General features: G+C 42.8%; 40 protein-coding genes and 3 tRNA genes. 28 read left to right on the top strand and 15 right to left on the bottom strand.

The features are described from left to right. The first annotated feature begins 535 nt into the window (after positions 1-535). Together ACVBDY_RS01315 and ACVBDY_RS01310 are read left to right on the top strand one after the other, a co-directional pair. Positions 536-3,667: a SusC/RagA family TonB-linked outer membrane protein gene (locus ACVBDY_RS01315; protein WP_447173670.1), complete on the top strand. Its 3,132-nt coding sequence runs from the start codon at positions 536-538 to the stop codon at positions 3,665-3,667. Between the two features lie 28 nt (positions 3,668-3,695). After that, entirely contained in the window at positions 3,696-5,159 is a 1,464-nt protein-coding gene (locus tag ACVBDY_RS01310) for a SusD/RagB family nutrient-binding outer membrane lipoprotein (RefSeq protein WP_447173669.1), read from the top strand. Positions 5,160-5,304: 145 nt separating this feature from the next. Here the strand turns inward: ACVBDY_RS01310 and ACVBDY_RS01305 are convergent, their stop codons facing one another. After that, entirely contained in the window at positions 5,305-6,147 is an 843-nt protein-coding gene (locus tag ACVBDY_RS01305) for an AraC family transcriptional regulator (protein ID WP_447173668.1), read from the bottom strand. 136 nt (positions 6,148-6,283) lie between these two features. Between ACVBDY_RS01305 and ACVBDY_RS01300 the strand changes: the two genes are divergently transcribed. The 12 genes from ACVBDY_RS01300 to ACVBDY_RS01245 all read left to right on the top strand — a co-directional run bounded on the left by ACVBDY_RS01300 (position 6,284) and on the right by ACVBDY_RS01245 (position 26,571). Further along, positions 6,284-7,198, top strand: a complete 915-nt coding sequence (locus ACVBDY_RS01300; RefSeq protein ID WP_447173667.1) for a dihydrodipicolinate synthase family protein — start codon at positions 6,284-6,286, stop codon at positions 7,196-7,198. Positions 7,199-7,685: 487 nt separating this feature from the next. Continuing rightward, complete coding sequence (locus ACVBDY_RS01295) at positions 7,686-9,254, top strand: aldehyde dehydrogenase (NADP(+)) (protein ID WP_447173666.1); 1,569 nt, start codon at positions 7,686-7,688, stop codon at positions 9,252-9,254. Between the two features lie 3 nt (positions 9,255-9,257). After that, a complete protein-coding gene (locus ACVBDY_RS01290; protein ID WP_447173665.1) occupies positions 9,258-10,262 on the top strand; it encodes a 4-hydroxyproline epimerase in 1,005 nt (334 codons plus the stop codon). 15 nt (positions 10,263-10,277) lie between these two features. Continuing rightward, positions 10,278-11,522, top strand: a complete 1,245-nt coding sequence (locus ACVBDY_RS01285; protein ID WP_447173664.1) for an NAD(P)/FAD-dependent oxidoreductase — start codon at positions 10,278-10,280, stop codon at positions 11,520-11,522. Positions 11,523-11,729: 207 nt separating this feature from the next. After that, positions 11,730-13,976 (top strand): S9 family peptidase, encoded by a 2,247-nt coding sequence (locus ACVBDY_RS01280; RefSeq protein WP_447173663.1) that lies wholly within the window; start codon positions 11,730-11,732, stop codon positions 13,974-13,976. 254 nt (positions 13,977-14,230) lie between these two features. Then, on the top strand, positions 14,231-17,299 hold the full coding sequence (locus ACVBDY_RS01275) for a beta-L-arabinofuranosidase domain-containing protein (RefSeq protein WP_447173662.1): 3,069 nt from the start codon (positions 14,231-14,233) through the stop codon (positions 17,297-17,299). A gap of 343 nt (positions 17,300-17,642) precedes the next feature. Beyond that, positions 17,643-19,337, top strand: a complete 1,695-nt coding sequence (locus ACVBDY_RS01270) for a DUF885 family protein (protein WP_447173661.1) — start codon at positions 17,643-17,645, stop codon at positions 19,335-19,337. 6 nt (positions 19,338-19,343) lie between these two features. Further along, positions 19,344-21,050, top strand: coding sequence for a M1 family metallopeptidase (locus tag ACVBDY_RS01265; protein ID WP_447173660.1), 1,707 nt, complete (start codon positions 19,344-19,346; stop codon positions 21,048-21,050). A gap of 22 nt (positions 21,051-21,072) precedes the next feature. Next, entirely contained in the window at positions 21,073-22,464 is a 1,392-nt protein-coding gene (locus ACVBDY_RS01260) for an aminopeptidase P family protein (protein WP_447173659.1), read from the top strand. An 18-nt stretch (positions 22,465-22,482) separates the two neighbouring features. Next, a complete protein-coding gene (locus tag ACVBDY_RS01255) occupies positions 22,483-24,729 on the top strand; it encodes a S9 family peptidase (RefSeq protein WP_447173658.1) in 2,247 nt (748 codons plus the stop codon). 430 nt (positions 24,730-25,159) lie between these two features. Continuing rightward, positions 25,160-25,519, top strand: a complete 360-nt coding sequence (locus ACVBDY_RS01250; RefSeq protein WP_447173657.1) for a DoxX family protein — start codon at positions 25,160-25,162, stop codon at positions 25,517-25,519. A 50-nt stretch (positions 25,520-25,569) separates the two neighbouring features. Then, positions 25,570-26,571 carry an SMP-30/gluconolactonase/LRE family protein gene (locus tag ACVBDY_RS01245; RefSeq protein WP_447173656.1) on the top strand — a complete coding sequence of 334 codons (1,002 nt, stop codon included), beginning with the start codon at positions 25,570-25,572 and terminating at the stop codon, positions 26,569-26,571. A gap of 6 nt (positions 26,572-26,577) precedes the next feature. Here the strand turns inward: ACVBDY_RS01245 and ACVBDY_RS01240 are convergent, their stop codons facing one another. The 6 genes from ACVBDY_RS01240 to ACVBDY_RS01215 form a co-directional block, all read right to left on the bottom strand. Next, positions 26,578-27,816 (bottom strand): DoxX family protein, encoded by a 1,239-nt coding sequence (locus tag ACVBDY_RS01240; protein ID WP_447173655.1) that lies wholly within the window; start codon positions 27,814-27,816, stop codon positions 26,578-26,580. 12 nt (positions 27,817-27,828) lie between these two features. Further along, positions 27,829-28,737, bottom strand: a complete 909-nt coding sequence (locus ACVBDY_RS01235) for a CPBP family intramembrane glutamic endopeptidase (RefSeq protein WP_447173654.1) — start codon at positions 28,735-28,737, stop codon at positions 27,829-27,831. Beyond that, positions 28,734-29,657, bottom strand: coding sequence for a sporulation-delaying protein SdpB family protein (locus tag ACVBDY_RS01230; protein ID WP_447173653.1), 924 nt, complete (start codon positions 29,655-29,657; stop codon positions 28,734-28,736). Before ACVBDY_RS01230 ends, ACVBDY_RS01235 begins: the two co-directional genes overlap by 4 nt. Beyond that, the gene (locus ACVBDY_RS01225; protein WP_447173652.1) at positions 29,645-30,184 is read right to left on the bottom strand and encodes an SdpA family antimicrobial peptide system protein; all 540 of its coding nucleotides are present in this window, start codon (positions 30,182-30,184) and stop codon (positions 29,645-29,647) included. The genes ACVBDY_RS01230 and ACVBDY_RS01225 overlap by 13 nt, the downstream gene beginning before the upstream one ends. Positions 30,185-30,274: 90 nt before the next feature. Further along, a complete protein-coding gene (locus ACVBDY_RS01220; RefSeq protein ID WP_447173651.1) occupies positions 30,275-31,009 on the bottom strand; it encodes a sporulation delaying protein family toxin in 735 nt (244 codons plus the stop codon). Between the two features lie 15 nt (positions 31,010-31,024). Further along, entirely contained in the window at positions 31,025-31,750 is a 726-nt protein-coding gene (locus ACVBDY_RS01215; RefSeq protein ID WP_447173650.1) for a sporulation delaying protein family toxin, read from the bottom strand. Between the two features lie 665 nt (positions 31,751-32,415). Between ACVBDY_RS01215 and ACVBDY_RS01210 the strand changes: the two genes are divergently transcribed. The 3 genes from ACVBDY_RS01210 (at position 32,416) to ACVBDY_RS01200 (ending at position 36,698) form a co-directional block, all read left to right on the top strand. Beyond that, on the top strand, positions 32,416-34,122 hold the full coding sequence (locus ACVBDY_RS01210) for a helix-turn-helix domain-containing protein (protein WP_447173649.1): 1,707 nt from the start codon (positions 32,416-32,418) through the stop codon (positions 34,120-34,122). Positions 34,123-34,269: 147 nt separating this feature from the next. Next, entirely contained in the window at positions 34,270-34,413 is a 144-nt protein-coding gene (locus tag ACVBDY_RS01205) for a hypothetical protein (RefSeq protein ID WP_447173648.1), read from the top strand. A 128-nt stretch (positions 34,414-34,541) separates the two neighbouring features. After that, positions 34,542-36,698, top strand: a complete 2,157-nt coding sequence (locus tag ACVBDY_RS01200; protein ID WP_447173647.1) for a prolyl oligopeptidase family serine peptidase — start codon at positions 34,542-34,544, stop codon at positions 36,696-36,698. A gap of 21 nt (positions 36,699-36,719) precedes the next feature. Here the strand turns inward: ACVBDY_RS01200 and ACVBDY_RS01195 are convergent. The 6 genes from ACVBDY_RS01195 to ACVBDY_RS01170 form a co-directional block, all read right to left on the bottom strand. Next, positions 36,720-36,794, bottom strand: a tRNA-Val gene (locus ACVBDY_RS01195). Between the two features lie 109 nt (positions 36,795-36,903). Continuing rightward, on the bottom strand, positions 36,904-37,404 hold the full coding sequence (locus tag ACVBDY_RS01190) for an ecotin (protein ID WP_447173646.1): 501 nt from the start codon (positions 37,402-37,404) through the stop codon (positions 36,904-36,906). A 207-nt stretch (positions 37,405-37,611) separates the two neighbouring features. Continuing rightward, positions 37,612-37,965, bottom strand: coding sequence for a HepT-like ribonuclease domain-containing protein (locus ACVBDY_RS01185; RefSeq protein WP_447173645.1), 354 nt, complete (start codon positions 37,963-37,965; stop codon positions 37,612-37,614). Beyond that, positions 37,955-38,242, bottom strand: a complete 288-nt coding sequence (locus ACVBDY_RS01180; RefSeq protein WP_447173644.1) for a nucleotidyltransferase family protein — start codon at positions 38,240-38,242, stop codon at positions 37,955-37,957. The genes ACVBDY_RS01185 and ACVBDY_RS01180 overlap by 11 nt, the downstream gene beginning before the upstream one ends. A gap of 119 nt (positions 38,243-38,361) precedes the next feature. After that, a tRNA-Val gene (locus tag ACVBDY_RS01175) sits at positions 38,362-38,436 on the bottom strand. 35 nt (positions 38,437-38,471) lie between these two features. Next, positions 38,472-38,544: transfer RNA gene (locus tag ACVBDY_RS01170), tRNA-Met, on the bottom strand. A gap of 522 nt (positions 38,545-39,066) precedes the next feature. On the opposite strand from ACVBDY_RS01170, the gene ACVBDY_RS01165 reads away from it, so the two are divergent. From ACVBDY_RS01165 to ACVBDY_RS01145, 5 genes are all read left to right on the top strand, one after another. Continuing rightward, positions 39,067-40,548: a Na+/H+ antiporter NhaC family protein gene (locus ACVBDY_RS01165; RefSeq protein WP_447173643.1), complete on the top strand. Its 1,482-nt coding sequence runs from the start codon at positions 39,067-39,069 to the stop codon at positions 40,546-40,548. A gap of 189 nt (positions 40,549-40,737) precedes the next feature. Next, positions 40,738-42,096, top strand: a complete 1,359-nt coding sequence (locus ACVBDY_RS01160; protein WP_447173642.1) for a Gfo/Idh/MocA family protein — start codon at positions 40,738-40,740, stop codon at positions 42,094-42,096. An 80-nt stretch (positions 42,097-42,176) separates the two neighbouring features. After that, positions 42,177-45,140 carry a SusC/RagA family TonB-linked outer membrane protein gene (locus ACVBDY_RS01155; RefSeq protein WP_447173641.1) on the top strand — a complete coding sequence of 988 codons (2,964 nt, stop codon included), beginning with the start codon at positions 42,177-42,179 and terminating at the stop codon, positions 45,138-45,140. 22 nt (positions 45,141-45,162) lie between these two features. Further along, positions 45,163-46,809 (top strand): RagB/SusD family nutrient uptake outer membrane protein, encoded by a 1,647-nt coding sequence (locus ACVBDY_RS01150; protein WP_447173640.1) that lies wholly within the window; start codon positions 45,163-45,165, stop codon positions 46,807-46,809. 18 nt (positions 46,810-46,827) lie between these two features. Then, positions 46,828-48,147, top strand: coding sequence for a DUF3472 domain-containing protein (locus ACVBDY_RS01145; RefSeq protein WP_447173639.1), 1,320 nt, complete (start codon positions 46,828-46,830; stop codon positions 48,145-48,147). 608 nt (positions 48,148-48,755) lie between these two features. On the opposite strand, the gene ACVBDY_RS01140 is transcribed toward ACVBDY_RS01145, so the two are convergent. After that, positions 48,756-49,628, bottom strand: a complete 873-nt coding sequence (locus tag ACVBDY_RS01140) for a sugar phosphate nucleotidyltransferase (protein ID WP_447173638.1) — start codon at positions 49,626-49,628, stop codon at positions 48,756-48,758. Between the two features lie 417 nt (positions 49,629-50,045). Continuing rightward, positions 50,046-51,167: a mevalonate kinase family protein gene (locus ACVBDY_RS01135; protein ID WP_447173637.1), complete on the bottom strand. Its 1,122-nt coding sequence runs from the start codon at positions 51,165-51,167 to the stop codon at positions 50,046-50,048. A gap of 200 nt (positions 51,168-51,367) precedes the next feature. Between ACVBDY_RS01135 and ACVBDY_RS01130 the strand changes: the two genes are divergently transcribed. The 6 genes from ACVBDY_RS01130 to cysQ all read left to right on the top strand — a co-directional run bounded on the left by ACVBDY_RS01130 (position 51,368) and on the right by cysQ (position 57,064). Further along, the gene (locus tag ACVBDY_RS01130; RefSeq protein ID WP_447173636.1) at positions 51,368-52,420 is read left to right on the top strand and encodes a LacI family DNA-binding transcriptional regulator; all 1,053 of its coding nucleotides are present in this window, start codon (positions 51,368-51,370) and stop codon (positions 52,418-52,420) included. A 629-nt stretch (positions 52,421-53,049) separates the two neighbouring features. Then, complete coding sequence (locus ACVBDY_RS01125) at positions 53,050-53,481, top strand: DUF2061 domain-containing protein (protein ID WP_447173635.1); 432 nt, start codon at positions 53,050-53,052, stop codon at positions 53,479-53,481. Continuing rightward, a complete protein-coding gene (gene cysC / locus ACVBDY_RS01120) occupies positions 53,463-54,056 on the top strand; it encodes an adenylyl-sulfate kinase (RefSeq protein ID WP_447173634.1) in 594 nt (197 codons plus the stop codon). Before ACVBDY_RS01125 ends, cysC begins: the two co-directional genes overlap by 19 nt. Positions 54,057-54,065: 9 nt before the next feature. Then, positions 54,066-54,971, top strand: a complete 906-nt coding sequence (cysD, locus tag ACVBDY_RS01115; protein ID WP_447173633.1) for a sulfate adenylyltransferase subunit CysD — start codon at positions 54,066-54,068, stop codon at positions 54,969-54,971. A 26-nt stretch (positions 54,972-54,997) separates the two neighbouring features. Continuing rightward, entirely contained in the window at positions 54,998-56,254 is a 1,257-nt protein-coding gene (gene cysN / locus ACVBDY_RS01110; protein WP_447173632.1) for a sulfate adenylyltransferase subunit CysN, read from the top strand. A gap of 15 nt (positions 56,255-56,269) precedes the next feature. Then, a complete protein-coding gene (cysQ, locus tag ACVBDY_RS01105; RefSeq protein ID WP_447173631.1) occupies positions 56,270-57,064 on the top strand; it encodes a 3'(2'),5'-bisphosphate nucleotidase CysQ in 795 nt (264 codons plus the stop codon). Positions 57,065-57,671 lie beyond the last annotated feature (607 nt).

Here is a 57,671-nt window from a genome sequence, read left to right as displayed (position 1 = left end):
GTGGTTTGTTATTAAAGAGTCTCGAAAATAAAAAAGGTTACATAAAAAAGTTTTTTTAATAATTGTGCACATATATTCTTTCGTGTTTGAGAAGGTAAGTGCCATGTTATCCGGGCATGGTTGACTTTTTTTTCGGTTGGACTAAGAGAATCCAATACAGTGTTAAAAGTTTGTGATATTATTGTTAAAATTGCCTTTACTGTCGCCGGGCTACATACTACTTACTTTTCTGACAGCTCTTGTGTAATTGAAAGTTATGAGTGCCTTAAATTACATTTTGTACTTAAAAAAATAGCTTCAATTTTATCCTTTACAATTTTGGGGTTGAAAAGAGACTTTTTGCCCTGCTGTAAATGCTCATTTTTGGCATATTTTCACCTTGTTTTGGGTAATTTTATACCAATATAGGATAATATTGTATCAATTACTTCTGGTGTAACCCTATAAATTAGTCCCTTTACGTAACACTGAGGATTTTAGAAAAATGTACAGGTGTTTAGTGAAAAAATTGGAAACTAACTAAATAATTGATGAAATGAGAATTAAATTAAAGGGATTTTTAACGTTTTTTATGGCGTTAATTGTGCAATTATCCATTGCGCAAAACAAGGAGATTATCGGGGTAGTATTTGATGAATCCCAATTACCCTTGCCCGGAGCCTCTGTAGTAGTAAAAGGTACCTCTCAGGGGGTGGTGACAGATTTTGATGGGAACTTTTCCATCTCTGCAACAGAGGGAGATATCCTTGAAGTAAGCTATGTCGGGTATGCCATACAAGAAATTGTTGTAACGGGGCAGTTAGAATATACCATAAACCTGAAACCGGACAATGCTCTGGATGAGGTAGTGGTTACGGCCCTGGGGATCAAAAGAGAAAAGAGGAGTCTGGGGTATTCTCAGCAATCCGTTACCGGAGATCAGGTGGTACAGGCCAAAGATGTGGATATTAACAATGCACTTGCCGGAAAGGTATCCGGAGTACAACTCGTTGGCTCTCCCAGTACAAGTTTTAACAATGCCCTGGTAAGGCTCAGAGGTCAAACAGGGGCCTTGTATGTTGTAGATGGAGTGAAAATTAATAATCCAAGTGATATTAATATGGAAGATGTTGAGGACATATCCATATTAAAAGGGGTTGCCGGAACGGCATTGTATGGGACCGAAGCAAGGAACGGGGCGATAATTATCACCACGAAATCGGCTAGGTCCGGTCAGGCAGAAATTACTTTGGATGAAGGACTATCAATTTCCAGTCTCTATTTACTTCCGGAATATCAAAACCAATACGGGGGAGGATATAGTCAGGAATTTGATACTTATAACGGAGAATTGATTCCTAATTATTCTGCTGATGAATCCTGGGGGCCTGAACTGGACGGAAGAATGGTCAGGCACTGGGACAGCTGGATCGAAGGGACCGATGAATATGGTAAGCTAAGGGCTTGGTCTCCACAATCTAACAATGTCAGGGATTTTTATAGGACGGGGGTGACAAACAACCTTACATTAAGTTTCCTCAAGGGGGGGGAAGACTATAATATCAAAGCTATAGTCAACAACCTGAATACCGAACTGATCTACCCGAATTCCAAAAGAGAACAAACGACCGCCTCATTTAAGGCGTCCTATAACGTTACCGAGAAACTGAAGTTTTTGGGTAATTTCAATTATCAGTATCGATTTACTTTCAATAACCCTGATCAGGGCTACGGAAGTATTGGGTCCAATTTTAATCAGTGGTGGCAAAGACAGCTGGATGTAAAAAGGCTTCGGAATTACAGGAGAAACGGACAAATTGTTTCCTGGAACATGAAGTCTGTGAGTGATCCGACACCTCTGTATTGGAACTCTCCTTATTTTGAGGTTTACGAAAACCTCAATCACGAGACCAAAAATAGTGTATATGGTAGTATAGGACTGGAATATGAGGTTAATGACGATCTTACTGCTCTTGTCGATCTACGTCGCACCTCTGATATCTATAATTACGACGACAGGGCAGCCTGGGGAGGACTTGAAGTGCCATGGTATAAGGAAGAAACCTGGCAGACCCAGTTTACCGAACTGTATATGCAATTGAGTTACGACAAGAGTTTCGGGGATTTTGACTTGATTGCTACCGTAGGAGCACAGTGGAATCAACGAAAGTACAAGTGGCTTAAGGGGGAAACCGTAGGCGGGCTGCAAATACCTAATTACTATAGCGTGAACACTTCTGTGGACCCGGTAGATTATGACAGGAATAGTGAGCATGAAAAGAACTATTCCGGATTTGTAACAGCATCTCTGGGCTATAAAAACTTCTTGTACCTTGATGGTTCGTTCAGAAGGGATTATAGTTCTGCAGCAGATATGGACGACAACGCGCTCAACGTATATGGGATATCTACGAGCTTTATATTCTCACATTTTATACCCGAGGACAGCTTTCTGTCTTTTGGTAAGATAAGGGCCGGTCTGGCACAGGCTCCCGGATTCCCGTCCGTATATAGTTTGTTAAACGGGTATTCCATTAAAAACCCCTATGGAGGCAGTGTATCCCTGGGGATCCCCACTTCATTAAACAATCCTTATCTCAAGGGAGGCATCAGGGAAGAAAAAGAATTGGGAACCGAATTGCGCTTTTTGAGGAATCGCTTGGGACTGGATTTTACGTACTACAACAGGATAGATAAAGAGCTTCCCTCAAGCCTTACCCTTTCCGGAGCTACAGGTTATTACAATACTATGGGAAACCAATCCCGGTATGAAACCAACGGATGGGAATTAGCGCTGACCGGTACTCCCGTCCAAACAGACAATTTTAGTTGGAATGTGGCTTTTAATATTGCCGGGTATAATAAGAAGGTGATGAAAATCAACGATTTGGTAGACAGAACATCTGTGTCTAATGTGTGGAATTTGTATGTGTATGATGTAGAAGGAAGCAAGGCAGGTGATATATACGGATATGTATGGAAGAGGGACGAAAACGGGAAAGTTCTGATTAATGACCAGGGAACTATGCAGTATACGGATAACCTGGAAAAAGTCGGGAATATACAACCTGACTTTACCGGAGGATTTAACAACATGTTCAGGTATAAGAATTTTGATCTGAGTTTTTCTATGGATTTCCAAAAGGGAGGGTCTTTCTATTCGGTAACCAAAATGTTCAACGCTTCTGCAGGAGTGGGAGCGGAGACTGTCGGGGTAAATGACCTCGGAAATCAAATACGGGATGCAGTTGTCGGTGCCGGCGGAGAAGAACAAACCTATCTTAATGCAAATGAAGTTGCATCTAACTCCGGAGGGGTAAGGGTAGATGGTGTTGATGCTCAAACCGGAGAAGATGTATCGTATTACGTAAAACCCAGAACATATTTCGGTAGCCTTTACGGAATAGGAGAAGAGTGGGTTTACGATGCTTCCTACGTGAAACTAAGACAGGTGCGTTTGGGCTATAACTTGCCAAAAGAGGTGACCGAAAAGCTACCTTTCAGCAAAGTATATATCGGAGTGTATGCCAACAATCTTTGGCTTATATATTCTAAAGTAGACGGTATAGATCCTTCAGAAATAGAAGAATATCCGGGGTATGATGGAGGACAGGATTTACGATGGGTTGAAGGTGGACAAAGTCCGAGTCAGAGAACCTTTGGTTTCAATGTAAAACTGACTTTCTAATATGATTAATGCAATTAAATTTGAAAAGATGATAGAGTACACTAAAAGATTATATATATATGCTATAACAGCAGGACTGTTGGCATTCTCATGTGAAAATGTGGATTTCGGCGAAACCAATGTTGACCCGGATTTGCCTATCACTCCGGTAAGTAGTGGATTACTTACCAATGCTCAATGGTATATAGGGGAGGCGGTGACCAAAACGGTAGGGGATATCTATGTACAACATATTTCCAATATCACCTATACCGGGGAGTCCAGGTATGATTCAAAAAACTGGGACTCAGATGATCTGTACGTAAATCCCCTTCTCAACCTTCAGACGATAATTAATCTTAATGAAGATGAAGAAACTGCGGAGGGGCAATCGGTTTACGGTTCTAATGGCAACCAGCTGGCAGTCGCTAAAATACTTAAAGCTTTTTTATTCCACCATGTTACCGACCGGTGGGGAATGATGCCTTATTCCGAAGCTCTCCAGGGATTAGAAAATACGCATCCGGTATTTGATAATCAGGAGGCCATTTACAAATCGTTGTTTGATGAACTTGACGAGGCAATCGCATTGATGGATGATGGGGATGGCCCAACGGGAGATGTTATTTTTAATGGAGAAATGGACAGATGGAAGCAATTTGCCAATACCCTCAAACTGGTCATGGCATTGCGACTGTCCAATGTTTATCCGGAACCCTCGGGTTATGCGGCAACCGAGTTTAAAGAGGCGATGGCAGGGGCCATATCCTCTGTTTCGGAAAACCTTTATTATACCTTTTTGTCCGATGACAACAATGATAATCCGTGGCAAGATAGATTCCAAACCAGGGAAGACTATGCTTTAAGCGATGTGTTTACAGACCGCTTACTTGCAGATGGAGATCCGAGAATAGCAGCGTATGCCGATTATACCCGTACCAGTGTACAGGACGAAGATCCACAGTATATAGGGATGCCTTATGGGTTAACGACTTCCAGCTACAAAGCATCCGATGTGTCCTTGTTGAACAGCAATATTATTTATGACGGTACTTTTCCCGGAATCATTTTTACCTATGCACAGGTTGCATTTTCTTATGCCGAAGCCGTAGAGCTCGGATGGATAAGCGGGGATGCTTCCCAGTATTATGAAGAAGCGATCCGGGCCTCATTTGAACAATGGGAAGTAGAAGGTGCGGACGATTATATTACATCTGTAAGTTTAAGTTCAGATACAAAAACCGCAGTACAGCAAATAGCTGAAGAAAAATGGAAGGCTCTTTACCTGCAAGGCTATGAGTCATGGGCAGAGTGGAGAAGGACCGGATATCCGGAATTAACTCCTGCAGCCGAACCTTTAAACGGAACGGATATCCCAGTGAGACATGGTTATGATCTGGACTTTTCCGGAACTAATGCTGAAAATTATGAAGCGGCGGTGCAAGCTCAAGGACAGGATGATCTCAACACCAGATTGTGGTGGGATGAGGCACATCCCATTACAGGAAAATAGTCTTTGAAATATTCTCAATATTTGTTTGAATTAGTTTTTGAAAGGTCGTCTTAGGACCATCTGGGACGGCCTGTTTTTTTTAATGACCTTCTTTTTTAAGCATAGGAAATGTATACTGTTTCTGGATTTTTTATAAAATGTGTAATCAATACCGTGTCCGGTAGTGAGAAGGAGTTACTCCTTTCAATTCCTTGAACTTCCGGTTGAAATTGGTAATGTTCTGAAACCCGCACATTTCCGAAATTATGGAAATAGATAGTTCCGGGTTGCGATAAAGTAGTTTACAGGCATGTTCGATCCGTATCTCAATTAAAAACTGGAAAAAGGTCTTATTCGTTCGTTTTTTAAAATACCTGCAAAAAGCATTTTTACTCATATTAGCCTTTTCCGCAACGGTATCCAGGGAAATTACTTCGTTAAAGTGCTCCATAGCATGTTCAAAAACCGCACTCATGCGTTTTCCTTCATCATCCGTATATTTTTTACGGTACACAAAAGAAGATAAGGGCTGCTTTTCGGAATCTATAATAATATGGATGATCTTTAAAAGAGATCCTATACGTTCTATTTTGCTTTCCTTTTTCAGTTTGTTAAAACGTTTGATGATCTTTTTCTGTCCGGAAAGGACTTTAATTCCGTATTCCGCCTCTTTAAAGAAAACCTGCGTATCCGTTAAGTCCGGGATGGTAAAAAAATCTTTTCCGAAGGACGTTTTGGTAAAAAAAAGAGTATACATTACAGATCGGGGAGAAGCCTGTAAATCACTGCGGAACACATGAGGAATATTTTCTCCTATGACCAGGATGTCATTTTTCTTGTAATGATTGATCGTATCACCGACAATAAGTGACCCGGCACCTTCAACGATGAGACTTATCTGGATCTCTTCATGCTGATGAAGCTGGTCATAGAAAGCAATTTCATGGTCTTCCTGGTAGACGAGCGCTTCCTGTTCGGGTTTCGGAATTTTAAAGGGGAGGACTTTCAAAACATTAATTTTTTGTAAATATTACTAAAAAATCACTTGGAAATCAATATTTGTGGTAATATAGTGTCAGGATATGCTAATAATCGCCCATACAGACTTTTTCATAACCTTTATTTTTGTTGAAAAATTAATTAAGATGACACTAAAATGGGAAGGCGTAATGCCAGCGGTAACAACAAAGTTTACTGACGACGACCAGTTAGATTTGGTCACTTTCAAGAAAAATATCGAAGCTCAATTAGCAGCGGGTGTAAGTGGTATTATACTTGGGGGAACTCTCGGAGAGGCCAGTACACTGACAGGTGACGAAAAAGAAACGCTTATAAAAGAAACACTGAAAATTGTAAACGGCAGCGTACCGGTAGTAATTAATATTGCCGAGCAAAGTACCAGAGAAGCTATCCAAGTAGCTCAAAAAGCAGAACAACTGGGGGCTAACGGACTCATGATCCTTCCTCCCATGCGTTACAAGGCAACAGACTACGAAACCGTGGTATATTTCAAGGAAATAGCAAAGAGTACCTCACTGCCTATAATGATCTACAATAACCCGGTAGATTACAAAATTGAAGTTACACTGGATATGTTTGAGGAACTTATAGAATTGGATAACATCCAGGCAGTAAAAGAATCTACCCGTGATATTACCAATGTTACCCGTTTCAAAAACCGTTTCGGAGATCGGTTAAAGATACTCGGTGGAGTAGATACATTGGCACTCGAAAGCTTAACGGCAGGTGCGGACGGATGGGTCGCCGGACTCGTGGATGCCTATCCGGCAGAAACGGTAGCTATTTACAAACTGGTAAAAGCCGGTAAACTGGATGAGGCTATAGCTATATACAGGTGGTTTATGCCGTTGCTGGAACTGGATATTTCTCCGCAACTGGTACAAAATATAAAATTGGCGGAGGTAGCCACAGGCATAGGAACGGAAAACGTACGGGCGCCGCGTTTGCCATTACAGGGAACAGAACGCGAAAGAGTTCTGGCTATCATTGACGAAGCCATGAAAACCCGTCCGGCATTACCGGATTATATGAATTTGTAACTATACTGATTACCCTCCGTATCCACCCTTTAGGGCAATGTCATTTAGTTCGTGTTATAATAGGCTGAAAAAGAAGTATGTTTAGAAAAGGACAAAAGGCTCCTCCCTTCATCCCGATGATTATCGGGAGAAGGGAGGTACCCGAGCGCAGCTAAGGGGGGAGGGTTTGAAATCTCGGACCATTGGTATAACCGTAAACACTGTGAATATATGCCAAGGTTCGGGCTGGTCAAAACTCCCCGTCCCGCAAAGCGGTCCACCCCTCTTCTCCCGATAATCATCGGGATGAAGAAGAGAGCTTTAAAAAAGGCCAAAAGACGAACAAATTGGCTTAACTAAATGACATTGCCCTTTAGGACTGAGGTCAAGGACGGAGGCTAAACGAGACAAGTTTGATCCATTACTGCTCCCGATCCCGATAACTATATCGGGATTATCGAGGGATAAAAAGTGTAAATGAATTTAATAACCCAAAAACAAGAAAGCTATGATTACAGGAAAAAATTACATAGGGGAAGAGCTTTCCGCATCAGGACAAGTAACCTACAAAACCATTAACCCGGAAACCAATTCGGAGAACGAAACCGTGTTTTACGAAGCTACAAATGAGGAAGTGGATAAAGCGGTTGCACTTGCCACCGAAGCTTTCCGTACGTATAAAAAGACCAGCGATGAGGACAAGGCGACTTTTCTGGAAGCCATCGCTACAGAGTTGGAAGCTTTAAAAGGCAGTCTTATAGATGTCTATAAACAGGAATCCGGTTTGCCGGATGGCCGTGCCAACGGAGAATTTGCACGTACAACGGGGCAACTAAGGGCTTTTGCCACCATGCTACGGGAAGGATCATGGGTAGAAGCCATTCTCAATGTTTCGGAAGGAAAGCCCGATCTTAGACGTATGCAGATCCCTTTGGGGCCTGTAGTGGTTTTCGGAGCAAGTAATTTTCCGTTTGCTTTCTCCACGGCCGGGGGAGACACGGCCAGTGCCCTGGCTGCGGGATGTCCTGTCCTCGTAAAGTCACATCCCTTACATGCGGGGACAGGAGAACTGGTTTCTTCGGCAATTATAAAAGCGGCAAAAAAAACAGGTATGCCGGATGGCGTTTTTTCCAATCTCAACAGTAAAGGGATCGAAGTCGGACAAATCCTGGTACAACATCCCCTGGTTAAAGCCGTAGGTTTTACAGGAAGCATAAAAGGAGGAACAGCGTTGTGCAAGCTGGCAGCAGAACGGGAAGAGCCTGTTCCGGTATATGCCGAAATGGGAAGTATCAATCCCGTGATTGTTCTTCCTTCCGCATTAAAAGAGAAGGCAGGATTCTGGGCCGAACAATACGCGGGGTCCATTACTGCCGGGACAGGGCAATTCTGTACAAACCCGGGATTGATCCTGGGAGTTAAAAGTGAAGCTTTCGATACTTTTATAGCGGACCTGGGTAAAGCGATTTCCGGAATCGCCCCTACCTGTATGTTACACCCTGGTATTAAAAAACAATACGATAAAAACAAAGAAACCGTATTGTCCCAGCCCGGTTTTCGGGGAGTAGCTTCCCCGGATGTGGAGGTAAAGGACAACTATGCCTTACAAAATGTGATCACTGTAGACGGCGATGTGTTTTTGAAAAACAAAACCTATCACCGGGAAGTATTCGGTCCGTTTTCGGTTATAGTGCAGTGTGAAGATGCGGCACAGCTTACGGAGGTCCTGGCAAATCTCGAAGGACAATTAACCGGTACCGTACTGAGCGAAGATGAAGCGGAATTACATGATTTTTCAGAAACGATCGAAGCGCTGAAGAGCCGTGTAGGGCGGTTGATCTTTAACGGGGTCCCTACCGGGGTGGATGTTTGTGCGGCAATGACACATGGTGGCCCGTTCCCGGCAACGTCCGACAGTAAATTTACTTCCGTAGGTCTCACCGCCGTGAAACGCTGGGTACGTCCTGTATCCTACCAGGACTGGCCGGACGCATTATTACCGAAGGCGTTACAAAACAGTAATCCTTTACAGATTTCAAGAACCATAAACGGAAAAGTGACTAAAAACGCTGTGTAGCCAATGGCGAGAAAAACCTTTTTTTGTGTAGATGCACATACCTGTGGCAACCCGGTGAGAGTGGTTGCCGGCGGTGGCCCCTTTTTAGAGGGAGTCACCATGAGTGCAAAACGTCAGCATTTTTTAAAAGAGTATGACTGGATCCGGAAAGGACTGATGTTCGAGCCCCGGGGTCATGACATGATGAGCGGAAGCATTTTGTTTCCGCCTGCCGACCCTCAGAATGATGTAGGAATACTTTTTATCGAAACCAGCGGATGCCTGCCCATGTGCGGACACGGTACCATTGGTACGGTAACGGTCATGATCGAAGAAGGACTGGTAATACCCAAAATTCCCGGGCAGTTGCGACTGGAAACCCCGGCGGGACTGGTAAAGGTAGTGTATCGGCAGGAAGGTAAAAAGGTGACTTCGGTACGGCTGACGAACATAAAATCATACCTGGCGGCCGAAAATATTACCGTGGAATGCCCGGACCTGGGAGAACTGACTGTAGATGTTTCCTATGGCGGGAATTATTATGCCATAGTAGAGGTTCAGGAAAATTTCAAAGGACTGGAACATTACCAGGCCAGTGAATTGATAACCTGGAGCAGGGTAATGCGCAGCCGCATCAATGCATCCGACTCTTTTGTACATCCCGAGGATCCTACGATCAACGGCCTGAGTCATATTCTATGGACCGGTGCTACGCTGAATGAGGAAAGTACCGCCAGGAATGCCGTCTTTTACGGGGATAAAGCCATAGACAGGTCGCCCTGTGGTACAGGTACGTCCGCGCGGATGGCCCAGTGGTATGCCAAAGGCAAGCTCAAAAAAGGAGATGAATTTATCCACGAAAGCATTATTGGCAGTAAATTCATAGGTCGTATTGAGGAAGAATCCGAACTGGCCGGTAAAAAAGCTATAATCCCCAGTATAGAGGGCTGGGCTAAAGTGACCGGGTATAATACGATTATCATAGATGACGAAGATGACCCTTATGCACATGGTTTCCAGGTACTATAACTAAACTTTAAGCCATTGAGAAAAACAATTATCATAGGAGGAGGGATAGCGGGACTTTGCTCCGCATACTACCTGGTTAAAGAGGGCTACCGGGTAACGGTGATAGACCGTGAAGATATTTCCGGCGGGGCCTCCTTTATCAATGCGGGGTATCTTACCCCGAGCCATATTATTTCCCTAGCCGCACCGGGTATGGTCACGAAGGGACTGAAATGGATGTTTAACAGTAAGAGCCCGCTTTACATAAAGCCCCGCCTGGATATTGATTTTATGAAGTGGGGACTCCTGTTTAAAAAATCCGCCACGGCGCAACGGGTAGAAGCTTCTATCCCGGTTATAAAAGAACTGAACCTGAAAAGCAGGGATCTCTACGATGCCATGCTCGATTCCCTCGATTTTGAATTCCATTACGGTCGTGACGGGGTATTAATGGTCTACACGGGAACCAAAGCGGAAGAAGAGGAACTGCACCTGGCCGAAAGAGCATTAAAAGAAGGGTTGGAAGCCAGATGCCTGAATAAAGAGGAACTGAAAACAATGCAACCGGTATTCTCCGATAATGTCCTCGGTGCGGTTTTGTATGAGTGCGACAGGCATATTACTCCGAATGAGTTTATGCAGAATCTGAAACAATGGCTTATGAATAAAGGTGTGGAGTTCCAATTACACCAGGAAGTTACCGACATGAAGATCTCCGGGAATAAAATTGCCGCGGTACAGACAAACAAAGGCAGCTATGAAGGGGATGAGGTTGTTCTCGCTGCCGGAAGCTGGACATTTCCCCTGGCAAAAAAACTAGGTCTTTACATTCCGGTTCAGGGAGGGAAAGGCTACAGTATGAATGTAAAACGCCATACCGGGATTACTCTTCCGGCCATCTTGACGGAAGCAAAGGTTGCCGTAACCCCTATGCACGGCTTTACCCGCTTTGCCGGAAGTATGGAATTTTCCGGTAATAACGATTTTATCCGCAAAGAACGGGTAGAGGCTGTTGCCGCTGCCGTAAAAAAATATTACAACGGGATTGAGATCAACGAAGAAGAAAAAGCCGGGGCGCTTTCCGGTTTGCGTCCTGTTTCTCCGGACGGATTGCCTTTTATCGGAAAAACGTCAAAGTATAAAAACCTTACCATAGCATCCGGGCATGCCATGATGGGATTCAGCCTGGGTCCCGTAACCGGTAAACTGGTCAAGCAACTTGTTGTCGGTGAAAAACGTCTTATGGATATAACACCGCTGCGACCGGAACGTTTTAAATAACAGGTATGGATTTACATCAGCGCTTCTGTGTTCTGTATATTGCGGGTTTGAGGGTATATTCTTGTTAAAAAGCATCAAAAATCATATTAAAATCACATACTTACGTGGTTTTATTCAAAATACCGGTTAATAAAGTATGAGTTTTGGTTAATATATACTTACAGAAACTTAATGATTATTTATAGGTTTATAAATAATTATTTTGTGATGAGAAAACGATTCAAATTAAGTGTTTTCTGGGCATTTTTCTCCCTGCTTCCTTCACTGTATGGCCAGGGAACCCTGGCGGAATATAAGAAATCGGTGGCTGTGGATACCCTGTTCAAAAATAAGGTTTATAATACCCCGGAACTTTTTCACTGGCAGGGCGATAGTTTGTGCTGGTATAAAAACAATACGGCGAAAGGAACGGAATATCTTTTGATTTCAACAAAAGATCTGGCACAACAAAAAGCTTTTGACCATCAGAAACTGGCTTTGGGACTGGAAAAACTTATCAGTGAAAAAGTAGAAGCAGATAGTTTGGGTATTGATAACCTCCAATTTGCGGAAGATTCATTTACCTTTCAGACCGATAGCCTGGAAATCAGCTGTGATCTTCCGGATTATAAACTCCGGCTGATAAAAGAACTTGAAAAAAAGGAAAAAGACGGGAGAAGATATTGGGGGAAACGTTTCGATGAATCCGAAAACAACCCGGTGATCTCACCGGACAGTGTCTACCTTGGCTTTATTAAAAATCACAATCTCTACATCAAAAACAGGAACACCGAAGAAGAAACCCGGTTGAGTTTTGACGGTTCCGGGGGTTTTTATTATTCTTCCCACATAGAATGGTCGCCGGACAGTAAAAAAATAATGGCTTATAAAGTCCGCCCAGGAGAAGAACATAAGATCTATTTTGTGAGATCTACGCCTGACGATCAATTTCAGCCCCGATTGGAATCCCGTGATTACCTCAAACCGGGCGATGAGCTACCTTTCCGCAGTCCGCAACTGTTTGATGTGGTATCCGGAAAACATACGCCCGTAGCTACCGACCTTTTTTCACAACAATACAGCCTGTCAAATTTTGCCTGGAAGGAAAACAGCAGCACTTTTACTTTCGAATATAATCAGCGCGGACACCAGGTTTACCGGGTTTTATCCGCAGATGCCAATACCGGGAAGGTAAGTACAATTATAGAAGAGACCAGTCCCACATTTATAGACTACAGCGGCAAAAAATACAGGCATGACAGTGATGACGGCAAGGAGATAATCTGGGCTTCAGAAAGGGATGGTTATAATCATTTGTACCTGTATGACGGACAAACAGGAAAAGTGAAAAACCAGGTAACCAGGGGAAACTGGCCGGTGAGAGAAGTTATTGAGGTAGACGAAGAAAACCGGCAGATCTACTTTACCGCAAGCGGAATGGATAAAAACCAGGACCCGTATCTATTGCATTATTGCCGTATCGATTTTGACGGAAAGAACTTCGTTCGCTTTACCAAAGAGAACGGTAACCACAAAGTCACATTTTCCCCGGGCCGTAAATTTTATATAGATCAGTATTCCAGGGTTGATGTGCCACCGGTAACGGTTTTGAAAAGTACGGATACTCAGAAAGAGGTTCTTCCTTTACAAAAAGCCGATGTTTCCGCCTTACTGGCAACCGGATGGAAAATGCCGGAGACTTTCACCGCCAAAGGGCGTGACGGAAAAACGGATATCTGGGGTATTATCGTAAGACCCACGACTTTCGACCCGGACAAAAATTATCCCGTTATAGAATATATCTACGCGGGCCCCCACGATTCCTTTGTGCCTAAAAGTTTCCGGTCCGTGTATTACGGGATGACCACCCTGGCAGAATTAGGATTTATAGTAGTGCAGATAGACGGCATGGGAACATCCAACCGCTCCAAAGCATTCCATGACGTATGCTGGAAAAACCTGAAAGATGCCGGTTTCCCGGACAGGAAATTATGGATAAAAGCCGCGGCAAAGAAATATCCCTATATCAACAGTGAAATGGTAGGCATTCACGGTACTTCGGCAGGAGGACAAAATGCCGGGGCGGCTGTGGTTTTTAATTCCGATTTCTATAAGGCTGCCGTAGCATCCTGCGGGTGCCACGATAACCGTATGGATAAAATATGGTGGAACGAACAATGGATGGGATATCCCGTAGGGCCGCATTACGCCGCCTGTTCCAATACCGAAAATGCAGCTTCCATGAACGGAAAACTTTTGTTGATGGTAGGAGAGGTAGATGACAATGTAGATCCGGCTTCAACCATGCAGTTTGCCGACGCCCTGATCAAGGCGGGGAAAGATTTCGAACTGGTGGTATTACCGGGGCAATCACATACTTCGGGAGGAGAATACGGAGATCGGAAAAGAAGGGACTTTTTTGTGAAAAACCTTTTGAAAGTAACCCCACCCTCCTGGAATAGCATATATGAATAAAAATCTCGTTGCAGCAAAGGAAATATTTTTAAAATTATGGTAGAAAACGATTTAATACATGACAAAAATCGCTTTTTGCATAATTTGACCGGAAAATCAGTTTGTCCCCGGCCATTTCGACTGTCCCGATATTTATCGGGATGCTCCCTTTAGGGCTGGGGTAACAATCCCGATCCCGATAATTATCGGGACTTTCGGGAGAGGAATTATCGAAATTCAATTTTTGTCATATACTAAAAGAAAACAATTAAAATATGAAGGTGTATACCACTATATTCATTCGGGTAATCCTGTTTGCTACTGTTTTGGCAGGGCACGTAGTAACGGTTCAGGCACAAAATGGCGACCAGATACTGGACGGGATCGGTGAGACCGGGATGATTGCACGTTACATGTTCAACGGAGATGGTAAAGACTGGTCGCGTAATAATTTACACAGCACTATTCACGGTCCCAGGGCAAAATTTGTCAGGGACGATAAATTCGGAAAAGTCCTGGCACTTCCCGGTGACGGCGAATCTTTTGTGTCGATTCCCGGCCAGACCTTAACGGGAATAGAGTCTCTCAGTATAACGGGATGGATTTACCTGTACTCCGACCAACCGGGCCAGCGATTTTTTGATTTCGGTAAAGACGCAGACATACATTTTTTTGCCGCACCTGCGGGAACTGAGAACAAGAAAGGTTTTCAGGCAGCCATTACGGCAGGAGCAGGCGATGAGAACGGACCGGTTTCACCGGCCGTAGGTACTGAGCGCTGGGAGCACCTTGCCGTAGTTATTGACGTCCCTTCAAAATCCATACGGACATATGTCAATGGCAAGCCAACAGGGGAAGCTAAGAAGATAGAATTGGATTTAGAAGAAGTATTCGATAAAGAGTCAGGTGAAAATAACCTGCTCTATATTGGAAAATCGCTGTTACCGGAAGATCCGTATCTTAATGCAAGTATACATGATTTCCGGATCTACCGTATTCCCCTGAGTGAAAAGCAGGTGGCCAGAATTCATTATAATGCGCTGAAAGGAGAGCACGAAGGTTCTGCGAAAATGGAGAAATCAGAAGACGATCTGCCGGAATTTTCTGAGACCGATCCTCAGCTATATAACGAATACTTGGTTAGCGTACCGGATGTAGAAGTGGAAACAGAAGAAGGATATTTGCCGCGATTACCACGTTACGTAGAAGGTACGTATAGAGATGAGATTGATGGACCCGAAGTACGTGTACTCTGGCCGGCGCCAACCGATAATGGCGATGTCCTTAAACCGGGCCGTTACACCGTAACCGGTCGTATTGCCGGTACAAATTTGCAGCCGAAGGCTGTGGTAACAGTAGAAAAGACCAAAGAATCAACTACACCCAACCGCACATTGGACGTCTTTGCACTGGACCAGGTTTCCCTAAGCGCCGATGCTCATGGACACGAAACCAAATTTATCGAGAATCGCGATAAATTTATAACCACGCTGGCCGAAACCGATCCCGATGCTTTTCTCTATATGTTCCGTAATGCCTTCGGACAGCAGCAACCTAAGGGGGCGAAACCTCTGGGAGTCTGGGACAGCCAGGAAACTAAATTACGCGGGCATGCAACAGGTCATTATCTTACGGCGATCGCGCAGGCTTATGCGGGCACGGGATATGATAAGACACTTCAGGCCAGTTTTGCTGATAAAATGGAGTATATGGTTAACACCCTCTACGAATTATCGCAAATGACCGGAAAGCCCGGCGAGGCGGGTATCGGACATGTATCCGATCCGTCAGCGGTGCCCCCGGGCTCCGGAAAATCAGGTTATGACTCCGATCTCAGCGAAGAAGGGATCCGTACCGATTACTGGAACTGGGGTGAAGGGTTTATCAGCGCTTATCCGCCCGATCAGTTTATTATGCTGGAAAACGGGGCTAAGTATGGGGGACAGAAAAACCAGGTTTGGGCACCTTACTATACGTTACATAAAATTCTGGCCGGATTGATGGATGTTTATGAAGTAAGCGGTAATGAAAAAGCCCTTGAAATCGTAAGAGGGATGAGTGATTGGGTATACGTTCGTCTTAGCCGTTTGCCCACGGAAACCCTCATAAGCATGTGGAATACCTACATAGCAGGTGAATTCGGAGGAATGAATGAGGCTATGGCACGTTTGTACCGCATTACCAAAGAACCACGTTACCTTAAAGCCGCTCAATTGTTCGATAATATCGATGTCTTTTTCGGAGACGCAGGGCATTCGCACGGACTCGCTAAAAATGTAGATTCCTTCCGCGGATTGCATGCCAATCAGCATATTCCACAGATCGTGGGAGCTATCGAAATGTATCGCGACTCAAATGCCTCCGAATATTACAGGGTGGCCGATAATTTCTGGTATAAAACCGTCAATGATTATATGTATAGCATCGGAGGTGTTGCAGGTGCGCGTAATCCTGCCAATGCCGAATGCTTTGTCAGTCAGCCGGCAACACTCTATGAAAACGGCTTCTCTTCCGGGGGACAGAATGAAACCTGTGCGACCTACAACATGTTAAAACTGACCCGAAACCTGTTTCTTTTCGATCAGCGGGCAGAGCTGATGGACTATTACGAACGTGGACTGTACAATCATATTCTGGCCTCCGTGGCCGAGGACAGCCCTGCCAATACCTATCATGTTCCGCTAAGACCGGGTGCGGTCAAACAGTTTGGAAATCCTCATATGACTGGCTTTACCTGCTGTAACGGTACGGCTATAGAGAGCAGTACCAAACTGCAAAATTCGATTTATTTTAAAAGTAAAGATAACCGTGCGCTATATGTAAATCTCTATGTGCCTTCCACTCTAAAGTGGACCGAACGTAATGTAACGGTAGAGCAAACAACTAATTTTCCCAAGGAAGACCACACCCGTTTAACAATAAAAGGCAGTGGGGAATTCGATATTCATGTACGTGTACCGAAATGGGCTACCAAAGGATTTTTCGTAAAGATCAACGGGAAAGAGCAAAAGATAGAGACTAAGCCCGGTAGCTATCTCAAACTAAGCCGTAAATGGAAAGACGGCGACACTGTAGAGTTGCAGATGCCATTCCGGTTTTACCTGGACCCGGTAATGGACCGGCAAAACATAGCCAGCCTGTTTTACGGACCGGTACTGCTGGCAGCCCAGGAGTCCGAACCGGGAAAGGAATGGCGAAAAGTGACCCTGGATGCAGAGGATATAGGTAAATCGATAAAAGGCGACCCCACGCAGTTGGAATTCACCATTGACGGTGTGATCTTTAAACCTTTTTATGAAACTTACGGACGTCATTCGGTTTACCTGGATGTTACGTTAAAGTAGACCCCGACAGCAGTCAGGGAAGACTTTCATATATTTATCAGGCAACATCGCGATGCCTGCGGATATATCAAAAACAATGAACAAGGATTTAGTACATGACAAAAATTGTTTTTACCAGGTTTCCCGGAAAATCAGTTTTACCCCTCCCGATAATTATCGGGACTAAAGGGAGCCTGATTTTCCTCGTCCCGATATTCATCGGGATGCTCCCTTTAGGGCTGGGGCTAACAATCCCGATCCCGATAATTATCGGGACTTTCGGGAGAGGAATTATCAAAATTCAATTTTTGCATGTACTAAAAAACAAGTATTATAATTTTTCAAATCTCATTAAACCTTTGCTATGAGAAAACTAGTAAGCACTCTTATTATTTTTATTTCCATCTGCAGTATCGCGCATGCCCATGAAATGATCGATGCTATAGACAGCTACGAGGCAGATAAGCGAACCTTAAATGCCACCTATACCATCGGGGAGTCCGGGGAGTATTACCAGCGGTTCAGTACGCTTTATCAAACCTGGAACAAAAAACTCGAAGCGATCGATTTCGATGCATTGTCGCAGGAAGGCAAAGCCGATTATATTATGCTGAAAAACCGTATTGGCAAAGAAGATTATCATTTGCAACTGGCATACAAGGCGTACAAAAAGGTGGCGGCCGTAGCGGATTTTGCCGGGGATCTCTATACTTTTATCCGGGAACGAAGACATGGTAAACGCCCCGACGCACAAACATTGGCCCGGCAGTTTACAACGGCTTCGCAGCAGGTAGATGAAAAAATGAAAACGCTGAACGAAACGCCTTTTGAAGACTGGGTGCAGGCCGATAAGGCTGCGGCAGTGGTGACGTCACTGCACCGGGCGCTGGAAGAGGCCTACAAATTTTACTATAGCTACGATCCGGAATTTACCTGGTGGATGGAAAAACCCTATGAGGAACTGGACGAGAAACTCTCGGCTTACGAAACTTTTTTAAAAGAGCATTATTCCGACAATAGCGTAAAAGACGACGGAAGCGGTATTATAGGAAAACCCATAGGGCGGGATGCGTTGTTGAAAGAACTGGCTTTTGAATTTATTCCCTATACTCCCGAGGAACTTATTGCTACCGCAGAAAAACAGTTTGATTGGTGTAAGGCCGAAATGATAAAAGCATCCCGCGAAATGGGGTACGGGGATGACTGGAAAGCGGCTTTCGAACATGTAAAAAACACATACGTTCCCGCAGGAGAGCAACCTCAGGCTATTAAGGATCTTTTTGATCATTCCGTAAAATTTATAGAAGAAAGGGATTTGATAACCCTTCCGGACCTGGCGAAGGAAACATGGCGTATGATCATGATGACCCCGGAACGACAGAAAGTAAACCCTTTTTTTACCGGGGGATGGGAAATCAGTATCTCCTATCCCACACAGGACATGTCTCAGGAAGATAAACTGATGAGCATGCGGGGAAACAACCCTAATTTTTCCTATGGCACCGTACAGCATGAGTTGCTACCCGGGCACAACCTACAGTTCTTTATGAATGCACGGCACAAAAGCTACCGGCGTGCGTTCAACACACCGTTCTGGATTGAAGGCTGGGCCTTGTACTGGGAGATCATTTTGTGGAATAAGGATTTTGCACAGACATCCGAACAGAAAATGGGAATGCTCTTCTGGCGTATCCATCGTTGTGCCCGTATCATTTTTTCCCTGAAATTCCAGCTTGGAGAAATGACCCCGCAGCAATGTATAGATATGCTGGTTGAAGAAGTCGGGCACGAATACGCCAATGCAGAAGCAGAAGTGAGAAGGTCCTTTGCTACCACGTATACGCCGCCTCTCTATCAGGTGGCTTATATGATCGGAGGGTTACAATTTTACGCGCTTCGAAAAGAAATGCTCGAAAAAGGATGGACAGAAAAGCAGTTCCACGACCGGGTGATAAAAGAAAACCGGATGCCCGTAGAAATTCTCAGGGCTGTTTTACAGGATAAGCCGTTGACAAAGAAGTTTTCGACAAAGTGGAAATTTTCTACGGATTTTAAATAGAAATATATGCAGGATCAAAGACGTTCTTGGAAAGTATTAAAGTACATTTTCGTTTCCCTTCTCCTTGTATTGCAAGGTTGCGGACAGAAAAAAGAACAAAGCGGGAAACCGGAAAAACGAAGCCGGGAAGAGCTTCGGGGGAGTATCACTCCGGAGCGAAGCTGGTGGGATGTACAGCGGTATGACATCGCCGTAACCCCCGATTTTGATGGCAAAAGCCTGGCAGGGAGCAACAAAATAACTTATAAAGTAGTCGAAAAGGACCATTCGGAGTATATGCAGATCGATTTGCAGTCTCCGCTGCAAATAGACAGTGTTATATACAATGACGATAAAAGCCTGTCCTTTACGAATGACGGAAACGTATGGTATATAAAAACCGGGAAACAACCGGAAAACCAGGAAAATTCCATAACCGTGTTCTATCATGGTAACCCCAGAGAAGCCGTCCGCGCTCCGTGGGACGGCGGGTGGACCTTTACCCGGGATTCCCTGGACCGTCCGTGGATGACGGTAACCTGCCAGGGACTGGGAGCTTCCGTTTGGTATCCTAATAAAGATCATCAGAGTGATGAGCCGGACAAAGGGGCATCATTAACCATGACCGTTCCGGAAGATTTGACCGCCGTAGCCAACGGAAGGTTGATCCAAAAAACATCCGACAAAGGAAAAACGACCTATTCCTGGGAAGTAAAGAACCCGATAAACAATTACAACATTATCCCCTACATAGGACATTATGTAAATTTCGGTGAAACCTATGAAGGGAAAAAGGGTAGTCTGGATATCGATTACTGGGTACTCGATTATAACCTCGAAAAAGCCAAAGCATACATGCCCGCGGAAGTACACAATATGTTACAAAGTTTCGAATACTGGTTCGGGCCGTACCCGTTTTACGAAGACGGTTACAAACTGGTAGAAACAGAACATACCGGTATGGAACACCAGTCGGCCATAGCGTATGGAAATCATTATAAACCCGGCTACCGCGGACGGGATGGTTCGGGTACCGGCCTGGGAATGAAGTGGGATTTTATCATCATACACGAAAGCGGTCACGAATGGTTCGGCAATAACATTACCAGCAATGACCTGGCGGATATGTATATACATGAGAGTTTTACCAACTACAGCGAAACCCTGTTTGTGGAGTCCATGTTCGGAAAAGAAGCCGGTAACCAATACAATTTCGGTATTCGTAAGGGTATTCAGAACGATACACCCATTATTCCCGAATACGGTATCAATGCCAAAGGAAGCGGGGACATGTACCCCAAAGGAGGGAATATGCTTCATACCGTAAGACATAGTATAGACAATGATTCGCTCTTTCGGGATATCCTTACCGGTTTGAACAGGACTTTCTATCATCAAACCGTAGACGGCACAGAAATACTCGGGTATATTTCACAAAAGGCAGGCTACGATTACAGCAAAGTATTCGAACAATACCTAACCACTACAGAGATACCGGAGCTGGAATTGTATTACGATGCCGGTAAAAAAGAGATGTATTACAAGTGGGGCAATAGTATAAAAGGATTTAATTTACCCCTATCTTTACGAAACAAAAAAGCAGACATTCGCATTATCCCGTCCGGGGAATGGCAAAGCATACCTGTCAATGAAGATCAACGCTCTTTATTTCTCCCCGAAGCCGTAGAAAAAATGTATTATATCGGGATAAAACAAGCGGATGCTTTACGATAATCCATAAAAGCAATTTATTTTTATGTTTTCAACACAGACGTATCAATCCAGAAGACAACAATTAAAAGAAGAAGTTCAACAGGGTATTTTGCTGTTTCCGGGTAACGGGGAAAGCGGGATGAACTATAAAGATAACTGGTATCCTTTCCGGCAGGACAGTACCTTTTTGTACTACACAGGGATCAACAATATACCCGATATTTATTTTGCTATCGATATTGATGAAGACCGGGAAATACTTTTCGGGGACGATCCTACCCCGGAAGAAATGGTATGGACGGGCGCCGTAGACCCATTGGAAGATTTTGCGCAGAAATCGGGCATTGCTGCGGTAAAACCTTTCAGGGAGCTCGCCGATTTTATCAGGGCGCAAAAACAAAAAGGCAGAACAATTCACTTTTTACCGCCCTATCGTGCCGAAACTACCGTACAACTCAGCGATTTGCTCAGTATTCCCGTAGGAGAAGTAGAGAAAAACAAGTCGGATGCCTTTATAAAAGCGGTGGTAAAACAGCGTTCGGTAAAGTCCGGTGAAGAGATAGAAGAAATAAACAAGGCTGTAAACATTACAGCAAAAATGCATACCTATGCTATCCGGAATGCTATCCCGGGCAAAACCGAAAAGGAGATAGCCGGGGATTTACAGGCCATAGCTATCGGTGGCGGGGGGAATATTTCCTTCCCGATCATCCTGACTAAAAACGGGCAGTACCTTCACAATCACGCTACACAGGCTGTGATACGGGAAGGCGATCTTATTTTGTGCGATTGTGGCGCTGAGACGGCTATGAACTATGCGGGTGATATGACCCGGACTTTCCCTGCCGGAAAAGCGTTTACATCTTTACAAAAAGAAGTGTATAATATCGTTCTTAATGCTCATAATTCGGCTATAGAGACCCTGAAGCCGGGGGTGCGCTTCAAAGATGTGCACTTGCTGGCCTGTACCAGGTTAACCGAAGGGCTTAAAGATATGGGATTGATGAAGGGCAGTACGGAAGAAGCTGTTGCAGCAGGGGCGCATACCCTGTTCTTTCAGTGCGGACTCGGCCACATGATGGGGATGGACGTACACGATATGGAGAACCTCGGTGAAGCCTATGTGGGTTATACGGATAACCTGAAAAAAAGTACGGAATTCGGACTCAAATCACTCCGGTTAGGAAAAGAACTGGAACCGGGCTATGTGCTTACCGTGGAACCGGGAATCTATTTTAACCCGTTTTTGATCGATGCCTGGAGGGCACAGAAAAAATATACGGATTTCGTCAATTATGATGAGGTTGAAAAATTTAAGAACTTCGGAGGGATCCGTGTTGAAGAAGACTTCGTGATTACCGATTCCGGCAGTAAACTCCTCGGGGAGCCCCTGGCCAAAACTCCCGAAGCGATAGAAGAACTCAAGAATTCATAAAAGAATACCTTTTTGAAAGTGAATAAGATAAATATCCTGCTGCTGACCTTTTTGATATCGGGCACAGCATTGCTTAGTGCACAACAGACAGATTCCATACTTACCCCGGACCGTATCTATAACTCCCGGGAATTCCGGGCAGACAGGCAGCGGCCCGTTTTCTGGGTTGAAGACGGAGATGCTTTTGTTAGTATAGAACGTAACAGTCAGGGAGAAGACCAGTTGGTGAAATACATCAGTAAAAATAACAGGAGCAGCATCTATCTTTCCGCAGAAGCCATTACCCCGGAAGGCACGGACAAAGCCCTGGAAATAGAAGATTTTACCTTGTCGCCGGATGAGACCAAAGTGCTGATCTTTACCAATTCCAGCAGGGTATGGCGTTCCAATACCAAGGGAGATTACTGGGTGTATGACTTCGATAACGATAAATTGAGCCGGGTAGGAAAGGATTTTCCTTCCTCTTCCCTGATGTTCGCCAAGTTTTCCAGGGATAACAGCTTTGTAGCGTATGTACAGGGCTTTAATATCTATAAAGAAGATTTTACCACCGGTAAGGTCACCCGACTAACCACTGATGGTAACGGTGACATCATTAACGGTACATTTGACTGGGTGTACGAAGAAGAGTTCGGTATGCGTGACGGTTTTTCATGGAGCCCGGACGCATCAAAAATAGCTTTCTGGCAACTGGATGCTTCGGATATCGGTACTTTTTACATGATGAATAATACCGATTCGGTATATGCCAAACCTGTTCCGCTGCAATACCCAAAAGTGGGTTATGACCCGTCTGCAACCAAGGTAGGAGTGGTCGATGTAAATTCCAAAGCGATTACCTGGATTCCCGTTCCCGGCGATGCCATACAGCATTATCTGCCTGCCATGCAGTGGGTAAACGAAGATCTTTTGCTGATCCAGCAACTCAACCGGAAGCAGAACGAACTCCGTATTTACACTTATAAACCTTCCTCCGGGAAATTGAAAAAAATATATGCCGAAACCGAAGATACCTGGGTAGACCTGAGGTATCCGGATATCTCCTCCAATCAATGGGGAAATAACGATTTTCTGCTTACCGATAACAATACGGCTTTATTGCGTATGACCGAAAAAGACGGGTGGAGACATATCTATAAAATAAGCCTGGAAGACGGCAGCAAAACATTGCTCACGCCGGGCGAATATGATGTTGCGGCCTATTATGCCATCACAAATAAAGATATTTTCTTCAGCGCCTCTCCGGACGACCCCGCGCAGCGTTATCTTTACAGTGTACCGTTGAACGGAAAAGGAGATTTAAAACGCATAACCCCGGATAATTTCAGCGGCGTGAACACCTATAACATATCGCCGAATGGCAAATATGCCATTCACAATCATACCGATGCCGAAAATCCCGTTACTACCAGGCTTATCCGTCTGCCGGGGCATAAGACTATCAGTGTACTGGTGGATAATGAAGAATTGAAAGGTAAACTGAAAACTCTGCAACTCCCGTCCGTAGAGTTCTTCCGGGTAACTACTTCCGAAGGTGTTGAGGTGGAAGGACGGATAACCAAACCTTCCGGATTTGACCCTTCGAAAAAATATCCCGTGATATTCCATGTATACGGGGAACCCTGGGGGCAAATGGCTATCGATAGCTGGATAGGCCTTTATGATATTTTCCTGGCGCAGAAGGGATTTGTAATTATCAATATGGATAACCGGGGAACGCCTTCGCTAAAAGGAAGCGCATGGCGGAAGAGTATTTACAGGAAAGTGGGAGTGATAAATACGGACGACCAGGCACTGGCCGCAAAAGAAGTGCTGAAATGGGATTTCATAGACGACGAAAAAGTTTCTGTCTGGGGGTGGAGCGGAGGAGGTTCCATGACCCTCAACCTGATGTTCCGCTACCCGGAGATATACAAAACAGGAATAGCCGTAGCTGCTGTGGCCAACCAGCTTTTTTATGACAATGTCTACCAGGAACGCTATATGGGGCTTCCGCAGGAAAACAGGGAAGATTTTATCGAAGGTTCTCCCGTTACCCACGCCGGGAACCTGGAAGGAAATCTGCTGATCATTCACGGAACAGGAGACGATAACGTGCATTACCAGAATATGGAATACCTGGTCAATGAGCTCATCCGTAAGAACAAGCAATTCCGGATGATGGCTTACCCCAATCGCTCGCATGGTATCTATGAGGGAGCAAACACGCAACGTCACCTGTATACCCTCATCACAAATTATCTGCTGGAAAATAACGGGATGTAAAAGGGCAGGGTAAACGCATTAAAAAAACTATAATAGCAACGTTTTAAAATTCCATGTTGCAAGTTGCAGGTTTTCATAAACCTATAACCTGCCTTTCGGCCTTGGTTCCTGCCTGTCCGGCGGGTATACTAAGTCTACCGAAGGGCTCAGGGACCGGGAAAATCCGGTGGCTTCGATACATCCCGGCGGAGCCGGGACACTCAGCCACCTCGCTTTGTTCTTTCTGCAACTGGAACCTGTAACCTGGAACTTGTAACCTGGAACTTGTAACCTGGAACTTGTAACGAAAATAACTCCTCAACTCCAAACTACAACACGGTTACCGCTTATCAATTATCTCTCCTGTATAATGCGTTTGCCCTGTGTAAAAGGAGTCCGGGTTGGGAAAACTGACAAAAAAAGTCTATATTAACTGACTTAAAAGAGTGAAATGCAGTTTCCCTGGCATCTTTACATAATGGCTGCGTTGTATATCCTGGCAGGAATAAATCATTTTGCCCGGCCGAAAATGTATATGAGAATTATGCCGGCTTATATTCCTGCGCACCGTACTATGGTTAATCTAAGTGGCGTGGCGGAAATACTGCTTGGTCTGGGGCTGTGTTTTCCGGAGACCAAAGATTATGCGGTTTACGGCATTATTATCATGCTTGTTGTTTTCCTTCCGATACATTTTCATATGCTTTCTTCCCCGAAAGCAGGTATGGGCTTGCCACGATGGCTTTTGGTATGGAGAATTCCACTGCAATTCGTATTGATATGGTGGGCCTGGACCTATTTGAAAATTTAAATAAAGAAAGGGAAAACAGCATTAATCGTAGCAACAAAAAACAGGAAAATATGAAACCAACATTTGTCTTACTGGCGTTAACCCTTGCCGTGAACCATAGTTTCGCCCAGGAAACAACATATAAAACCACCGGTAGTATGGAGCGAATAGACCCGGCATTGGATGCGATTATGAATACCACGGCCAAAGCCGAAATTATTGCCGAAGGTTTTGTCTGGAGTGAAGGGCCTTTATGGGTAGAAAGCGAACAGATGCTGTTATTTTCGGATGTGCCGGAGAATACGGTTTACAAATGGACGGAAGAAGGCGGTACCGAAATTTATTTACGGCCAAGCGGTTATACCGGAACAGAACCAAGTCAGAGTAAGGAACCGGGCAGCAACGGACTGTTGCTGGATACCAAAGGTAATCTCGTTCTTTGTCAGCACGGCAACCGCCGGATGGCCAGAATGGAAGCGCCGTTAAGTAAACCGGAACCGGTGTTTCACAACCTGGCGGATAACTATGAAGGTAAACGTTTTAACAGTCCTAATGATGCGGTATACAGCAGTAACGGTGACCTGTTCTTTACGGACCCTCCCTACGGACTCCCGATGCAAAATGATGAGGACCCGACAAAAGAGATCAACTTTAATGGCGTCTATAAAGTGAAGCGGAATGGCGAAGTGTTATTATTGACCGATAACATCACAAGGCCGAATGGCATCGCGTTATTCCCGGGAGAAACAAAACTGCTCGTTGCCTGTTCCGATCGAAGCGCGGCAGATTGGTACCTGCTGGATGTCAACGATACGGAAAAAGAGCCTGTAATATTTTACAGTGCAACCGATCAGCGCGAAGGACTGAAAGGCTCGCCGGACGGATTGAAGATCGACAAAAAAGGAAATGTCTATGCCACCGGCCCGGGAGGAATATGGATATTTAATAAGGATGGAAAAGTCCTGGGAAAAATAAGATTAGATGAATCGGCATCCAATGTTGCCCTTTCGGGAGATGAAAAGACGTTGTATGTCACTAATGATATGTATGTGTTGAGGATAAGGTTGAGGTAGGTTAATTTACCGGTTGAAAGGAACCTCACTGATCCAATGAAATTTTCTGTTTAAAAGCAGAAAATCATCTAATTTCTTTTTTTTGAGATTTATCTTAAGTAAACGATTACCAAAATTCCCTTTTAGCATTAATAAACTATCCTGCGGAATAAAGTTCAAGTTATAAACTAGAGTTGAATCCCGATAGGAAGTGAATTGAATGGATTTCTTTACCGTATCTGTTTTATTTTCTACATATTCTATCTTGTCATTCATGGCCACAATTCCGCTATACCATTTATCAACTACAAGTTGCTTCCATCTTAAAGTATCTGTAACCAGGGAAGGTAGAGTGTCATTATTTAAGATAAAATATTGTACATCATAAATTCCATACAAAGGTGGGAGTGGCGATTTTTTTCCATAGGCTTTCTTTTGCTTGATTTCCATAGTAATTAATATAATTACACCTCCAATTAGTAAGATAGTTTTCAGAATTCTTCCAACAGTATTAAAGGCTTTCTTTTTAAAATAAGGCTTTATAGTGATAGGGGAAGTAGATCTATTCAATATGTAAAAATTGATGAAATTTTTTATATCTGGTATAATTATAAGAATAGCTATGAGCATAAGATGTGCCGAAAATAACTTCACCGGGACGTCATAACTCATGTTTAACATAAACACCTGTAACATAACGCCAAAGCATATTAATGCTCCCAATCGTGTAGTTTTTCTGAATAAAAGAAATATTCCTCCGATAAACTCCATAGTACCGGAAAAAATAGTATAGCTATCAGAATATTCCATAAAATTCCATAACAATCCCATTGGGGACGAATTCCCATAAGGTTTAATAAGATCAAACAAGGATAATTCGGAATATTGATTGGTAAATATTTTAGAAAAACCATAAAGTAGCATAAAAAAAGCTAAATAATACCTTAGTGTAGTTGTAAAATACCATAGCAAATTTTTGTAACTTCTTTCTTTTTTGTCCAAAGCAGACCATATACCCATAGCAAATATCGCGGCACAGAATCTAAGGAAGAATTGAACGTAACTAAAGGAAGTATCTCCACTTCCTCCTTTGGGGAGTGATAATTCATCTGTAAAATTGAATAAATTATGCCCAACCCAGGGAATTACCATTTGCCATAATGGGTTAAACACTGGAGAACATATATACAATACGAAGTAACAGAAGAAAAAACGGAACAGTACTTTTTGGGGTAAATTCCAATTACTGGAAAGAAGTGTGTTCATGATAATTAGGATTTAGGGGAATAGGTGATTCACAGGTGTAATTGATGTAGAAGTCTTAGATACTCCAAAACAAGAGTATAAAACAATACTTAATATTAACATGGCCAGAATCCCGGATATTCCTACCGGACTCCAGAATAAATCACTACCACCTTTCAAATAAAGTAAAATCATTGGAGCTGTGGCATTAATACTTCCATGAAGAAATGCAGGAGCTAGGACGGTATTGGATTTAGATCTTAAGAAAGAGAAAACAAATGTTGCCACAATACAAAAAACTATCATGAGCAATGACCCCAGAATAAAGTCGCTTTCGAAATTATATCCTAAAAATATTATTGGCATGTGCCAAATGCCCCAGATCATGCCAATAAGTATATTTTTCACGAAAATATTAGATTTAATATTTCTCAGTAAATAACCACGCCAGCCTAGTTCTTCTCCAAGTGTAAAAGGAAGATTAATAAGTCCTCCAATTGTACTTCCAAAAATGGAGATAATTATCAGTAGTATAAATGTATTCTCAGGTATTTTTACATTTTCAAAATTAGCTATCAGACCTTTGTTCATAAGGTTTTCAATAATCTCCTCTTTAGAAAATATCAAATTACCAAATCCTTCAAATGACATTATTTCTCCGAACAAATAGATTAGAAGAAAAACCAACGAATTGAATATTACTGCAATTAAAGGAGCCATAAAAAACCATCTATAATTAATTTTCTTAAGGTTAAAATATGATAATATTCCACCTCTCTTAAAACGCTCTATAATTAAAGTAGCAATTGCAGGGCCAGGCATATACCATAGTGCTGTAACCAAATAAAAAGTTAACGATTCAGTATTGGTTTCTTTAAGAATAAGAAAACTCGACCAGCTGATGATAAAAGTTAGGGCTAAATATAAAATTATTTTTTTCATACTGTTTTTAATTTCCTGTTAGGAAAATGAAGCCAAAGATTTTTGGGAATTAATAGAAATACCAAAGCTGCTGACATAGACAGGAAAAAGGTTGGTAAACCATGTACAAGAATAATCATAAAGTGAAAAAATATTCCTAAAACAAAGAGCATGTATTTAATCCTTTGTGCCATAAAGATAGAACAGAATAGCATTAACTCAAAGAAGAGAGTAAAAAAAGTCATAAAGGTTACTCCTACAGGATTATTAATTATAGGGTCAAAAATAAAAGCACTAATTTTTGACATTCCAAGTGTTGGTGAGTTGAAGAAATAATAAATAGCAGTACCATTCCTCCACTCCTCAAGCTTTAACTTAGCTATGCTGGCATTTAAATATATAATGCTTACCTGGATCATTAACATAAAAAAACAGGACCATAAAAACACTGTTTTAATCCTTTCTAACAAACTAATTTTTTCCGGAGGATGAATTTTATTCCATACCCATCTTCTACTATCAAAAATGCAAACGGGGATCAACAAGAAGGAGAGCACAGTATTCACTTGGTCTCCACCGTCAATAACGGTAGCACTCCCCGCAAAACTTACTACAATCCAATAATGTAGAACACAGGTATAACGAGGATAAAATCCAATAACAACCAAGAAGAGTATAAAAAGAGCAAAAATTTTTGCTATTTCTAATGAAAACAGTTCGGAAAATATACAAAAAAAACTCAATGCCGCTTCATTCACACAAACCGGAGCATTCTCTATACCTGATACAGGTTTAAAAATAGTATGGACATTATTAAATAAGAGGGATGAAAAGGTGCTCAATGCGAGTAAACTCCTGCCCAAACCATATACATTAGTCAAAGGAGTTATAGCAGAGAGCGAATATGTTGAATCTATTAAATCCTGAATTAATTTTCGCATATAGAATTTATTTTTATCAATTTTCCTTTTATATTTTCTTTATTAAAACTGTTGTTCCATGCCCATGGAATAGGATCTGTTACAATTAGTATATATTCCCCTTTTAATAATGGAGCTAATTCAGAGTTGACAAATGGAATTGACTTTAATGTATCAGCAATTTTAAATCCGTTTGTATAGCCTTCAAAATCAATCCAGGATTGTGATATGGTATTTAAGGCTCTGCCATATTCTACTCCCATGGCCCTAGAATCTTTTTTCAATCCAAAAAGATATTTCGGAGACGAATTGGGTTGTTGGAATAGCTGCCATTTCCCATCCACCTTTTTAAAGACTTGAATAAATTTATCTCTTGGGCTCTTCGTAAAGAAACTCCATCCTTGAGAAAAGTAATATTTAACAAAGTTGTTATTTGTAATGGAAAATTTTATTGGAGATTCCGGGATGCTGGAGATTAATACATAAATAAAAAAGATGAACCATCCCACCCCAAAAATTATGGTACAAAAAAATATCTTTTTTTTCATTAGCCTTGATAATAAAATGAAACAGAATAAGAGGTACTTGTCAGATATCAAAACTACTATATCTCAAAGTACCTCTTTATTAGTAGATGTCTATTTAGAATATTCTACTATCTCATTAACAAAAGATTCGGATTCGAAATTTGATTTAAGTATAAATGAATTTCCTGTAACTGTTTCAGCTCTATTATGTTCATAAACCCATAATAAAAATATTAATATAACAACGGCAACACAGGCTTCTTCCTCGGCTTGAACTTCGAATGATTCCTTGTTAGCATAATTAATAGCATTCAATTTGTCTATGTTAATAGAACCATCATCATTTTTTATGGAATTAATTCGTGAATTGATGTATAATTTATTTGCTAGATTTTCCGCAGTCATTCTTTTGGAAATATCAAGGTTATGTAATTTGGCAGTAACCTTTCGTGCATCCATTGAACTTTGCATTAATTGATCCCGAATTCTTAAATGATCTCCTGAAGTAATTATATTCTTGAAATTCACAAAATATTCCGGATCCTCTGCTTTAAATACATCAATTATATCAGATTGAACCTTATGTAATTTCTTCAAAATATCGGAATTCAATTTCGCTTTGATTACGGTTTGTCCATGTGTCGTGGGGAAAATTTTTGCAACTTCTCCTTCATAAAAAAAAACACCATTAAAAATGTCCTCTCCGGAAAATTTACTCAGCTTATTAAAGCTTTCTTCTCCTAATTCATTTTGTACAAGGTTATCTTTGGAACAACTAATAAACAAAATGATAAATGATAGTAAGAATGCTATTTTTTTCTCTTTCTTTTTAATGAATGTTATCATAATTTTCAGTTTTGTTTATTGAACATTGACAATGGAATTTACCAGGCGTTCTGTTTGAAATGAATCTTTTTCACTTGCTATATCCGTGGATGCTACAGCCTGTCTGCTAACAACCCAAACCCATAAGTAAACGGCAACCGCGACCGCAACTGCTACTACGGCTAATAATTGTTCTTTAGCCTCAATTGTCCCGGCATCTTTATACATTGCTTCCATCTTCTTTAACTGTTTAATATTGATTTCTCCATTGGCATCAAAGATATTTTCTTCATTTAGTGAAGCTTTTTTGGCAGCTTCCAAAAGAGAAATTCTATCATTGTAGTCGATCCCTGAGGCGAGGAAGGCTGCTTCGTGAACTTTTGGTGCTGCCGATAGTATGGCTTCCCTCACCTGGTAATGATCTCCGGAAGTAATAGCATGTTTAAAGCTTTCAAAAGCAGAACTTTCTTTTTGTTCGATAATATTTAGAATATCATTTTCTAAATTTTCGAGAGATGCTCTTGTCTCTAAATCCAATTTATCTAGAATTTCCTTTTTCTCGGCCAATTCAGGTATTAATGCGGTCATTTCACCGTCATTTAACATTATTCCTCGGAATAATTCCTTACCGGAATAATCATTCAGAGCACTTTCTATTTGATCCTCAGCAACATTATTTTTACTGCAACTAGCGAACATTAAACTAATAGTCACAGTAAGGATACAAATGGGATGTTGAGATATTTGTCTAATTTTTTTCATATTAATTTGATTAAATCCAGAAATACATTTTATTGTTATTCCGATGATGGTTATGGGAATAACAGTCTTATAAAAACTATTGAATATTAAAACTGACTCACATAATTTCCAAGATATAGGCATTAGTGATCAGGCTTAAATCAGATTCTATGCCTTCATCTTTGTTACATAATTGATGAAGGCATAGAGTTTAAATTTAAATGTTTATTATCCTCATATAGGGATACAATTTCTAATATCATCAAGACTATGACAGATAACTATTCTGGTCCATGATGAAGCCTCGTTCCCTCCCTGAATTTCAGCTTTGGACAAATTCGAAATAGTTTTCTTATTCAACTTTAATGACTTAAGCGATTTTTTTTTCATTAGGAATAAGTTTTGATTAAATATTTCCTTAAACCTTTTTAGATGCGTTAAGGTCTCACATCTATTAGCGCTAATAATTTGATTGTCATAAAGATATATAGGGGAATAAGCTAAATGCAAATGATGGTGACCTGAATTCTCGAATTTAAAGCTCCAAATTCTCGAATTTAGGGTACAATAAACCTTAGTTACCCCTTTTGTGTGGGATTTGACAAACGATTTAAAAATTAAGTACTAATTTTACTACCCCGAATGGAAGATATGGAGGTAAGATTTTTCCATTATTTCTTATTATCATGAACAGGTTTAAACTATATTTTTCTGCCATAGGTTATTTCTTTATATCCTTCATACACTGTCAGGAAGACGGGAGAAGGCTGCTTTTTGACTCATTATCCATGTATACCTACGAGGAATTGGAGAATAAATTCAATTATTTCCGGCACGACACGATCAGATCCAGAGCCTACGCAATGGAATATCTGAAAAGGGCAAAGGATAATAAGGACACTTTAAAACAGGCAGATGCGTATACTTTGTTCTCCAAGATTTATGAGCCCCCTATTTCGGAAAAATATGCGGACAGTATCATTAGCCTCACTAAAGACCTGGATGATTTTACCTACCCAGCTAAAGGATACACCATTAAAGCTTACGCCCTTCGGCTTATGGGAAAATATAAAGAAGCGTTGGACCTGTATCTACAGGCCCACCAACATACTTTAAAAAGGAACAATACGCTCCAGCAACTTTACATCAAATACCAGATTGGAATCTTAAAAAATGATATTGGCGAACACGAAGATGCATTACCCGCCTTCAAAGACTACATAAGGGAAATCAGAAAGCTGTATGAAAAGGACAGGAAAAAGCATGTCTATACCTATACCCGGGCATTATATGGCCTTGGCGATTCCTATAACAGAAATGGACTATATGATTCGGCCATAGCTGTCAATCAAATCGGCATGGATATCTCTTTGGAGGAAAAAAACGCATTGAATCCCGCATATTTTAGGATGTCCAATGGTATAACCGAGTATTTTAAACAAAACTATTCGGAAAGTATTGAAGAATCCATAAAAGCTGCGGAAGGGATGAAAAAAGTGGGGGATTCTGGAAACCTGATCATATGTTATATGTGTATTGGTAAATCCTATATAGAGCAAGGGCAATACGATTCAGTAGTCCCTTATTATGAAAAAATCGATTCCATAGTAAAAGCGACGGCAGACATCTTTCCAGACCTTAGAGAGGTGTATGAGTTTTTGATCGATTATTATAAGAACAAAGGAAATGCTCAAAAGCAGTTAGAATATGTAGAAGATTTAATCCATGTAGATAGTGTTATTTGGAACAATTATAAACATCTGTCAAAGAATATCAAAAAGAAATATGACACCCCCCGATTAATCCTGGAAAAAGACCAATTAATCGGACGTTTGGAAAAAGGGAATAATACTTTTAGGATTAGCATCATTATATTATTGATGGCTGTTCTTACCATTAGCCTTTTAATGTACATCTTTTATAGAAAACAACGGATTTACCGGAAGAAATTTGATCAACTCATAAAAGAACAACCTTCTCCCAACAAAAAGCTAAAGAAAATTGATCCCAAAGATGTTGAAGAACCGAATATCTCTGAAGAGGCATTGAATAATATTAGGAAAAAACTGGAAGCGTTTGTGAAGAACAAAGAGTTTTTGCGAAATGATATTTCCCTGAATTCTTTGGCTAAATCAATGGATTCCAACCCTAAATACCTCGCGATGGTTATTAAATACTACGAACAGAAAAATTTCATCAACTATATCAATGATCTCAAAATAAACTATGTTATTGATGAGTTGAAAAATAATCCTTCGTTCAGAAAATATTCTATTAAGGCTATAGGTCAGGAAATAGGTTTTAATAACTCACAATCATTTTCAAGGGCATTTCTAAAAAAGACAGGGATTTATCCTTCGTATTTTATCCAGGAGTTAGAAAAAGATAAGTGAAACTATAAATATATGTAAAACAGACGATTATGTATTTTAAAATGAGTTGAATTCTCGAATTTATACCACTATATGTATTCTGTTTTTGCTCTGTAATACTTAAATCCTTTACTTTTATGATCTTATTAACCTCAAAATCCAATAAAGATGAAAAAAGAAAAAGAACAGAAAAAGCTTAGCCTGAAAAAAACTAAAATTTCGGCTATTCAAAATCCCTACGCAATTAAAGGTGGTAATGAGAGCGATGATGATGATTGGACAGGAAGGACGACACAGCGCGGAGGGAATTAGCAATAATTACTGTTGTTTCCGGATTAGAAACCTCTGTTCACGATTCCTGAATTCCCATATCTGTATAAATATTGATAGCATTTTTAAATAGATATTTATATAAGTTTGGATATATAATAAACCCATAAATGAAATATACCTTCTCTTTTGTGTCGATTATTGTTTTGATATCCCTTATAGGCTGCCAAACCGAGTCTCCATCATTATTACCAGCCAAAACAGTTACGGATACTTATCATGGGATTAAAGTTGAAGATCCTTATAGATATATAGAAGACCTAAAAGATTCTACCGTACTGGATTGGTTGAAAAAGCAGAACCTATCTGCCAAAGAAATACTCAATGGCATCTCGGAGAGACAAAATATTATGGAATCCCTTAAAGCCTTTGACCAAATGCAATCCTCGAAAATCACAGGGTTGAAGATTGCCGGCAATGACAGGCATTTTTATTTAAAACGGGGTGCTAAAGATAACGAAGCCAAACTATGTTATAGGGAAAGCTTTGATAAAGCAGAAGTACTGTTCTTTGATCCCAAAGATTTTAAGCCCGGGGAAGATACCGAATATATTATAAATTATATTGAGCCTGACTGGGCCGGTAAACATATCGTAGTCAGCTTATCTGAAAAGGGAAAGGAAATCTCGGAAATGATCGTTTTTGACGTGGAAACAAGAGAACGGTTACCGCAAATTATAGACCATTGCTGGCCCTCCGCTACTGGAGGGATTAAGTGGCTATCTGACAATTCCGGATTTATTTATATTCACCTTCCCGAAATTGATTCCAAATCGGATGATTTTTTGCTTAATACAAGTTCCGTAGTTTATAGATTAGGAGATGACCCTAAAAACCTTCATGAAATATTTTCAAATTCAGCAACTCCTGATGTAAACATTAAACCGGCAGATTTTCCAGCGGTATTTTTCGAGGATACGGAAAGTAAATATTTGTTGGGCAAATTGGCCGGGGTAAATTCTTTTTGGGATGCCTATGTAGCCCCTTTACCGAATGATATTTATAATGCGAAATTGAGTTGGGAACCCCTTTACAAAGCAGAAGATCAGGTTAAGAAAACTGTAGTTATAGGTGATTCCCTGATATTTACCTCTGCAAAAGGGACCCCAAACTTCCAAATCGGGATTACTTCCCTGAAAAATCCGGATTTTGATGACCCAAAAATTCTCGTCAAAGAAATACCTGATGAAGTGATCACAGATTTTGAAGTCACTTCCCGGGGTATATTTTATAGTACTACCAGGAATGGAATAGAGGCATTCCTTTATAGATATGACAAAGGAGTAAGTACACCAATTAAACTTCCTGAAGTATCGGGAAGCCTGTCCATATCGTCCAAAGGGGTGAATTTCCCGGATCTATGGGTCGTTACCAAAGGATGGACCAGCAATGGGAACAGGTATACCTATGAGGTTACTACAGATACCTTCACACAGGCAAATTTGGTAAAAAGTAAAGAGCTTCCTGGAGTAAAAGATCTTATCATTGATGAAGTTGTGGTCAAATCTCATGATGGAGTGGAAATTCCATTGTCCCTGATCTATAGAAAAGGACTAAAAAAGAACGGTAAAACCCCTGTGCTTTTTAGAGGATACGGAGCATACGGCTATTCCATGAAACCGACATTTTCTTCATCTCTTTATGCCTGGATAAAAGAAGGTGGCATTTATGCCGTAGCCCATGTCAGGGGTGGAGGGGAAAAAGGAAATGCCTGGCATGAAGGAGGGTACAAAATAACCAAGCCGAATACTTGGAAAGACCTGATCGCTTGTATCGAATATACGATAGATCAGGGGTATACCTCTCCAGAGCATACAGCGATATGGAGTGCAAGCGCGGGAGGTATTCTTATCGGTAGAACCATGACTGAGCGGCCCGATTTGTTGGGAGCAGCTATCGCAGAAGTGGGTTCCATGAATTTGGTGCGTTCCGAGATCCAGCCCAATGGTCCTAATAATATAAAGGAGTTTGGATCAGTTAAGGACTCCACAGGATTCAGGACGTTATTGGAGATGGATTCCTATCATCATATCAAAAAGGGAGAGAAGTATCCTGCTACTTTAATTACGGCAGGCATGAACGATCCCAGGGTTGTAGCTTGGGACCCAGCAAAATTTGCGGCCCGGCTACAGGCAGCCAATTCTTCGGATACCCCCATATTATTTGCAATTGATTTTGAATCTGGTCATGGTAGGGGAGATTCTAAAGCCAAAGAGTTTGAAAGGTTAGCAGATGTATTGGCTTTTGCACTATGGCAGATCAAGTAAGGATTGATCCATCTAAACCCGTGGGTCATACTGGACTCGAACCAATGACTTCCACCCTGTCGAGGTGACACTCCAAACCAACTGAGTTAATGACCCTAAAAAGAGCTCCTGAATTTCCGGAACTTTTGTAAAGTCCGGGATATTTTAAATCCCGGACGAAATATACTAAAATATAATATACTGACTGCCGCAGGTAACGGTCATATTACTGCTTAACTTCACTGGCCTGATAAATATCTTCTTCAGCTTTATATATTCTGAATTGTACGTCATATTCTTCCGGAACATAGATGACAACAGGTAACTTTCCATTGTACCTCACCATTTCGGGCTGGGCTGAGATAAATTGATTAATAGTTTTCTCATCAAGACATGCCATTTGCGTTGATACGACATTCCCGTCGGTCTTGAAAACATAGTAATTATACCCCCAACCTTGTAAGTCCTTTTTTTCTAAGGTACCCTGAAGACCGTGTTTGTTACACGTATCCGTCTCCATCCATTTTCCGACGGTAAATTCTATTTTCTTGTTGGTGTCCATATCGGAATAAGGAACTTCAATCACCATTTGCTTAAACCCTTTTTCAGGTTCGGGGTAAATGGATAAATCGGTTTTTGTTATGGATGATTGGGCCATGGCTATGGAGCTTAAGCACAAAAGTGCAACTAAAAATAAACCGGTTCGTTTCAATACTATTGCTTTCATGATAACTGAGTTTTTGCAGACCGTACCAAAACCTATACCAAAATAGAAGATTCCTTCGTTTGTTTTTCGGAAATTGTTCTCGATCCTAGTACTGGGAAAGATAATTACTCTGTATGAAAAGTAGTTATTTTATGAGGAATATTCAGGAAAAAGTTTAAATGAACTCAATAGGTAATAACAGTAGTGGAGACAAATACAATAGGAAATCTAATCCTTATTTAAGTCTTGTATAATGGTTTGAATTTGCTTCTTTAACACAGGAATGTCATTTACAGCAGTTTCCCATATAGTATCCAGTTGAAGTCCAAAATACTCATGGGTCATAAAATTTCTCATGCCTTTCATTTCATTCCAAGCTATTTCAGGGTATTGCTCTTTTAAGTCATCTGAAATATGATTAGAAGCCTCGCCTATGATTTCAAAATTTCTAATTACCGAATCCTGTTCTATCCACTTTTTCTCAAAATTCTCATAGGTTTTGAGTATATCAACCAGTTCTTCAATCTTCTTAATACACTCTTCTATATGTCCCAGCCTGAATAAATTTTTGTCAACTTCCATAAATGATTTTTAAGTCATTTAGAATATAAGGTTTTAGCTTGGGATGGACATATTTTTCAGACACTAAATCCACTTTTTTATTCAACTTGTCCTGCAATTCCTGTTGAAGACGGATTAACTTAAACAGTCCAATAGTGTCCTTGAAATGATATAATATATCTATATCACTATCTTCAGATTCTTCATTTCTTGCCGTAGAACCGAATATCCCAATTTTTGTGGGACTAAATGGCTTCATGGCATTAATAATAATATCTATCTGATTTTGTGTAAGCATAATTCAAATTTAAGAAATTTTTTATGATTTAGTAGTTGTAATGCCTCCCTTAAAAAAGACAAGGCACAAAAAAAAGAGCACCAATTCCGTGGTGCTCTCCTTTGAATTATCTGTATATGTGGGTCATACTGGACTCGAACCAGCGACTTCCACCCTGTCAAGGTGACACTCTAAACCAACTGAGTTAATGACCCAAAAAAAGCCAAACACTTTCGTATTTGGCTTGTTGTAGCGGGAACTGGACTCGAACCAGTGACCTTCGGGTTATGAGCCCGACGAGCTACCTACTGCTCTATCCCGCGATGTTTGCGGTGGCAAAGATACGATGTTTTTATGATCTGCCAAATAATTATGGCATATTTTCAATGTGTTATTTTAAAGGATTTATGGAGTGTTGGAAATTAGGCTGTTAAATGAGCGGGAAAGTGAAAATTAACCGGAAACTTACCCACGCGGGCCGCGGAATTGGTTTTTTCAATAAAAATCACCTATTTTGTGCTGATCTACTGCCTGTATGGACATTAGTGTTACGCTCATCGCTGGAGAGGCCGGTTTATTAGTTTCAATTGAGGGGCTAAAACTCTGCCGCCGATAGTCCCGATAGTTCGGGATCGGGGATTATTTCAGCACTTTGGTGGTGCGGAAATTATGGTCTGGTTATTAGGTTAATGAGTTTATATATATTGCCTTACTAACTGAATAACTCAATAACCAGTAACTAAAGAGCAATTTCCCCGCCGGACGGGCAGGATTATTTATTAAGACCTGTGCACCTTTCAGTGCAGGGTGGTTTAGTATTGAGTTTTTATATTTTATCTACCTCTATGGACAACTATGGCTTCCTCTCTGTTTTACCTCCGGTATTGGCAATTATCCTTGCGCTGAGAACAAAGCAGGTTTACCTGGCCTTGCTTTTCGGTATCTGGTTTTCGTGGCTGATCATGAATGACTGGAATGTGTTGAACGGAACACTGGCAACCATAGAAGGTCTCGTAGACGTGTTCAAATCCCCCGGAAATACCAGGACCATCATGTTCAGTGCCCTGGTCGGGGCATTATTGTTATTTATCCAGTATTCCCGCGGTGTGGAAGGATTTATTCTTCAGCTGAACAAACTCATTATCTATTTTGAAAAAAAACAAAAAGGGTACAGCAGGGTTATAGTACAATTACTGGCCGTGCTCACCGGGCTTTTACTTTTTGTAGAGACCAATATCAGCTCGTTGACCGTAGGTACGTTGTACCGCCCGGTTTTTGATGAACTTAAAATCCCGAGAGAAAAGTTAGCTTACATTGCGGATTCCACCTCGGCGCCATCATCCATTCTCATTCCGTTTAATGCCTGGGGGGCGTTTGTGATGGGACTTTTAGTGACCCAGGGGATTGAAGCCCCGTTCTCACTGATGCTCTCTTCTATCGCTTATAACTTTTACCCTCTGCTCGCCATAGCTATTGTGCTGGTGGTCGTTCTGGCAAAAAAGGATATAGGTCCTATGGCAAAGGCGGAGCAAAGGACCAGGGAAACGGGGAAGCTGATGAACGACAATGCCAAGCCTATGCTTTCGGATGAAGTCACGTCGTTCGAAACCAAAGAGGGAGTCAGGCCCCGGGCTTTTAATATGATCGTCCCCCTGGCCGTTATGGTCATCATGATGCCGGTAAACCTGGCATATACCGGTTGGGGGAACGTGGAAGGCGCTGATTCGTTTTCAGAACACCTTTTCCGGTCTATCGGGCAGGGATCCGGTTCTTCCGCCGTATTGTATGCTGTCCTAGCTTCAATATTAACGGCGATGATCATGTACAGGGCCCAGGGTATTATGAAGACAAAAGAAATGATCGATATCACCTTAAAGGGGATTAGCGAACTCATGCCATTGGCGCTGCTGATGTTGTTTGCCTTTGCTATCGGAGAGGCCTGTAACCAGTTGGGGACCGGTGAGTTTGTAGCCGATTTTTCCAGGGATTGGCTCTCCCCGGAATTCCTGCCGGCTATTATTTTCCTTATAAGTGCATTTATCGCTTTTTCTACCGGGACCTCATGGGGTACCTTTGCCATTATGATGGCCATTGCCGTACCTATGGCCGAAATCCATCAGTCTGAACTAACGCTGGTAGTAGCCGCAACCCTGGGCGGAGGGGTTTTCGGAGATCACTGTTCGCCTATTTCCGATACTTCCATTATATCGTCTATGGCCTCCGGGAGTGATCATATAGACCACGTAAACACCCAGTTACCTTACGCCCTTATCGGTGGAATATTAACTGCATTGCTCTACCTGATATTTGGGATGCTCTCCGTTTAAACATTTCATTCCGTATTATTTTATTACAAAAAATACAAGAAAAAAGCAACATTCGGTATTCACATTCTGTTAAAATTTTGTTTGTTATATAAAATTGTTATCGAACACATTTGTTTTTTAATAAAAAATTTATTTCTTCGTAAAGAAATTAATCCGGAATTACATTAACAAACTATAACACTGACTGAAATGAGTTCAAGAAGGGATTTTATCAAAAAAACTGCTATAGCTGGAGCCGGGATTTCCGTAATGCCGAATATGTCTTTCGGAAACATATACGGTACGGCGGATAGTAAACTGAGGCTCGCATTTATAGGAGTGGGGTTAAGGGGAACCAACCACCTGAATAACGCCCTGCAGCGAAAAGACCTTGAAATAACCGCTATTTGCGATGTGGATCCGGAAAGGATCAAAATCGCTTTGAAAAAGATAGACGAGGCCGGCTTTAAGAAACCTGAAGTATTCGGGGATTCCGATTATGACTATCGTAATCTTCTGGAATTAAAAGAGGTGGATGCCGTGGTCATTGCCACACCCTGGCTCTGGCATACAAGAATGGCGGTAGATGCCATGAAAGCCGGGAAATATACAGGCCTGGAAGTCTCTGCGGCCAATACGCTGGAAGAGTGCTGGGACCTGGTAAACACCCACGAAGAAACAGGATCGCACCTGATGATCCTGGAGAACGTAAACTATCGGAGAGATATCCTGGCCGTGCTCAATATGGTAAAACAAAATGTTTTCGGCGAACTGGTACATTTCCGTTGTGGTTATCAGCACGACCTGCGTGAAGTGAAATTCAACAACGGAAAACAACCATACGGAGGCGGCGTGGAATTCGGGGATAATGCCATTTCCGAAGCCCAATGGCGAACCTGGCATTCCGTGTTGCGTAACGGGGACACCTATCCTACGCACGGCGCAGGTCCCATAGCCGTAATGTGCGATATTAACAGGGGAAACCGTTTTCTGTCCCTGACTTCCAATGCGACCAAAGCGATCGGACTTCACAATTACGTGGTAAAGCACGGAGGAGAAGATCATCCCAATGCCAAAGTAAAGTTCAAGCAGGGAGATGTTATTACCACCACTATAGAAACCGCCAAAGGAGAAACCATAATCGTTACGCACGATTGCAATCTTCCGCGACCTTATTCCCTCGGATTCCGGGTACAGGGGGCAAACGGACTGTGGGAAAATGACGGGGACCGCATATATATAGAAGGAAAATCCGAACCGCACCGTTGGGATGCCGACAAGGAATGGCTTAAAAAATACGACCACCCGCTCTGGCAGAAATACGGCGAACATGCCACCGGTGCAGGCCACGGAGGGATGGACTTCTTCGTTCTCAATGCCTTCGTCGAATCTGCCAAACAAAATATAGCGCCGCCTTTGGACGCTTATGATGCCGCGGCATGGAGTGCGATCACCCCGCTTTCCGAAGCATCCATAGAAAACAACGGAGAACCCCAGGATTTTCCGGACTTTACCAGGGGACTCTGGGTAAGACGGCAGCCTTATAACTGGATAAAGGATACCTATTGATCTTATAACAGCTTTTAGCCGGGAAACAGCCGGGTTAAAAGTTGTTTACTTTTTAAACTACTAACTCAAACTCAAACTTTATGAAGAATGTATGGATCATTTTAGCTTTCTTCTTTTCCGCCTTTTTGTGTGTACGTGCACAGAATGGGCAGACGGTAAAAGGAGTAGTAACTGACGATGCAGATGTCCCTATTATGGGGGCCAGTGTTGTTGTTGAAGGAACTTCCGTCGGAACTTCCACGAACATGGACGGGGAATACACGATCACCGTACCGGACGGGGGCGCTGCCCTCGAAATCTCTTACCTGGGGATGATTCCGCAGGTTGTTGCCATAAACGGGCAGACGATTATAAATGCGCAGCTGAAGGAAGACGTTTCCCAACTGGAAGAGGTCGTTGTAGTGGCTTATGGTACACAAAAGAAGTCAGATGTAACGGCGTCGGTGCAAAGTGTAAGTTCCGAAGAACTGACGGACATTACCTCGCCCGATGTATCCACCATGTTACAGGGTAAAGCTTCCGGTGTACAGGTCATGCAGGGGTCCGGACAGCCGGGATCACTTCCGGCAATTCGTATCCGGGGCATAGCTGCTATCAACGGGAACGTAAGCCCGCTTTGGGTAGTTGACGGGGTTATCATGCACGGCACCCCCAACCTCAACCCTAACGAAATAGAGTCCGTTTCGGTACTGAAAGACGCTTCTGCAACCTCACTTTATGGTTCAAGGGGGGCCAACGGGGTGGTAGTTGTAACCACCAAACAGGGGAAAGCGGGTAAAAGCCAGCTTACCCTTTCCTCCAAAACCGGTTTTTCCTTTTTTAACCAGGGAAATTTTGAAGTGATGAACGGGAACCAGTTATACGATTATTTCGGTAAATTTACCAATCCCGGCAGCATACCCGACTGGTTTTCCGAAGATGTCCTTCAAAATAACTATAACTGGATAGACAACAGCACCAAAACCGGTACGGTACAGGACCACACGCTGACCTTTACTTCCGGAACGGAGAAATCCAAAACATTTATTTCACTGGGGTTTTACGACGAGACCGGTACGGTAAAGGATTACGAGTTCGACCGGCTGAGTTTTCGTCTGAATCACGATTATAAAGTGAATGACAGGCTCACCCTGAAACCCAAATTCGCCGTAAACTACAATACCCGCGAAAACAGGCAGCATTCCCTGTACCAGATGTATCTCAACCTTCCCTGGGATTCTCCTTATAATGCCGATGGCAGCCTTATTAATCCGAGGGATTTTTCCGGGACCTGGTACGGAAGGGACCAGAGTAACTACCTCTATGACCTGCAGTGGAACTACAGTAAAGGAACCGAATTTAACCTATATTCCAATTTTGATATCGAATTTGAAATACTGCCCAACCTGAAGTTTATATCTACCAACAGTTATACGCTTTACAGGAATGACAGTAAATCCTATACCGATCCGCAATCCACCTCCGGGCAGGCTGTTAATGGAGAGCTGTACCAGTTCGATTCCAAAAGAATTACCAGGTTCACCAACCAGATGCTGCGGTATTCCAACACATTCGGCGATCACAATATTAATGCGCTCGTGGCCTACGAATACAATGATTATGTATATGAAAGTATAGCAGCTGTAGGTCAGGGACTAATTTCGGGTAATGAAGTGTTGGATAATACCGTTACTCCCATTAATCCTTATGACTCCGATAGAAAATCTTCTAAAAAGGAATATGCTTTACAATCCATTTTATTTAACGCCAATTACGGCTACGCAGACCGCTATCTTGCCCAGGTATCCCTTCGCAGGGATGGGGCATCCAACTTCGGGCTGGATAATCAATACGGAACATTCTACTCTTTTAGCGCAGGCTGGAACATCCACAACGAGGATTTTTTCAACTCGAAAACAGTCGACCAGTTAAAGTTAAGAGCAAGTTACGGGGCACTGGGAAACCGGCCGGATAACCTGTATCCGCAGTTCGAGCTTTATTCCGTGGATAATCCCTATGACGGAAGGCCCGCCGCAGCCCTTAAGCAATTGCGTAATGACGACCTTGCCTGGGAAAAATCCTACCAGACCAACATCGGTATAGATACCAGGTTCTTCAATAAACTGAACCTTTCCCTGGAATACTACAACAAGAATACTTCCGATCTGCTCTACTTCGTAAACCTTCCCGCATCTTCGGGGTATGACGGCTATTGGGAAAATATAGGAGGCGTTAAAAACATCGGGTATGAAGCTTCGGCCTCTTTTGATGCTTTTACGACCGATACATTTTCCTGGAGCCTTGGCTTTAATATCGGGACCAACAAAAATGAAATTACGGAATTGTTCGAAAACCAGGATATTATAAATAACGATACCAAGATTTTCCGTAAAGGAGAAGATGTCAATACCTGGTATATGCGCAAGTGGCTCGGGGTCGATACCCAAACCGGCGATCCCCTATGGGAAGTGGTGGACCCGCAGACCGGCGAAAAATCACAGACTTCCGATTACAACACCGCGACCAGGCAGAAAGTAGGAACAGCTTCGCCTGATTTTTACGGCGGGTTCAACACCAGGCTTGGCTATAAAGGAATTTCCCTATCCGCCAATTTTGTGTTCAGCAAAGGAGGGAAAATATATAACTCCAGCCGGGAATTGTACGATGCGGACGGGGCATACCCTACCTATAACCAGCAGGCCCTGGCCGATGGCTGGAACAGGTGGGAAGAACCGGGGGATAATGCCACACACCCGAGATTGATATACGGGGGTAATAACCTGTCCAACAAGATCTCGTCCAGGTACCTGGAAGATGGCAGTTACCTGCGGTTGCGAAATATAAGGCTGGGCTATACCATCCCGGAAACCTGGTTGAGCTCCGTAGGCATTACCAATGCCGAGTTGTACCTGTCCGGGGACAACCTGCTGACATTTACCGATTTTTCCGGTATGGACCCGGAAGTAGGAGTAGATTCTGATAACCCGATACAAGGTGTAGGTTACTACAGTATGTTATACCCGGTATCCCAACGATTGACATTGGGAATTAACCTTTCATTTTAACTCAACTAAAGATAAAAGACCAATGAAACGCATTATATATACCATCTTTACAGCGGTCACTTTAGTCGCTTGTAATGTAGACCGGTTTCCTCACGAGGATATCCGGGAAGAAGAACTTTTTGAGAACGAAGGCGCCATAGAGGCGGTAACTTTGGGTAACTATTCCATATTGAAGGGAGATGCGGACGGATACGGCTTTGCCCCGCAATTGCACCGCTACAGCGAGTATCCCGGGGATAATATTTCCCTGAGCGGAACCACTACCGATCCCTTGTTCTATGCTTACAACTATCGGAATATAATAAACAGTTACCGCTCCAACGACCTGTGGTCTTCCGGCTTCAGAGCCGTGGTTGGCTGCAATAAGGTAATATCGCTTATAGAAGAAGGCGAGTCCCCCGAGTCGGATCAGCTTATCGGGGAGAATTACTTCCTCCGGGCCTATGTTTTTTTCGAAATGGTAAACATTTACGGAAGGCCCTATTCCCAGGGAACATCCAATCCCGGGGTACCGCTTAAACTAACGGCCGATGTCAACGACCTTCCGGACAGGAGCACGGTAGGAGAAGTATACGAACAGGTAGTTTCCGATCTGCTGAAGGCCGAATCCCTGATGAATATAGAAAAGACCAATGCATACGCCACTAAAGAGGCGGCGCAGGCATTACTGTCCAGGGTATATCTCTACATGGAAGAAAATGAAAAAGCCATAGAATATGCCGATAAGGTAATCAATTCCGGGCGTTTCCAACTTCTTCCACAATCGGAAACGGGAAGGTATTTTGCTAAAGTACCCGAAGAGAATACGGAGACCATTTTCTGTTTGCGATACCATAAAGAATCCGATTACAGTAACGGATGGTACACGGTAGGATCGTTGTATGCCAGCATACAAAATGTCGGCTGGGGCGAAATGTACGCTTCCGCTTCATACCTGGACCTTATTAACCGGCATCCCGAAGATGTCAGAAAAGAATTTATAGAGCCCCAGTACCTGGAGGATGAAGACGGCAATCCTATACCTGCGGTTTACTGGACAGATTCGGATTATAAATACCAGTTCCGGCAGACTTTTGAGCAGAACGGAAAAACCTATTTTAAAGAAGGGGAAACCGATGTGGAAGTACAGGAGGAAGTCGACGGAACCAATTCCCGGTACTATTTTATGAATGGCGGTAACAAAGTATATGTTGTCAAGGATTATGATATGGAAAAACGAAACGGTTATCCCAAGTTTTACATTCTCAAAGCATCCATGCAGGAAAATATCCCCCAGTTGTGGTCGCCCGTAGTATCCCGCCTGGCCGAAATGTACCTGAACAAAGCGGAGGCCTATGCCAAAATGGGTAACGGAGGTGAAGCCATCGCTAATGTGGATATCCTCAGGGAAAGGGCCGGAATACCAGTCTATGAAAATGCTTCGGATCTCCCCGCAGGTCAGGATGTCCTGGATGTAGTACTGGACGAACGCCGGCTGGAGTTTGCCTTTGAAGGGCACCGTAAATTTGATGTTTTTCGTAACAACCGGGTACTGGACAGGCGTTATCCGGGAACCCACCTTAACGGTAACAATCCCTATTACGAAGTGCAACCCACGGATAACCGTGTTATAGAATATATCCCCGAAAACCAGATCAATGCACAACCGTCATTGATACAGAACGATTAACCAAAAACCACTTAAGTTATGAAGCATTTTATGAAAAAATTTTATGTGTTGCTAACAACAGGACTCCTTGTTTCCTGTGTAAACGGAAGCATTATACCGGGAGATCCGGACCAGGATCCCGAACTGGAATTTTCCATCCGTGTTCCCCCCGGGGGGAACAGCTGGGTGGTGAACAACCCGGAAGCCAACGGAGACATCATATTTGATTCCGGCATACACAACTGGACCAATACGGACCATGTTATACGTACCTGGTTTAAAGTAAGCAGGGCGGGAGAAGTCCATGTAGGTCTGAATGCCAAGGCTCCGACCGGGGTATCGGTAGTGAAAGTTACCCTGGGAGAAGAAACCAGGGAAATAACCCTGGAGAATACCGATTATGAGGATGTCCCCGTGGGTGTATTCGAAGTAGAAGCTCCCGGGTATTACTATGTGGAGTTGCAGGGCAAGGAAAAATCGTCTGCTTACATAGCCGATGTCAATGAAGTACTCCTGGGCGGAAGCGCCACCGAAGAAGAGGTGTATTATGTAAAGGACGATTTTTACTGGGGCAGGAGAGGCCCTTCGGTACACCTGGGTTATGAAGTTCCCACTACGGAGGATATCCTTTGGTTTTACAACGAGATCACCGTACCGGAAGGAGAAGATGTTCTGGGCTCTTACTTTATGGCTAACGGGTTCGGCCAGGGGTATTTCGGTATCCAGGTAAACTCGGAGTCGGAACGCAGGATATTGTTTTCCGTGTGGAGTCCCTACGAAACCGACGACCCCTCCAGTATTCCGGATGATTATAAGATCATATTGCTGGATAAAGGAGAAGATGTACATGCAGGTGAATTCGGGAACGAAGGTTCGGGCGGACAGAGCTATAAGAAGTTTATGTGGGAAGCCGGAACAACATACGGGTTTTTGCTGAAAGGAGAACCGTCAGAAAACAATTCCACCGATTTTAGCGCCTGGTTCTATGCTCCCGAGACCGGCGACTGGCAACTTATTGCCAGCTTCAGAAGGCCGCATACCAATACCTACCTGACCAGGCCGCATTCTTTCCTGGAAAATTTCCGGACCGAAACCGGCTTTAAAAGCCGTAAGGGCCTTTACACCAATCAATGGGTAAGGGACACCGCCGGGGAATGGCACGAACTCACTAAAGCTAAATTCACCGCGGATGCCACAGCCCGGAAAGAAGCCCGTATGGATTATGCCGGGGGCGTGGAAGGAACAGGCTTTTTTATGAAAAATTGTGGTTTTTTCAGAGAAAACACACCAATAGACAGCTATCACACCAGGGAAGCTACGGGAGTCCCCCCTTCCGTAGACCTGTCCGGACTGGAATAAAACAGCCAGGGAAGATAATAGCACTTTAGTTTTTGTTTTTAGTTATTTTGATTTGGCAAAAGGCCGTCCTGTAAATGCAGGGCGGCTTTTTTTTCAATGGAGAGAAAAGGTTTTTTATTAGCCACGGATACACGGATGTTTTTTATTGCCCCGAAACGGGGCAATGCTATTTAGTTAGCGTTATAGTAGCCTGTAAAAAATATGTATTCTAAATTTATTAAAAGAACAAAGCAAAGGCTCCTCCCTTCAGATGAAGGCGCCGTGCTGAGCCAAGTCGAAGTAGAGGTACCCGAGCGCAGCGAAGGGGGGAGGGTTTTGAAAGCCCAAACCATAGGGATAACCTAAACATTCAGGCAAACACGTGAAGGTTTGCGCCTGTCAAAACTCCCCGTCCCGCAAAGCAGTCCGCTCCTCTTCTCCCGATCCCGATAATTATCGGGATCACCGGGATGAAAAGGGGAGCCCTAATAAGGCGATGAGATGTGAATAAATCTATTTTAACTAAATGACATTACTCTTTACAAATAAACTAATTCCGATGCTGTCACATATTAAAAAAGGGGATAACATTCCTGCTATCCCTTATAATTCCGGTTTTTGTATCCTGATTACGCCCAGTCCAGTTCGGAAAAATGTTTTTCCAGGTATATCTTTACATCCACAATATCGTCCTTGGCCGTCAGGTCCGGAACATGTTCCGCAAAGGGAATGCCAATTGCAGATCCGGGAAAATCGTCAACCATGTTCAGCAATGCGGTAGGAAGCTCCTTTTCGTTCCTTTCCGGGTGGATCGGGCAGTTTTCCAGGTAAGGGTAAAATGCGTTTCCGTCAAATTTAAAGGCATTCATACTTACCCGTATCTTACCGTTTTCATCCGCGTATTTCGGAATGTCGTCTACAGCCGGTTTTTCCACAATATTGAGCAACGCGTTGTCATTGTCCATATGGACAACGGCAAAACGGGATACCCTTTCGTGGGGGAATTCCAGGGCGTCGCGGTCATAAGCGATAAAGGCATTAGGGGCATCGGCTTTGCGCAGTTCGAGCAGGGCGTCGGCGGAATAGAGGTTGTCGCTGTTGCATACGGAATAGGCCTGCTTGTTCAGTTCCGGGTATTGTTCTACTGCCTGGAAAAGGGCATCTGCCGTCCCGAGGGGTTTCTCCCTTCCTTCGGGGATATATTGTACCGCAAAAGAGATATTCAGACCGTGAAAATCATTGTCTTTGGTGTTACTGCCATAAAATTCCTTGAACAACCCGCCTTTTTCACTGATTACGATATAAATATTTTTGTACCCGGCTTTCCGGGCATTGTAGAGAACATAATCCAGCAGCGGTCTTCCGTTGGGACCTACTCCTATGAGTCCCTTGCTCCGTTCGTTGGCCTGGTTGATCTCTTCTTCCGTAAGTGATGCGGACTGTGTCGGTTTTTTCATTCGGGAAGAAGCTCCTCCCGCTAAAATAATCAGGTTGTCGTGCATGTCTCTGGTTGTGTTTTATTGTTAGGTTTGGTTGTTAAGTTAATGGGTTAATAGGTTATTGAGTTAATAAGTTAATTGGGTGTTGACTAAATAACTTCTTAGTACATGACAAAAATTGAATTTTGATAATCCCTCTCCCGAAAGTCCCGATAATTATCGGGATCGGGAGGGGTTAAACTGATTTTCCGATCAAATTGTGCAAAACCGATTTTTGTCATGTACTAAAAATAAACCAATAAATCTATCAATTCCATTATCTCTTCCCAATTTTCAGTTACAATTTGTCATTTGTTATATCACGTGGTTCCCTGTTTTCGCTTCCCGGTCTACGGATACGGAGTTTATGGGTGTTGACTAAATAACCTATTAACCCATTAACTGAATAACCCAATAACCACACTTACCGTCCCTTCCCGGTCACGATTTGTTATTCGTTTTTACAACGGGGTTCACTATCCTCGCCCCCTGGTCTACGACTACTTCATAAGCGTCTCTTGCCCCGGCATCTCTGAGCGCCCGGATAACTTCCTGCTGGTTTTCCGGGGCAATGACCACAATACTGCCCCCGCCCCCCGAGCCTACTATTTTGGCCCCGTAAGCGCCGGCCTGTAGCGCTGCTTCCACCATCGCATCTATCCGCGGTACGGTAATGTGCAGCAGGTCGCGTAAAATATTGTGGTGCTCGTTCATCAGGCTTCCCAGGTGTTTCATATCAGGATCTTCTCCCTTCAGGATTTCCAGGGCCTGCCGGGTACAGGAGTGGTTTCTCACGGCCGCTTCAAAGAAGGGGTGGAGCTCCTCAGGAAGCATGTCCAGGTATTGTGGGATGTCTTCCGGAACGGTGTCCTCCAGCACAAAATTTTCGCGCCTGTTCTTTATATGGGCTACAGCCTCCAGAGCCTTATTCTTCAGCCTGCTCAGTGTTCCTATGGTTTCTTTGGGTATACCGGATTCCGCTACAATCAGCCCGTCCAGGGAGTCGCCTATGACCTGGCAGGAAAAATCGTTTCCGGTGTCTATATAAACAATATTTCCGACACCTATGCTGTACTGGTCCATCTTCCCCCCGGGTTCGCCATGCTCCAGTACTTCCGCTTCATAGGCGATCTGCGAAAGCAGGGCAGGGGTTATCTCCTGTGTGGTGCCAAACGTAGTGGCCAGGAAATTCACCCAGGCAACCACCACAGCGGTCGAACTGGATATCCCTGCGTTCATCGGTACTTCACCTTTGATCTCTATGTCATACCCCGTATCCGGCCAGCAACCGTAGCGGTGCAACACTTTGAGGGAAGATACCAGGTAATCCCGGTAAGTAAGTTCATCCGCAGAAACATCCAGGGCCATACTCCTTTGGTCGTTGAGGTCCGGCAACAGCAGGTTGAATTGTTTTTTATCGTTCTCCTTAGCTTTAAGCGTTACAAATCGGTTGATAGCACAAGCAATTACAGGAAGTCCGAGATAGTCCTGGTGGTCTCCGAAAAGACACACCCGGCCGGGGGCTATAGAAAGTATTTCTTCTGTTTTTTTTAAATAGGTCATGTAATTCACGTTATCTCATCGGAACTAAAGCGCTGTCTGTGCCTGTTTAGAGCATGTTTAAACATACTCTAATACGCCCCGATATGGCTAAAATATAAAATCCCTTTTTAGGGAATTACAAATATACAAATTGTGTGTTCGAACACAAATGTATAAAAAGAATTAATTATTTTTATATATTTGAATGTTAAATAAAAGCAATGCTTAGGAAAAAGTACACCATCGCGGATATAGCCTTTATGGCCGGGGTTTCTAAAGGTACTGTGGATAGGGTTATCCACAAGAGAGGCAAGGTATCCAAAAAGGCTCATGAAAAGATCACCAAGATACTGAAAGATATTGATTATCAGCCTAATCTCATCGCCAGGAACCTTAAAAAGAACAAGACGTACAGGCTTTTGGTATTGATACCGGACCCGGAAAAGGACGCTTATTGGGCTCCTTGTGTTGAGGGAATAAATACGGCGGCTGTCGAATTCCAGGCTTTTGGGGTAATGATCGAAACCTTTCTATTCGATCCCTCCGGCACAAAGAGTTTTGTATCCAAAAGTAAAGAAGTGTTGAAAAACAAGCCCGACGGCGTGGTATTTGTTCCCCTGTTCTATAAGGAGGCACTCACTTTTGTAGCGAGCTGTAAAAAAAACAGTATTGCCCTGGCTACGTTCAACAGTTACCTCAGTGCTGATGATGCCAGGAGTTTTATAGGTCAGGACCTGCACCAGAGCGGAAGGGTGGCCGGAAAACTGATGCACACATTGCTGGCAGGTAAAAAACAGGCGGCCGTGATGCATATGGATGAAGCCTATAAAAATGCCATCCACATGCAGGAAAAGGAAAAAGGGTTCCGCGATTATTTCGAAGGTCTTAGGCAGGGGCATGAAATAGTTACGCACAAAGTACCGCATAAAGACATAAAGAACGTACAGAAGTCCATTAAGGATTTTCTGAAAAACAACCCGGAAATAGCAGGGATATTCGTCACCACTTCCAAGGCATACCTTCTAGCCGAAGCACTTCTGCAAATACAGCAGCCACCCATACCTGTTGTGGGCTATGACCTTATAGATAAGAATATCGAATGCCTCAGTTTCGGCAGTATTGATTTTTTAATACATCAAAACCCGAAACAACAGGCCTACCTCGGGGTCAGTTACCTGGCCGAATATTTTGCCTTTGACAAGAAAATACCGGATAATAAACTCTTACCTATAGATATTGTAACCTCCGAAAATTTTATGCATTACCTGGAGTAGGGAGGTCTGGATAAAATTACATGAATCCGTTGTGCATTTTAAGGTATTTTTTCTTTTTTTGACCGCTCCCGATATAGGTGGCAGGACTAGGATTTTATCCTTTGAACGGATCTTTTAACTCGGGATGCACAGCAGGTTACATCACTTTTTAACTTCCTGTTGTTTGTTTTCTTTTAAATGATCTCTGTATAGGGGTAGGATTAAAAAGCAGGTAAATTATAACGTTGTTTTTTAGTAAAACAATAATTATTCATTAAATCTTACATACCAGGTAGGTTAATACGTGTTTTTTTAGTACTATCGCATCGCATAATGAGAGTATTAAATAATACTAAGAGATGTTAAAAGCCTTTTTTCACTAAATATTTTCTCGTAGTATAATTTACTCTTACAAATACCGTTGTAGGAACTGGACATTTTTAATTGTTTTTGTAATTAGAGAATGCTATTTTTGGAAGGTTTCATAAGATTTTGATTATAAACTTTATAGGGTATTCCTGTTGAATTAAGGAGTAACGGGTATAAGCGTAGCAGGCAGAAGGTATACCATGGTGATCAGAAAACGGGTTTTCCGAGAATAAACCGTAAAAATTGAATAGAGAATAAGTTAATTACCGGAGAGAAGATTTATGGGGAATAGTTCGCAGAAAAGGCACATAGTAAAAGCAATTACATGGCGGGTTATCGGTACAATAGATACTATGTTGCTTTCCTGGATTATTTCCGGGAATCCCATGGCAGGTCTTAAAATAGGACTTACGGAAGTGGTTACCAAAATGGTCCTTTATTATTTTCACGAAAGAGTTTGGTTTAAGGTAAACATGCCGGACAGCAGGAAACGGCACTTGTTAAAAACGGTGAGTTGGCGGGTTGTAGGCACTATAGATACCATGATTTTGGCATGGATCATTACCGGTAACCCTACAACGGGGATGCAAATCGGACTGGCGGAAGTAGTTACCAAAATGCTGTTATACTATTTTCACGAACGGGCCTGGTACAAAATAGATTATGGTTTAAATAAAAGGAGACGGTTAAAAAGATGGAAAAAAATGTTGTAAAACATCATTATAAGGTTTCAAAAAAGGAGAGAAACACGAGTAACGGGCACAATTCCTTTCTGATATGGTTTACAGGGCTGTCAGGTTCCGGCAAATCTACCATAGCCAATGCCGTGGAGCAAAGGCTTCATGACGGGGGGGTAAAGACCTATGTCCTTGATGGAGATAATATAAGGCGGGGAATTAACAGTGACCTTTCTTTTAGCCCGGAAGACCGCTCGGAAAATATCAGGAGGATTGCCGAAATAGCCAATTTAATGGTAGATGCAGGGCTTGTGGTACTGGCTGCTTTCGTATCTCCCTATAAAAAAGATAGAGAATTTATTGCAAACACCGTAAAACCCAGTAATTTTGTAGAGATTTACGTGAGCACGAGCCTGGAGGAATGTGAGCGCCGGGATGTCAAGGGGTTATATAAAAAGGCGAGGGAAGGTGAAATAGGTAATATGACCGGAGTTTCAGCCCCTTACGAAGCACCGGAAAATCCGGATGTGGAGATCCGTACAGAATTAGAGTCGATTCCCGAAGCTGTGGAAAAAGTATTGAATGCAATTAAAATTAAATTAGAAAGCTAAGTATAGATCATGAGTAAGTATTATTTGAATTACCTGGATGAGCTCGAGTCGGAGGCTATATACGTGTTGCGGGAAGTATGGGCACAGTTTCAAAACCCCGTAATTCTTTTTTCCGGAGGAAAGGATTCTATTGTGGTGACCCATTTGGCCCGTAAAGCGTTTTTTCCGGCTAAAATACCTTTTGCCCTGATGCATGTGGATACCGGGCACAATTTCCCGGAAACTATTCAATTCCGTGATGATCTCATAAACGAACTCGGGGCAAGGCTCATCGTAGGTTCGGTACAGGAATCCATAGATAACGGACGTGTAGCGGAAGAAAGAGGAAAGAATGCTACGCGGAATGCCCTTCAGATCACTACTTTGCTGGACGCTATAGAAGGAAACAAGGTAGACTGTGCTATAGGAGGAGGGCGCCGGGACGAAGAAAAAGCCAGGGCCAAAGAACGTTTCTTTTCGCACCGGGACGATTTCGGACAGTGGGACCCTAAAAACCAGCGTCCGGAGTTGTGGAATATATTCAACGGTAAACATTTCGAAGGAGAACACTTCCGGGCATTCCCCATAAGCAACTGGACGGAAATGGACGTGTGGAACTACATAAATAGAGAGAATATCCGGATCCCTTCCCTGTATTTTGCACATGAAAGGGAAGTTGTATGGCGCAATAATTCCTGGATACCTAATTCCGAGTTCCTGAAACTGGAAGAACACGAAGAAGTAATGATGAAAAAAATACGTTTCCGTACACTGGGAGATATCACCATTACAGGGGGTATAGAATCCGAAGCGGATACCGTAGAAAAAATTGCCGAAGAAGTTTCGGCTATGAGGCAGACAGAGCGCGGTAACCGTTCCGATGACAAGCGTTCGGAAACTGCGATGGAAGACAGGAAACGCCAGGGATATTTCTAACATACTAAGGATTAAAGAAAGAAAATATGCAACTAGATAATAGTCAATTATTGCGATTTACTACGGCCGGTAGTGTGGATGACGGAAAAAGTACGCTCATAGGCCGTTTGTTATACGATTCCAAATCCATATTCGAAGACCAGCTGGAAGCCGTGGAAGCGACCAGTAAGAAAAAAGGACATATAGGCGTGGACCTCGCTTTGTTCACCGACGGCCTTCGGGACGAGAGAGAACAGGGGATCACTATAGATGTAGCGTACCGCTATTTCACCACCCCGAAAAGAAAATTTATCATTGCCGATACGCCCGGGCACATTCAGTATACCCGGAATATGGTTACCGGGGCCTCTACGGCCAATGCGGCCATTATCCTGGTGGATGCACGTCACGGGGTGATCGAGCAGACCAAACGACATGCATTTATCGCATCTCTTCTCCAGATACCGCATATCATAGTATGTGTGAATAAAATGGACCTGGTAGACTATTCGGAAGAAGTGTTTAACGATATCGTAAGCCAGTTCGAGGAATTCTCTTCCAAGCTGCTGGTAAAAGACATTCGTTTCCGGCCTATCAGTGCCTTGCTCGGGGATAATGTGGTAAACCGTTCGGAGAATATGGCCTGGTATGAAGGAGCGACACTGTTACATACTTTGGAAACCATGCACATAAGCAGTGACATTAATAAGGTAGATGCCCGTTTCCCGGTGCAAACCGTATTGCGTCCCCAAAATGAAGAATATAGAGATTATCGTGGTTATGCCGGCAGGATGGCTAGCGGCGTACTTCGTCCGGGAGATGAAGTAACCGTTTTACCATCGGGCTTTACTTCAAAAGTCAAAAGCTTAGATACCCTTAACGGTTCTTTGGAAGAAGCTTACGCACCAATGTCCGTTTCCGTGACGCTGGAAGATGATATCGATATCAGCAGGGGAGATATGATCGTACGTTCCAATAACAAACCCGAGTCTTCCCAGGATGTTGAAGTGATGCTCTGCTGGCTGAACAATAGTCCGGCTAAGCCCAGGGCAAAGTACTCGGTGAGGCATACCACCAATGATCAGAAAGCGATGATTAAAGAGATTCTGTATAAGATAGATATCAATACGCTGGACCGCAGTCCGAACGGAGATGAGCTGAAAATGAATGATATTTGCAAAGTAAAACTTCGTACTACCAAACCATTACTGTTTGATTCCTACAGAGATAACCGTACTACCGGAAGCTTGATCCTTATCGATGAAGATACCAATGAAACTGTAGCAGCAGGAATGATCCTGTAAATATTTTTTTGATATATGGAACTCAACAAGCTTTTGGAAGTTGCCGTTAAGGCCAGCCTCAGTGCAGGAGAAAAAATAATGCAGATATATGAGACCGGAGATTTCGGAATAGATTATAAATCTGATGATTCCCCGTTAACTAAGGCGGATATTGCTTCGCATAACGAAATCATGCGTTTTCTTCGGGAAACCGGGATCCCGGTACTTTCAGAAGAAGGAAAGGAGCTCCCGTATGAAGAGAGAAAACGCTGGGAATCTCTTTGGATCGTGGACCCGATAGACGGGACAAAAGAATTTATTAAAAAGAACGGGGAGTTTACGGTAAACATTGCCCTGGTAAGAGAACAATCACCCGTACTCGGGGTGATTTATGTACCGGCTTTAAACGAACTCTACTTTTCTACAGTGGAGATCGGGGCCTACAAGTGTACGGATATTGAAGGCTATGATACCCTGGAAGGCTGGAAGTCAGTTTCTGCTAAACTGCCTGTAGAGCACAATGGCAGGATATATACCGTGGTGGCCAGCAGGTCTCACCTGTCCGCGGAAACCAAAGGTTTTATCGATTCGTTAAAAGAAAAATACGGCGAGGTAGAAACCATTTCCAAAGGTAGTTCCCTCAAACTTTGTATGGTGGCCGAAGGAGAAGCCGATTGTTACCCGCGTTTTGCCCCTACGATGGAGTGGGACACCGCAGCCGGACAGGCCATCTGCGAACATGCCGGTTTTAAGGTTATAGATTACACCACAAAAGAAACAATGAAATACAACAGGGAAAACCTGCTGAATAACTGGTTTCTTGTACAGTAAATAAATGTATAGTCTTTAGTATATGACAAAATTTAATTTTGTCATATACCAAAAGCTGTTTTCTATGGAAAACGGCTTTCTTTTATGGAATGTTTGTTATGTTGTAAATTTTAGCCACGGGTACACGGATCCCTCAATTGGAGATTGCTTTAGTCCTTGGAAAGTGATGCTTCGGATGAACAGTTAATAAGTGGATTGAGTTAATGGGTTATTGAGTTACTCGGTTATTTAGGCAGAATAATGTTATAAAAGGTATACAAGAAGGCTCCTCCCTCCTCCTTCGGTGGACAGGATTCAGATGAAGGCGATGTGCTGATCCCGATATTCGGGACAGTCGAAACAGAGGAACCTTTTGCTTTTCCTTAATAACCTATATCTCCATATATAGCCAGAACAGAGGTGGCTGAGTGCCCCGGCTCCGCCGTGCCGCCCCTGTCGAATTATAGTTTTTTTGCTTATTCCCAATAACCTAATCTCTATATATAGCCAGAACAGAGGTGGCTGAGTGCCCTGGCTCCGCCGTGCTGCCCCTGTCGAATTATAGTTTTTTTGCTTATTCCCAATAACCTAATCTCTATATATAGCCAGAACAGAGGTGGCTGAGTGC

Source organism: Sinomicrobium halophytocola (genome assembly GCF_052983395.1).
This window is presented reverse-complemented; position numbering and strand designations above follow the sequence as displayed.

Bases quoted from the DNA above. Each gene is read 5' to 3' on its own strand.
- ACVBDY_RS01315 (WP_447173670.1), top strand. From the start codon at position 536: ATGAGAATTAAATTAAAGGGATTTTTAACGTTTTTTATGGCGTTAATT.
- ACVBDY_RS01310 (WP_447173669.1), top strand. From the start codon at position 3,696: ATGATAGAGTACACTAAAAGATTATATATATATGCTATAACAGCAGGA.
- ACVBDY_RS01300 (WP_447173667.1), top strand. From the start codon at position 6,284: ATGACACTAAAATGGGAAGGCGTAATGCCAGCGGTAACAACAAAGTTT.
- ACVBDY_RS01295 (WP_447173666.1), top strand. From the start codon at position 7,686: ATGATTACAGGAAAAAATTACATAGGGGAAGAGCTTTCCGCATCAGGA.
- ACVBDY_RS01290 (WP_447173665.1), top strand. From the start codon at position 9,258: ATGGCGAGAAAAACCTTTTTTTGTGTAGATGCACATACCTGTGGCAAC.
- ACVBDY_RS01280 (WP_447173663.1), top strand. From the start codon at position 11,730: ATGAGAAAACGATTCAAATTAAGTGTTTTCTGGGCATTTTTCTCCCTG.
- ACVBDY_RS01275 (WP_447173662.1), top strand. From the start codon at position 14,231: ATGAAGGTGTATACCACTATATTCATTCGGGTAATCCTGTTTGCTACT.
- ACVBDY_RS01270 (WP_447173661.1), top strand. From the start codon at position 17,643: ATGAGAAAACTAGTAAGCACTCTTATTATTTTTATTTCCATCTGCAGT.
- ACVBDY_RS01265 (WP_447173660.1), top strand. From the start codon at position 19,344: ATGCAGGATCAAAGACGTTCTTGGAAAGTATTAAAGTACATTTTCGTT.
- ACVBDY_RS01260 (WP_447173659.1), top strand. From the start codon at position 21,073: ATGTTTTCAACACAGACGTATCAATCCAGAAGACAACAATTAAAAGAA.
- ACVBDY_RS01250 (WP_447173657.1), top strand. From the start codon at position 25,160: ATGCAGTTTCCCTGGCATCTTTACATAATGGCTGCGTTGTATATCCTG.
- ACVBDY_RS01245 (WP_447173656.1), top strand. From the start codon at position 25,570: ATGAAACCAACATTTGTCTTACTGGCGTTAACCCTTGCCGTGAACCAT.
- ACVBDY_RS01240 (WP_447173655.1), bottom strand. From the start codon at position 27,816: ATGAACACACTTCTTTCCAGTAATTGGAATTTACCCCAAAAAGTACTG.
- ACVBDY_RS01235 (WP_447173654.1), bottom strand. From the start codon at position 28,737: ATGAAAAAAATAATTTTATATTTAGCCCTAACTTTTATCATCAGCTGG.
- ACVBDY_RS01230 (WP_447173653.1), bottom strand. From the start codon at position 29,657: ATGCGAAAATTAATTCAGGATTTAATAGATTCAACATATTCGCTCTCT.
- ACVBDY_RS01225 (WP_447173652.1), bottom strand. From the start codon at position 30,184: ATGAAAAAAAAGATATTTTTTTGTACCATAATTTTTGGGGTGGGATGG.
- ACVBDY_RS01220 (WP_447173651.1), bottom strand. From the start codon at position 31,009: ATGATAACATTCATTAAAAAGAAAGAGAAAAAAATAGCATTCTTACTA.
- ACVBDY_RS01215 (WP_447173650.1), bottom strand. From the start codon at position 31,750: ATGAAAAAAATTAGACAAATATCTCAACATCCCATTTGTATCCTTACT.
- ACVBDY_RS01210 (WP_447173649.1), top strand. From the start codon at position 32,416: ATGAACAGGTTTAAACTATATTTTTCTGCCATAGGTTATTTCTTTATA.
- ACVBDY_RS01205 (WP_447173648.1), top strand. From the start codon at position 34,270: ATGAAAAAAGAAAAAGAACAGAAAAAGCTTAGCCTGAAAAAAACTAAA.
- ACVBDY_RS01200 (WP_447173647.1), top strand. From the start codon at position 34,542: ATGAAATATACCTTCTCTTTTGTGTCGATTATTGTTTTGATATCCCTT.
- ACVBDY_RS01190 (WP_447173646.1), bottom strand. From the start codon at position 37,404: ATGAAAGCAATAGTATTGAAACGAACCGGTTTATTTTTAGTTGCACTT.
- ACVBDY_RS01185 (WP_447173645.1), bottom strand. From the start codon at position 37,965: ATGGAAGTTGACAAAAATTTATTCAGGCTGGGACATATAGAAGAGTGT.
- ACVBDY_RS01180 (WP_447173644.1), bottom strand. From the start codon at position 38,242: ATGCTTACACAAAATCAGATAGATATTATTATTAATGCCATGAAGCCA.
- ACVBDY_RS01165 (WP_447173643.1), top strand. From the start codon at position 39,067: ATGGACAACTATGGCTTCCTCTCTGTTTTACCTCCGGTATTGGCAATT.
- ACVBDY_RS01160 (WP_447173642.1), top strand. From the start codon at position 40,738: ATGAGTTCAAGAAGGGATTTTATCAAAAAAACTGCTATAGCTGGAGCC.
- ACVBDY_RS01155 (WP_447173641.1), top strand. From the start codon at position 42,177: ATGAAGAATGTATGGATCATTTTAGCTTTCTTCTTTTCCGCCTTTTTG.
- ACVBDY_RS01150 (WP_447173640.1), top strand. From the start codon at position 45,163: ATGAAACGCATTATATATACCATCTTTACAGCGGTCACTTTAGTCGCT.
- ACVBDY_RS01145 (WP_447173639.1), top strand. From the start codon at position 46,828: ATGAAGCATTTTATGAAAAAATTTTATGTGTTGCTAACAACAGGACTC.
- ACVBDY_RS01140 (WP_447173638.1), bottom strand. From the start codon at position 49,628: ATGCACGACAACCTGATTATTTTAGCGGGAGGAGCTTCTTCCCGAATG.
- ACVBDY_RS01135 (WP_447173637.1), bottom strand. From the start codon at position 51,167: ATGACCTATTTAAAAAAAACAGAAGAAATACTTTCTATAGCCCCCGGC.
- ACVBDY_RS01130 (WP_447173636.1), top strand. From the start codon at position 51,368: ATGCTTAGGAAAAAGTACACCATCGCGGATATAGCCTTTATGGCCGGG.
- ACVBDY_RS01125 (WP_447173635.1), top strand. From the start codon at position 53,050: ATGGGGAATAGTTCGCAGAAAAGGCACATAGTAAAAGCAATTACATGG.
- cysC (WP_447173634.1), top strand. From the start codon at position 53,463: ATGGAAAAAAATGTTGTAAAACATCATTATAAGGTTTCAAAAAAGGAG.
- cysD (WP_447173633.1), top strand. From the start codon at position 54,066: ATGAGTAAGTATTATTTGAATTACCTGGATGAGCTCGAGTCGGAGGCT.
- cysN (WP_447173632.1), top strand. From the start codon at position 54,998: ATGCAACTAGATAATAGTCAATTATTGCGATTTACTACGGCCGGTAGT.
- cysQ (WP_447173631.1), top strand. From the start codon at position 56,270: ATGGAACTCAACAAGCTTTTGGAAGTTGCCGTTAAGGCCAGCCTCAGT.